General features: G+C 70.0%; 50 protein-coding genes, 1 tRNA gene and 2 pseudogenes (2 of these 53 cut by a window edge). 17 read left to right on the forward strand and 36 right to left on the reverse strand.

The annotated features are described in order from the left end of the window. The 5 genes from ftsH to dacB all read right to left on the reverse strand — a co-directional run. Positions 1-1,607, reverse strand: the 5' portion of a protein-coding gene (gene ftsH / locus OHA73_RS20510; RefSeq protein WP_327658494.1) for an ATP-dependent zinc metalloprotease FtsH. It extends 409 nt beyond the left edge of the window; the window shows 1,607 of its 2,016 coding nt (coding positions 1-1,607); it begins with the start codon at positions 1,605-1,607; its stop codon lies off the left edge, out of view. A gap of 223 nt (positions 1,608-1,830) precedes the next feature. Beyond that, positions 1,831-2,391: a hypoxanthine phosphoribosyltransferase gene (hpt, locus tag OHA73_RS20515; protein ID WP_266718689.1), complete on the reverse strand. Its 561-nt coding sequence runs from the start codon at positions 2,389-2,391 to the stop codon at positions 1,831-1,833. A gap of 43 nt (positions 2,392-2,434) precedes the next feature. Beyond that, positions 2,435-3,433, reverse strand: a complete 999-nt coding sequence (tilS, locus tag OHA73_RS20520; RefSeq protein ID WP_266711334.1) for a tRNA lysidine(34) synthetase TilS — start codon at positions 3,431-3,433, stop codon at positions 2,435-2,437. A 224-nt stretch (positions 3,434-3,657) separates the two neighbouring features. Next, on the reverse strand, positions 3,658-4,806 hold the full coding sequence (locus tag OHA73_RS20525; protein ID WP_266711335.1) for a zinc-dependent metalloprotease: 1,149 nt from the start codon (positions 4,804-4,806) through the stop codon (positions 3,658-3,660). Positions 4,807-4,895: 89 nt separating this feature from the next. Then, positions 4,896-6,392 (reverse strand): D-alanyl-D-alanine carboxypeptidase/D-alanyl-D-alanine endopeptidase, encoded by a 1,497-nt coding sequence (dacB, locus tag OHA73_RS20530; RefSeq protein WP_443063102.1) that lies wholly within the window; start codon positions 6,390-6,392, stop codon positions 4,896-4,898. A gap of 56 nt (positions 6,393-6,448) precedes the next feature. On the opposite strand from dacB, the gene OHA73_RS20535 reads away from it, so the two are divergent. Both OHA73_RS20535 and OHA73_RS20540 read left to right on the forward strand, forming a co-directional pair. Continuing rightward, entirely contained in the window at positions 6,449-6,940 is a 492-nt protein-coding gene (locus OHA73_RS20535) for an inorganic diphosphatase (RefSeq protein ID WP_266711337.1), read from the forward strand. A gap of 122 nt (positions 6,941-7,062) precedes the next feature. Beyond that, positions 7,063-8,730, forward strand: coding sequence for a threonine/serine ThrE exporter family protein (locus tag OHA73_RS20540; protein ID WP_266711338.1), 1,668 nt, complete (start codon positions 7,063-7,065; stop codon positions 8,728-8,730). Between the two features lie 49 nt (positions 8,731-8,779). On the opposite strand, the pseudogene OHA73_RS20545 reads toward OHA73_RS20540, so the two are convergent. Then, positions 8,780-9,466, reverse strand: a pseudogene (locus tag OHA73_RS20545) (DedA family protein); the annotation flags it as partial. A gap of 141 nt (positions 9,467-9,607) precedes the next feature. Further along, positions 9,608-10,366, reverse strand: coding sequence for a MerR family transcriptional regulator (locus OHA73_RS20550; RefSeq protein WP_327655786.1), 759 nt, complete (start codon positions 10,364-10,366; stop codon positions 9,608-9,610). Positions 10,367-10,488: 122 nt separating this feature from the next. On the opposite strand from OHA73_RS20550, the gene OHA73_RS20555 reads away from it, so the two are divergent. Both OHA73_RS20555 and OHA73_RS20560 read left to right on the forward strand, forming a co-directional pair. Next, positions 10,489-11,781: an ion channel protein gene (locus OHA73_RS20555; protein WP_266711341.1), complete on the forward strand. Its 1,293-nt coding sequence runs from the start codon at positions 10,489-10,491 to the stop codon at positions 11,779-11,781. A gap of 71 nt (positions 11,782-11,852) precedes the next feature. After that, complete coding sequence (locus tag OHA73_RS20560) at positions 11,853-13,280, forward strand: glutamate decarboxylase (protein ID WP_266711342.1); 1,428 nt, start codon at positions 11,853-11,855, stop codon at positions 13,278-13,280. 2 nt (positions 13,281-13,282) lie between these two features. Here OHA73_RS20560 and OHA73_RS20565 read toward each other — a convergent pair whose 3' ends face one another. The 3 genes from OHA73_RS20565 to OHA73_RS20575 all read right to left on the reverse strand — a co-directional run bounded on the left by OHA73_RS20565 (position 13,283) and on the right by OHA73_RS20575 (position 15,711). Then, positions 13,283-14,059 carry an ABC transporter permease gene (locus OHA73_RS20565; protein WP_327655787.1) on the reverse strand — a complete coding sequence of 259 codons (777 nt, stop codon included), beginning with the start codon at positions 14,057-14,059 and terminating at the stop codon, positions 13,283-13,285. After that, a complete protein-coding gene (locus OHA73_RS20570; protein ID WP_267070053.1) occupies positions 14,056-14,982 on the reverse strand; it encodes an ATP-binding cassette domain-containing protein in 927 nt (308 codons plus the stop codon). Before OHA73_RS20570 ends, OHA73_RS20565 begins: the two co-directional genes overlap by 4 nt. A gap of 87 nt (positions 14,983-15,069) precedes the next feature. Beyond that, positions 15,070-15,711 carry a PadR family transcriptional regulator gene (locus OHA73_RS20575; RefSeq protein ID WP_327655788.1) on the reverse strand — a complete coding sequence of 214 codons (642 nt, stop codon included), beginning with the start codon at positions 15,709-15,711 and terminating at the stop codon, positions 15,070-15,072. 117 nt (positions 15,712-15,828) lie between these two features. Between OHA73_RS20575 and OHA73_RS20580 the strand changes: the two genes are divergently transcribed. The 4 genes from OHA73_RS20580 to OHA73_RS20595 all read left to right on the forward strand — a co-directional run bounded on the left by OHA73_RS20580 (position 15,829) and on the right by OHA73_RS20595 (position 17,452). Next, positions 15,829-16,209, forward strand: coding sequence for a VOC family protein (locus OHA73_RS20580; RefSeq protein WP_267070051.1), 381 nt, complete (start codon positions 15,829-15,831; stop codon positions 16,207-16,209). A gap of 5 nt (positions 16,210-16,214) precedes the next feature. Beyond that, positions 16,215-16,577 carry a metalloregulator ArsR/SmtB family transcription factor gene (locus OHA73_RS20585; protein WP_266711347.1) on the forward strand — a complete coding sequence of 121 codons (363 nt, stop codon included), beginning with the start codon at positions 16,215-16,217 and terminating at the stop codon, positions 16,575-16,577. Next, complete coding sequence (locus tag OHA73_RS20590; protein WP_266711348.1) at positions 16,574-17,044, forward strand: SRPBCC family protein; 471 nt, start codon at positions 16,574-16,576, stop codon at positions 17,042-17,044. Before OHA73_RS20585 ends, OHA73_RS20590 begins: the two co-directional genes overlap by 4 nt. Positions 17,045-17,209: 165 nt before the next feature. Then, a complete protein-coding gene (locus OHA73_RS20595; protein ID WP_266711349.1) occupies positions 17,210-17,452 on the forward strand; it encodes a DUF397 domain-containing protein in 243 nt (80 codons plus the stop codon). A 20-nt stretch (positions 17,453-17,472) separates the two neighbouring features. Here OHA73_RS20595 and OHA73_RS20600 read toward each other — a convergent pair whose 3' ends face one another. Further along, positions 17,473-17,961 (reverse strand): ATP-binding protein, encoded by a 489-nt coding sequence (locus OHA73_RS20600; protein WP_266711350.1) that lies wholly within the window; start codon positions 17,959-17,961, stop codon positions 17,473-17,475. A 257-nt stretch (positions 17,962-18,218) separates the two neighbouring features. Here OHA73_RS20600 and OHA73_RS20605 point away from each other — a divergent pair, with 257 nt between their 5' ends. The 3 genes from OHA73_RS20605 to OHA73_RS20615 all read left to right on the forward strand — a co-directional run bounded on the left by OHA73_RS20605 (position 18,219) and on the right by OHA73_RS20615 (position 21,204). Continuing rightward, a complete protein-coding gene (locus tag OHA73_RS20605) occupies positions 18,219-19,115 on the forward strand; it encodes a helix-turn-helix domain-containing protein (RefSeq protein WP_443063103.1) in 897 nt (298 codons plus the stop codon). 96 nt (positions 19,116-19,211) lie between these two features. Beyond that, complete coding sequence (locus OHA73_RS20610) at positions 19,212-20,669, forward strand: aldehyde dehydrogenase family protein (RefSeq protein WP_266711351.1); 1,458 nt, start codon at positions 19,212-19,214, stop codon at positions 20,667-20,669. Positions 20,670-20,694: 25 nt separating this feature from the next. Beyond that, positions 20,695-21,204 carry a hypothetical protein gene (locus tag OHA73_RS20615; protein WP_266711352.1) on the forward strand — a complete coding sequence of 170 codons (510 nt, stop codon included), beginning with the start codon at positions 20,695-20,697 and terminating at the stop codon, positions 21,202-21,204. A 34-nt stretch (positions 21,205-21,238) separates the two neighbouring features. Here OHA73_RS20615 and OHA73_RS20620 read toward each other — a convergent pair whose 3' ends face one another. Together OHA73_RS20620 and OHA73_RS20625 are read right to left on the reverse strand one after the other, a co-directional pair. Beyond that, on the reverse strand, positions 21,239-23,467 hold the full coding sequence (locus OHA73_RS20620) for an FUSC family protein (RefSeq protein ID WP_267070048.1): 2,229 nt from the start codon (positions 23,465-23,467) through the stop codon (positions 21,239-21,241). A gap of 63 nt (positions 23,468-23,530) precedes the next feature. Then, a complete protein-coding gene (locus tag OHA73_RS20625; RefSeq protein WP_266711354.1) occupies positions 23,531-23,884 on the reverse strand; it encodes an ArsR/SmtB family transcription factor in 354 nt (117 codons plus the stop codon). Positions 23,885-24,031: 147 nt separating this feature from the next. On the opposite strand from OHA73_RS20625, the gene OHA73_RS20630 reads away from it, so the two are divergent. Continuing rightward, a complete protein-coding gene (locus tag OHA73_RS20630) occupies positions 24,032-25,147 on the forward strand; it encodes a Gfo/Idh/MocA family protein (protein ID WP_327655789.1) in 1,116 nt (371 codons plus the stop codon). A 9-nt stretch (positions 25,148-25,156) separates the two neighbouring features. Here the strand turns inward: OHA73_RS20630 and OHA73_RS20635 are convergent, their stop codons facing one another. Continuing rightward, entirely contained in the window at positions 25,157-26,281 is a 1,125-nt protein-coding gene (locus tag OHA73_RS20635; protein ID WP_327655790.1) for a DUF2786 domain-containing protein, read from the reverse strand. A 59-nt stretch (positions 26,282-26,340) separates the two neighbouring features. Further along, positions 26,341-27,270, reverse strand: coding sequence for a class A beta-lactamase (bla, locus tag OHA73_RS20640; RefSeq protein WP_443063104.1), 930 nt, complete (start codon positions 27,268-27,270; stop codon positions 26,341-26,343). A 152-nt stretch (positions 27,271-27,422) separates the two neighbouring features. Here bla and OHA73_RS20645 point away from each other — a divergent pair, with 152 nt between their 5' ends. Together OHA73_RS20645 and OHA73_RS20650 are read left to right on the forward strand one after the other, a co-directional pair. After that, positions 27,423-28,265, forward strand: a complete 843-nt coding sequence (locus OHA73_RS20645) for a nitrilase-related carbon-nitrogen hydrolase (protein ID WP_267070044.1) — start codon at positions 27,423-27,425, stop codon at positions 28,263-28,265. A 165-nt stretch (positions 28,266-28,430) separates the two neighbouring features. After that, positions 28,431-30,119 carry a bifunctional 3'-5' exonuclease/DNA polymerase gene (locus OHA73_RS20650; RefSeq protein WP_327655791.1) on the forward strand — a complete coding sequence of 563 codons (1,689 nt, stop codon included), beginning with the start codon at positions 28,431-28,433 and terminating at the stop codon, positions 30,117-30,119. 56 nt (positions 30,120-30,175) lie between these two features. On the opposite strand, the gene OHA73_RS20655 is transcribed toward OHA73_RS20650, so the two are convergent. The 8 genes from OHA73_RS20655 to OHA73_RS20690 all read right to left on the reverse strand — a co-directional run bounded on the left by OHA73_RS20655 (position 30,176) and on the right by OHA73_RS20690 (position 37,867). Continuing rightward, positions 30,176-31,564, reverse strand: coding sequence for an MFS transporter (locus tag OHA73_RS20655; RefSeq protein WP_266711360.1), 1,389 nt, complete (start codon positions 31,562-31,564; stop codon positions 30,176-30,178). Continuing rightward, entirely contained in the window at positions 31,561-32,550 is a 990-nt protein-coding gene (locus OHA73_RS20660; protein ID WP_327655792.1) for a hypothetical protein, read from the reverse strand. Before OHA73_RS20660 ends, OHA73_RS20655 begins: the two co-directional genes overlap by 4 nt. After that, entirely contained in the window at positions 32,537-32,866 is a 330-nt protein-coding gene (locus OHA73_RS20665; protein WP_266711362.1) for a darcynin family protein, read from the reverse strand. Before OHA73_RS20665 ends, OHA73_RS20660 begins: the two co-directional genes overlap by 14 nt. Positions 32,867-32,868: 2 nt before the next feature. Next, positions 32,869-33,783: a TauD/TfdA family dioxygenase gene (locus OHA73_RS20670; protein ID WP_266711363.1), complete on the reverse strand. Its 915-nt coding sequence runs from the start codon at positions 33,781-33,783 to the stop codon at positions 32,869-32,871. A gap of 38 nt (positions 33,784-33,821) precedes the next feature. Beyond that, complete coding sequence (locus OHA73_RS20675) at positions 33,822-35,393, reverse strand: AMP-binding protein (RefSeq protein ID WP_266711364.1); 1,572 nt, start codon at positions 35,391-35,393, stop codon at positions 33,822-33,824. After that, a complete protein-coding gene (locus tag OHA73_RS20680; protein WP_266711365.1) occupies positions 35,390-36,040 on the reverse strand; it encodes a thermostable hemolysin in 651 nt (216 codons plus the stop codon). The genes OHA73_RS20675 and OHA73_RS20680 overlap by 4 nt, the downstream gene beginning before the upstream one ends. 160 nt (positions 36,041-36,200) lie before the next feature. Next, the gene (locus OHA73_RS20685) at positions 36,201-36,932 is read right to left on the reverse strand and encodes a TetR/AcrR family transcriptional regulator (protein ID WP_266711366.1); all 732 of its coding nucleotides are present in this window, start codon (positions 36,930-36,932) and stop codon (positions 36,201-36,203) included. Between the two features lie 368 nt (positions 36,933-37,300). Beyond that, positions 37,301-37,867 carry a Uma2 family endonuclease gene (locus OHA73_RS20690; protein ID WP_266711367.1) on the reverse strand — a complete coding sequence of 189 codons (567 nt, stop codon included), beginning with the start codon at positions 37,865-37,867 and terminating at the stop codon, positions 37,301-37,303. 81 nt (positions 37,868-37,948) lie between these two features. Here OHA73_RS20690 and OHA73_RS20695 point away from each other — a divergent pair. After that, positions 37,949-38,194: pseudogene (locus OHA73_RS20695) on the forward strand (transcriptional regulator); the annotation flags it as partial. A 2-nt stretch (positions 38,195-38,196) separates the two neighbouring features. Here OHA73_RS20695 and OHA73_RS20700 read toward each other — a convergent pair. The 9 genes from OHA73_RS20700 to topA all read right to left on the reverse strand — a co-directional run bounded on the left by OHA73_RS20700 (position 38,197) and on the right by topA (position 49,943). Continuing rightward, positions 38,197-38,700 (reverse strand): hypothetical protein, encoded by a 504-nt coding sequence (locus tag OHA73_RS20700; protein ID WP_266711368.1) that lies wholly within the window; start codon positions 38,698-38,700, stop codon positions 38,197-38,199. Beyond that, positions 38,697-38,786, reverse strand: a complete 90-nt coding sequence (locus OHA73_RS20705) for a hypothetical protein (RefSeq protein ID WP_266711369.1) — start codon at positions 38,784-38,786, stop codon at positions 38,697-38,699. The genes OHA73_RS20700 and OHA73_RS20705 overlap by 4 nt, the downstream gene beginning before the upstream one ends. Beyond that, positions 38,764-39,942: a putative T7SS-secreted protein gene (locus OHA73_RS20710; protein ID WP_266711370.1), complete on the reverse strand. Its 1,179-nt coding sequence runs from the start codon at positions 39,940-39,942 to the stop codon at positions 38,764-38,766. The genes OHA73_RS20705 and OHA73_RS20710 overlap by 23 nt, the downstream gene beginning before the upstream one ends. Then, positions 39,942-40,193 carry a hypothetical protein gene (locus tag OHA73_RS20715; RefSeq protein ID WP_327655793.1) on the reverse strand — a complete coding sequence of 84 codons (252 nt, stop codon included), beginning with the start codon at positions 40,191-40,193 and terminating at the stop codon, positions 39,942-39,944. Before OHA73_RS20715 ends, OHA73_RS20710 begins: the two co-directional genes overlap by 1 nt. A gap of 459 nt (positions 40,194-40,652) precedes the next feature. After that, positions 40,653-40,726 (reverse strand) — tRNA-Thr (locus tag OHA73_RS20720). A 94-nt stretch (positions 40,727-40,820) separates the two neighbouring features. Beyond that, complete coding sequence (locus OHA73_RS20725; protein WP_327655794.1) at positions 40,821-42,398, reverse strand: alpha/beta hydrolase; 1,578 nt, start codon at positions 42,396-42,398, stop codon at positions 40,821-40,823. 154 nt (positions 42,399-42,552) lie between these two features. After that, on the reverse strand, positions 42,553-43,758 hold the full coding sequence (locus tag OHA73_RS20730) for a DNA polymerase III subunit delta' (protein ID WP_327655795.1): 1,206 nt from the start codon (positions 43,756-43,758) through the stop codon (positions 42,553-42,555). 150 nt (positions 43,759-43,908) lie between these two features. After that, positions 43,909-47,007, reverse strand: coding sequence for a dTMP kinase (gene tmk, locus OHA73_RS20735; protein WP_327655796.1), 3,099 nt, complete (start codon positions 47,005-47,007; stop codon positions 43,909-43,911). A 104-nt stretch (positions 47,008-47,111) separates the two neighbouring features. Further along, on the reverse strand, positions 47,112-49,943 hold the full coding sequence (topA, locus tag OHA73_RS20740) for a type I DNA topoisomerase (protein ID WP_327655797.1): 2,832 nt from the start codon (positions 49,941-49,943) through the stop codon (positions 47,112-47,114). Positions 49,944-50,330: 387 nt separating this feature from the next. On the opposite strand from topA, the gene OHA73_RS20745 reads away from it, so the two are divergent. Beyond that, positions 50,331-50,945 (forward strand): TM2 domain-containing protein, encoded by a 615-nt coding sequence (locus OHA73_RS20745; RefSeq protein WP_267070037.1) that lies wholly within the window; start codon positions 50,331-50,333, stop codon positions 50,943-50,945. A gap of 3 nt (positions 50,946-50,948) precedes the next feature. Beyond that, the gene (locus OHA73_RS20750) at positions 50,949-51,365 is read left to right on the forward strand and encodes a DUF2752 domain-containing protein (RefSeq protein ID WP_266711398.1); all 417 of its coding nucleotides are present in this window, start codon (positions 50,949-50,951) and stop codon (positions 51,363-51,365) included. 56 nt (positions 51,366-51,421) lie between these two features. On the opposite strand, the gene OHA73_RS20755 is transcribed toward OHA73_RS20750, so the two are convergent. From OHA73_RS20755 to OHA73_RS20770, 4 genes are all read right to left on the reverse strand, one after another. Then, positions 51,422-51,619 carry a hypothetical protein gene (locus tag OHA73_RS20755; protein WP_266711400.1) on the reverse strand — a complete coding sequence of 66 codons (198 nt, stop codon included), beginning with the start codon at positions 51,617-51,619 and terminating at the stop codon, positions 51,422-51,424. A 119-nt stretch (positions 51,620-51,738) separates the two neighbouring features. Next, positions 51,739-53,301 carry a DUF7059 domain-containing protein gene (locus OHA73_RS20760; protein WP_443063105.1) on the reverse strand — a complete coding sequence of 521 codons (1,563 nt, stop codon included), beginning with the start codon at positions 53,299-53,301 and terminating at the stop codon, positions 51,739-51,741. Positions 53,302-53,462: 161 nt separating this feature from the next. Continuing rightward, positions 53,463-54,044, reverse strand: a complete 582-nt coding sequence (locus OHA73_RS20765) for a small secreted protein (RefSeq protein WP_266711404.1) — start codon at positions 54,042-54,044, stop codon at positions 53,463-53,465. A 263-nt stretch (positions 54,045-54,307) separates the two neighbouring features. Further along, a protein-coding gene (locus OHA73_RS20770) for a sodium-translocating pyrophosphatase (RefSeq protein ID WP_327655798.1) crosses the window boundary here: on the reverse strand, positions 54,308-56,524 show its 3' portion. The gene runs 195 nt beyond the window's last position; 2,217 of the gene's 2,412 nt are visible here — the last part of the coding sequence; its start codon lies off the right edge, out of view; it ends in the stop codon at positions 54,308-54,310.

Raw genomic sequence — 56,524 nt, forward strand, 5'->3', positions numbered from 1 at the left:
CCGAACTTGATCGCGCCGAGCCGCTCCGTCATGCCGTACTGCGTGACCATCGCGCGGGCCGTACCTGTGGCCTTCTCGATGTCGTTCGCAGCGCCCGTCGTCGGGTCGTGGAAGACGAGCTCCTCGGCCGCGCGCCCGCCCAGCATGTAGGCGAGCTGGTCAAGCATCTCGTTGCGCGTGGTCGAGTACTTGTCCTCCTCCGGGAGCACCATCGTGTACCCGAGCGCGCGGCCGCGGGACAGGATCGTGATCTTGTGGACCGGGTCGGAGTTCGGCGAGGCCGCCGCGACCAGGGCGTGACCGCCCTCGTGGTACGCGGTGATCTTCTTTTCCTTGTCCGACATGATCCGGGTCCGCTTCTGCGGGCCCGCGACCACACGGTCGATCGCCTCGTCGAGCATGAGGTTGTCGATCAGCTTCCGGTTCGAGCGGGCCGTAAGGAGCGCGGCCTCGTTCAACACGTTGGAGAGATCGGCACCGGTGAAGCCCGGCGTACGGCGGGCGACGGCCGACAGGTCGACGTCCGGAGCGACCGGCTTGCCCTTCTGGTGAACCTTGAGGATCTCCAGACGGCCCTGCATGTCCGGACGGTCGACCGCGATCTGGCGGTCGAAACGGCCGGGACGCAGCAGCGCCGGGTCGAGGATGTCGGGCCGGTTCGTGGCGGCGATCAGGATGACGCCGCCCTTCACGTCGAAGCCGTCCATCTCGACGAGCAGCTGGTTGAGCGTCTGCTCGCGCTCGTCGTGTCCACCGCCGAGTCCGGCACCACGGTGCCGGCCGACCGCGTCGATCTCGTCGACGAAGACGATCGCCGGAGCGTTCGCCTTGGCCTGCTCGAAGAGGTCACGGACACGGGAGGCACCGACACCGACGAACATCTCGACGAAGTCGGAACCGGAGATCGAGTAGAACGGGACGCCCGCCTCACCCGCGACAGCGCGCGCGAGCAGGGTCTTGCCCGTTCCGGGCGGGCCGTACAGGAGTACGCCCTTGGGAATCTTGGCGCCGACAGCCTGGAACTTGGCCGGTTCCTGGAGGAACTCCTTGATCTCGTGGAGCTCCTCGACGGCCTCGTCGCTGCCGGCGACGTCGGAGAACGTCGTCTTGGGGGTGTCCTTGGTGATGAGCTTGGCCTTGGACTTCCCGAACTGCATGACTCGGGAGCCGCCGCCCTGCATCTGGTTCATCAGGAACAAGAACACGACGACGATGAGAACGAAGGGCAGCAGCGAGAGCAGGATGCCCACGAAGGGGTTCTGCTTCGACGGCGAGACGGTGTACCCGTCCGGAATCTGCTTGTCCTCGAACTTGGCCTGGAGATTCTTGGCCACGTCGACGCCCTGGTCGCCGATGTAGCTGGCCTGGATCTTGGTCGAGCCGTCGACCTTCTGGCCGTCCTTCAGCTCGACCTTGATCGTGCTCTCATCGCCGGTGGTCAGCTTGGCCGACTCCACCTTGTTGTCGTTGATGGCCTGAATTACCTGGCCGGTGTCCACCGTCTTGTAGCCGCCGGACGAACCGACGACCTGCATCAACACGACCACGGCAAGGACGGCCAGCACGATCCACATGACCGGCCCACGGAAGTATCGCTTCACGTCCATCCATACGGAGCGGTGCCGCCCCGTCCCTCCTGCCATAGTGAGTTTGATAAGGCTGTTTGGAGCTCTTGGTGCTGTTGTAGCTGTTTGAAGAACTGTTCTTCGGACGGTACCCCAGCATTGTCACCCGAAGCCGCAGGGGACAACCGGGAATCTGCCCTTCGCATGCTCCAACGGCGGGAAACCCGCGAGGGTTCCCGTCCCCGCGATCAGGGCTGACGATTCCTCAGCCGCCGTAGACGTGCGGCGCGAGGGTGCCGACGAACGGCAGGTTCCGGTACTTCTCCGCGTAGTCCAGGCCGTAACCGACCACGAACTCGTTCGGGATGTCGAAGCCGACCCACTTCACGTCGATGTCGACCTTGGCCGCCTCCGGCTTGCGCAGCAGCGTGCACACCTCGAGGGAGGCGGGCTCGCGCGAGCCGAGGTTGGTGAGCAGCCAGGACAGCGTCAGACCGGAGTCGATGATGTCCTCGACGATCAGGACGTGCTTGTCCTTGATGTCGGTGTCGAGGTCCTTGAGGATCCGCACGACGCCGGAGGACTGGGTGCCCGAGCCGTACGAGGACACCGCCATCCAGTCCATGGTGAGCGGGGTGGACAGGGCGCGAGCCAGGTCCGCCATGACCATCACGGCGCCCTTGAGCACCCCGACGATCAGCAGGTCCTTGCCCGCGTACTCCGCGTCGACCTTCGCGGCCAGCTCGGCCAGCTTCGCGTCGATCTCTTCCTTGGTGATGAGCACCGACTGAAGGTCGGTGCCCATGTCTTTCGCGTCCACCCGCATCACTTTCGGTCGTCCCACCGGCCGCCGCGACGTGACCGTCGAGTCAGCCTTGCCGGATGACCAGTCTGCCACCCTGCCGCTGAGCGAGAACTTTGCCCGGCAGATTGATCTCTCCCTGGCCCCGCCACCCCGTGATCAGGCGGTCGACCTCCTCGATGTGCCGGGCGAACAGCGCACCGGCGGGGGCGCCCGCCTCGATGGCCGTCCTGCGCAGGATTCTGCGGCGCACGGCGGGCGGCAGAGCGTAGAGCTTGGCGCATTCGAGGAGTCCGGCCGCGTCCCGTACGGACTCGGCGGCGTCACGGGCCCAGGTGTCGAGCGCGTCGGCGTCGTCGCGCGACAGCTGGGCCGTACGGGCGAGAGCCTCGACGACGCCCTTGCCGAGCGCCTTCTCCAGGGCGGGCAGGCCCTCGTGCCGGAGCCTGGACCTGGTGTACGCCGGGTCGGTGTTGTGCGGGTCGTCCCAGACGGGCAGGTGCTGGACGAGGCAGGCCTTGCGGGCGGTCTGCCGGTCGAGCGTGAGGAAGGGGCGTCGGTAGCGGCCGCCGGTCCCCGACATGGCGGCCATCCCGGACAGGGAGCGGATGCCGGAGCCGCGGGCGAGACCGAGCAGGACCGTCTCGGCCTGGTCGTCGCGGGTGTGGCCGAGCAGGACGGCGGCGGCGCCGTGGGTCTCCGCGGCGGCGTCGAGGGCGGCGTAGCGGGCGTCGCGGGCGGCCGCTTCGGGGCCTCCGTCACGGCCCACGTCGACGGCGACGGACTCGACGGGCTTCAGGCCGAGGGCGGCCAGGCGCAGAACGACGTCCTCGGCGCGGGCGTCGGAGCCGGGCTGCAGGCCGTGGTCGACGGTGATGCCACCGGCGCGGATGCCGAGTTTGGGGGCCTCGAAGGCGAGGGCGGAGGCGAGGGCCATGGAGTCGGCTCCGCCGGAGCAGGCGACGAGCACCACGGGCTCGGCATCCGGATGGGAGTCGTTGAGGATGTCGTGGAGGACGCGGCGGACCGCCAGGCGTATCGCCGCGACCGCAGGATGGGGACCCATGTCCGGTTCCCTTCATTCCGTTGTCTGGGGGGTGGGCGCTGCTGGGAAACTCGAACCGGACCAGCGCCGGCTGACCCGGCTCATTCGCTCAACGGTGACCGGGTGAGATCGGTCACGCAGAGTGTGTCGATGGTGACAGAGCCGAGCGGTTCCCCGAGCATTGCACGCCAGCCCACGGCCTACGGTCCCTCGGATGGGTGATCCTGAGCAATTATGGGCGTGCCCTACGGGGCTTCGTGAGCGCCGTCCGACTTGTTGTGCACCCGCGCGACCCAGTCCGCCGGTTTGGCGATCTCCGCCTTCGTCGGAAGCGTGTTGGGAGACGTCCACACGCGGTTGAAGCCGTCCATGCCGACCTCGTCGACGACGGCCCGTACGAACTTCTCGCCGTCGCGGTACTGGCGCAGCTTGGCGTCGAGGCCGAGCAGCTTGCGCAGGGCCAGGTCGAGCCGCGAAGCGCCCTTCTGCCTGCGCTGTTGGAACTTCTCGCGGATCTCCTCGACGGACGGCACGACGGCCGGTCCGACGCCGTCCATCACGTAGTCCGCGTGCCCTTCGAGCAGCGACATGACGGCGGTGAGGCGGGCGAGGATCTCGCGCTGCGCCGGGGTCTGCACCAGCTCGACGAGCGAGCGGCCGCCGTCGTCCTCCTCGCCCTCGGGGCGCCCGCCTGCGAGCGACTGGGCGGCCTCCCGTACACGCTCGAGGAACGTCGTCGGGTCGACCTCGGTCTCCTCGAGGAATGACTGGATCTCGCCCTCGAGGTGGTCGCGCAGCCAGGGCACGGCCGTGAACTGGGTGCGGTGCGTCTCCTCGTGGAGGCAGACCCAGAGCCTGAAGTCGTGTGGTTCCACGTCGAGTTCGCGCTCCACGTGCACGATGTTCGGCGCGACGAGCAGGAGCCTGCCGCCGCCGTTCGGCGCGGCGGGCAGGTCACGGGTGGCGGGGGCGAAGGTCTCGTACTGGCCGAGGACGCGGGAGGACAGGAACGAGAGCAGCATGCCGAGTTCGACACCCGTGACCTTGCCGCCGACCGCGCCCAGCATCGCGGGGCCAGGGCCCGAACCGCGCCGCTCGTTCATCTTGTCGAGCAGGGGCCGCAGCACCTCGCGGAAGCCCGCGACGTTGGCCTTCACCCAGCCGGGCCTGTCGACCACGAGCACCGGGGTGTCGTGGTCGGAGTCGGTGGCCATGCGCGTGTACGCGCGTACGTGCTCCTCGGAGGCCTTGGCGTGCCGGCGCAGCTCGGCCACGACGGCCCGCGCCTCGTCACGACTGATCTCCGGTCCTGGTCGTACAAGTCGGGTCGCGGTCGCCACCGCGAGATTCCAGTCGACCATTCCCGAAGATGCCGCACCGCCGAGGCTCGTCATGCGTCAACGGTACGTGACCCCCCGCGTACCGGAAGGGGGGTCGGCCCCGGAGTGCCGCCCCACTTCGGCCACTGGAAACCCTTAAGGGTTCACCTGCAGCCGCAGTTGGCGACCGAGGAGGCGAGGCGGTCGAGGCCCGACTGGGCGGCCTTGGGGTCCGTGGCGCCCTCCGTCATGAAGGCGAAGACGAGGAGGCGTCCGTCGGCGTCGACGACCGTCCCCGCGAGCGTGTTGACGCCGGTGAGGGTGCCGGTCTTGGCGCGGACCAGGCCGGTTCCCGAGGCGTCGGCGGCGTCCTCGTAGCGGCTCGCGAGGGTTCCCGTGAAGCCGGCGACCGGCAGGCCCGTGAGGACGGAGCGCAGCTCGGGGCGGGACGGGTCGGCGGCCTTGGCGAGCAGGCCGGTCAGCAGGTCGGCGGAGACCTTGTCGGCGCGGTCGAGTCCGCTGCCGTCGGCGAAATGGGTGTCCTTGAGCGGCAGCCGGAGCTTTCCGAGCTGCTTCTCGACGGCCTTGCCCGCGCCGTCGAAGTCGTGGCTCGTGCCCGCGGCGATCGCGGCCTGCCGGGCGAGCGCCTCGGCGATGTCGTTGTCGCTGTGCGTCAGCATCCGCTCGACGAGCGCGGAGAGCGGCGGCGAGGACACCTTCGCGAGCTTCTCCGCCTTGGCGGACGCCTTGCCGGAGGCCGGGTCACCCTTGGTCTTGATGCCGCGGTCGCCGAGCAGGTCCGCGAACTTCTTCGCCGCGGCCGCCGCCGGGTCGGCCTCGCGCGTGGCCGGTCCGCTGTCGGAGTCGTCGGTGCGGGCCTCGTCGGCCATCAGGGGCGTGACCCGGGCGAGGTTCTCGTTCGGACCGATGGGGTGGATGTCGGGACCGGAGTACAGCGAGGTGTCGTACGTGAGGGTCACCTCGGTGGTGTCCCGCTTCTTCAACGACTTGGCGGTCTCGTCGGCGAGAGTGCCCAGGTCGGCGGCACCGTAAGGATTCTTCTCGCGGGCGGTCAGGGTCGGATCGCCGCCGCCCACAAGAATCAGCTTCTTGGAGCCTTTCTCCAGGGCCGTACGGGTGGCGATGCGGTGGTCGGGGCCCGCGGCCGAGAGGGCCGCCACCGCCGTCGCCAGCTTCGTCGTGGACGCCGGGGTGAGGGTGTCGCCCGGTGACCTTCCGTAGAGCCTCTTTCCGGTGACGGCGTCGACGACCGCGGCCGTGCGGTGGCCGCCCAGCGCGGAGCCCTTCAGGAGCGGGTCGAGAACGTCGGCCAGGGCGCTCTTCGTGGGGCCCGGCACGGCCGCGCCGGGGGCCGCCAGCACCACGGGAGCGCGCGGCGCCGCCTCGGCCGCACCGCCGTGATCTGCGCCACCTCCGGCCTCCGAGGAGGCGGCCCGGTCGGCCTCGGCCTTACGCTGACCCGAAGCGTCCCAGGGACCGGCCGCGACCGCCACGACGGCCGCGAGGGCGAGACCCACCGCCGTCGCGCCCACCGTGACGTGCTTGGTCTTGGATCCGGCAACAGTCTTCGCCGCACTCTTCACGAGCTGCGAAGCCTTCGGCTCCGGCACCGCGGACCAGCCCCTTTCGCGATCACACATCTGCGTAGGGGACACTTAACCACCAGACGTTTGTGTTGATCATTGAGGAGCCACCGGTGGAGTTCGACGTCCTGATCGAGATCCCGAAGGGATCGCGGAACAAGTACGAGGTCGACCACGAGTCCGGTCGTATCCGCCTCGACCGTCGTCTGTTCACGTCGACCGCCTACCCGACGGACTACGGCTACGTCGAGGACACCCTCGGCGAGGACGGCGACCCGCTGGACGCCCTGGTCATCCTGGACGAGCCGACGTTCCCGGGCTGCCTCATCAAGTGCCGCGCGATCGGTATGTTCCGGATGACGGACGAGGCCGGCGGCGACGACAAGCTGCTGTGCGTCCCGGCGACGGACCCGCGGATGGAGCACCTGCGCGACATCCAGCACGTCTCGGAGTTCGACCGCCTGGAGATCCAGCACTTCTTCGAGGTCTACAAGGACCTGGAGCCCGGCAAGTCCGTCGAGGGCGCCGACTGGGTCGGCCGTACCGAGGCCGAGGCCGAGATCGAGCGTTCCTACAAGCGTGCGCAGGACAACGGCGGCCACTGAGCCCCCAGCGTTCACATCCGGGCCGCCCCCCTGGGGCGGCCCGTTCGCGTGTCTGTGCGCATACTGAGGCTTACGTGCAGTACAGCGATACACAGCGATGTGAAGGGCGAGGAACGACAGAGGTGACGGAGCGGGAGTCCGAGGCCCCCGAGGACCGCAAGCCGCAGTCCGACGAGGCACGCAGCGCGTTCACGCAGCCGATCGGGATCATCACGCCGCCCCCGGTGGTCGAAGAGGAGTCTTCGACCACTTCGGAGTTCGCGGTGCCCAATGGGCTGAACGTGCAGGCGCCGGAGCCGGTGGACACGGAGGGATCGGCGTTCACGCCGCCGCGGACGTACAGCGCCCGCGAAGCGCCGCCCGCGTTCACTCCGCCGCACGGCATTCCCATGGTCAGGCTGACCAAGGAGGCGCCCTGGCAGGACCGGATGCGCACCATGCTGCGGATGCCGGTCGCCGAGCGGCCCGCCCCCGAGCTGGTGCAGAAGCACGACGAGGACTCCGGGCCCGCCGTGCCGCGCGTGCTCGACCTGACGCTGCGTATCGGGGAGCTGCTGCTCGCCGGTGGTGAGGGCGCCGAGGACGTGGAGGCGGCGATGTTCGCCGTGTGCCGGTCCTACGGGCTCGACCGCTGCGAGCCGACAGTAACGTTCACTCTCCTCTCGATCAGCTTCCAGCCGTCCCTGGTGGACGACCCCGTGACGGCCTCGCGCACCGTGCGCCGACGCGGCACCGACTACACGCGCCTCGCGGCCGTGTACCGGCTCGTCGACGACATCAGCGACGAGGAGACCGAGGTCTCCCTGGAGGAGGCCTACCGGCGCCTGGCCGAGATCCGCCGTAACCGGCACCCCTACCCGGGCTGGGCGCTGACCGGGGCGAGCGGGCTGCTCGCCGGGTCCGCCTCGATCCTGGTCGGCGGTGACCTGCTGGTGTTCATCGCCGCCGCGATCGGCGCGATGCTCGGCGACCGGCTCGCGTGGCTCTGCGCGGGGCGCGGGTTCCCGGAGTTCTACCAGTTCACGGTGGCCGCGATGCCGCCCGCCGCGATCGGCATCCTGCTGACCCTGGCGCACGGCTACGTGGACGTGCAGTCGTCCGCGGTGATCACCGGTGGACTGTTCGCACTGCTGCCCGGGCGTGCGCTCGTGGCCGGTGTGCAGGACGGTCTGACCGGCTTCTACATCACGGCGGCCGCCCGCCTCCTGGAAGTCATGTACTTCTTCGTGGGCATCGTCATCGGTGTCCTGTTGATGCTCTACGTAGGCGTGCAGCTGGACGCCTCGCTCAACCCGGAGGCGGCGTTGCAGGCCGGCGACCGGCCCGTCTGGCAGATCGTCGCCTCGATGTCGCTGTCGCTGGCGTTCGCCGTCCTGTTGCAGCAGGAGCGGGCGACCGTGATCGCCGTGACGCTCAACGGCGGGGTCGCGGGCGCGATCTTCGGGGCGCTGCACTACCAGGGCGGGATCTCGCCGGTGGCCGCGACGGCCGCGGCGGCGGGGCTCGTGGGCCTGTTCGGGCAGCTCTTCTCGCGGTACCAGTTCGCGTCGGCGCTGCCGTACGTCACGGCCGCGATCGGCCCGTTGCTGCCCGGTTCGGCGACGTACTTCGGTCTGCTGGCGATCGCGCACAGCGATGTGAACAACGGTCTGCTGTCGCTGTCCAAGGCGGCGGCGCTCGCCCTCGCCATCGCCATCGGCGTGAACCTCGGTGGCGAGATCTCCCGCCTGTTCCTGCAGGGGCCGGGCGCCGCGGGACGGCGCGCGGCCAAGCGCACGAGGGGCTTCTAGGGCCTGTGCCCTGTCTGTGGGTCTAGCGCTTCGCGTGCCGGCGGCGCGGCGGCGTGGGCGGGGCCTCTCCGGCGGGTCCGGCCTCCCCGGCCTGCGCTGACCGGGCGGCCTCCTTCTTCGACTTGCCGCGGGCCCGCAGGAACTCGATCGCGATCGGCACCACCGAGACCAGGACGATCAGGATCAGGATCGCCTCGATGTTCTTGTGCACGAACTCGATGTTGCCGAGCCAGGAGCCGAGCAGCGTCACGCCCGCGCCCCACAGCACGCCGCCGATCACGTTGAACGTGAGGAACGAGCGGTACTTCATGCCCGAGACGCCCGCGATGATCGGCGTGAACGTACGGACGATGGGCACGAAGCGGGCCAGGACCAGGGACTTCGGCCCGTGCTTCTCGAAGAACTCGTGCGCCTTGGTGACGTTCTCCTGCTTGAAGAGCCGGGAGTCCTCGCGCTTGAAGAGGGACGGGCCGACCTTCTTGCCGAACATGTAGCCCGCCTGGTCGCCCAGGATCGCGGCGAGGCAGATCAGCCCGATCGCCCCCCACAGCGGGAAGTCCAGCTGCTTCGAGGTGATCAGCAGACCCGTGGTGAACAGCAGCGAGTCGCCCGGCAGGAAGAAGCCGATCAGCAGACCCGACTCGGCGAACACGATGAGCAGCAGGCCCCAGATGCCGAACGTGTTCAGCAAATAGTCCGGGTCCAGCCAGCTTGGTCCTAGAGCAAGCGTCATCACGGGTCCGGACTCCTGAGGGGCTTCGGTGGCAAAGGCAGGGCAAGGCAATGGCGATGCAAAGTTATCAACGCCGATTGTCCCTGCCAGGTTCCAGTGGCCCCCTCAGGATGCACTGTGCGGAAACTGTGGCATACCTGTGGTTCAGCCGTTCCGCAGCGAGTTCGCGTGGATCGCGACGCTCAGGTGGTCGGCGACGCCCTCACCGACGGCGTCGTAGTACGCCTTGAAGCGCTCGTCGGCCACGTACATGGCGCCGAGACAGGCGTGCATCTCGTGCGGGCAGTCGTAGAACCAGCGCGAGATCTGGTCGCGGTGCTCCTCGGCCAGATCCATGGCGCGCTCGCCGTCCGCCGGTTCGCCGGCCGCGACGAGGGCCGCGTAGCGCGCGAGCCAGTCGTCGTTCTCGGCCTTCATGCGCAGCCAGTCCTCCTTGGAGTACGTCGCGGCCCGCCGCTGCGACTCGGCGTACGCCGCCGTGCCGCCCCAGCGCTGCTCGGTCTCCTCGGAGTACTCCTCGGGGTCCTTGTCCCCGAAGACCTCGAAGCGCTCTTCCGGTGTGAGCTGGATGCCCATCTTCTGTGCCTCCATGGCATGTTCGACGGCCGCTGCCATCTTCTGGAGCTTCTCGATGCGGGCGGTCAGCAGGTCGTGCTGGCGCCGCAGGTGTGCGCGCGGGTCGGATTCCGGGTCGTCCAGCAGGGCCTGGATCTCGTCGAGCGGGAAGCCGAGCTCCCGGTAGAAGAGGATCTGCTGGAGCCGGTCGAGGTCGGCATCGCCGTACCGGCGGTGTCCCGCCGCGCTGCGCTCGCTCGGGGCGAGCAGGCCGATCTCGTCGTAGTGGTGCAGGGTGCGCACCGTGATTCCGGCGAAGCGGGCGACCTGACCCACGGAGTGGCTCATCCGCCGTACCTCCTTTCTCGTACGTGATTCAGCTTGGGGCCTCACGTGACGTGAGGTGCAAGTCCATTGCTTCGGCGAGCTTTCGGGGTGTTATGCCGTTTATGTCCGCCTAAGGTGGCGCCGTGAGCACGCATACCGAGATCGAACCGCCGCCCCCGCCCGCCGTGTCCGCTCGCGCCCTGCTGCCGTTCGTCCTGCCCGCGCTGGTGGTGGGCGTCGGCTGCAGCGTGCTGTTCCTCGCGCTCGACTGGATCGCGGAAAAACTGGCCGATCTGGTGTGGGAGAAACTGCCCGACGCGCTCGGCATCGGCGGCTACTCCTCCCTGTGGATCATCGTGATGCTCACCGTCACGGGCGTCCTCGTGGGGCTCGTGGTCTGGAAGGTGCCGGGTCACGCGGGCCCCGACCCGGCGACGATGGGCCTCGGCGGCGAGGCACCGCTGCCGCCGTACGTGCTGCCGGGGCTCGCGCTCGCCGCGGCGCTGATGCTGGCCGGCGGGCCGAGCCTGGGCCCGGAGAACCCGATCATCGCGGTGAACGTGGGGCTCGCGTTCTGGCTCGGCAAGAAGCTGGTGCCGAACTCGCAGGCCACGATGTGGGTGAGCCTCGCGACGGCGGGGACCATCGGCGCCCTGTTCGGTACGCCGATCGCGGCCGCGCTGCTCGTCTCGGAGACGCTGGCCGGGAAGGCGATGCCGATGAAGGGCTCGCTGTGGGACAACATGTTCGGGCCGCTGCTCGCGGCGGCCGCGGGCTCCATGACCACCTCCCTGATCGCCTCGCCCTCCTTCGACCTGGGCCTGCCGCCCCTGAGCGATCCCGACTGGGGCGACCTCCTGTCCTCGATCGTCGTCGCGTGCGCGGCCGCGGTGTTCGCGATGACCGCCGTCTACGCCTTCCCCTACGTGCACCGCGCCTTCGGCCGCCTCGGCCACCCGATGCTGATGCTTCCGCTGGGCGGGCTCGTGCTCGGCCTGCTCGGGGCGCTCGGCGGCGAACTGACGCTGTTCAAGGGGCTCGCGGAGGTCAAGGAGATCGCCGCGTCGCCGGACGGCCGGTCGGCCGGGGAGTTCGCCCTGATGACCGTGGTGAAGCTGGCGGCGCTGCTCATCGCCGCCACGTGCGGGTTCCGGGGCGGACGGATCTTCCCCGCCGTCTTCGTGGGCGCGGCCTTCGGCCTGTTCGCGCACGCCCTCGTGCCGGGCGTGGACCCGTCGGTCGGTATCGCGGCCGGTGTGCTCGGGGTGCTGCTCGCGGTCACCCGGTCGGGCTGGGTCAGCCTGTTCACGGCGGCCGTCCTGGTCGCGTCCCCCGCGATCATCGCCCTCATGTGCATCGCATCTTTGCCCGCTTGGCTACTGGTGACGGGACGCCCCCAGATGCAACTGTCGGAGGACGGGTCGGCGATCCGCTGAAAGCGTTTCAGCGATCCGCCGAAAGCGTTGAAAACCGTACAACTTCCGCTGCTCGCAAAGGAGTTGCCCTCATGTCACCTCTGCATCAGAGCCCGGCCGACCGCTACGGCAAACCCGACGAGCGCCCCATCGCCGTCAACCCCTTCTACGGTGAGGCGAATCCGACGGCAGGGATGACGGACGCCCCGCCCAAGCACCGGATGCCGAACGGCCCGCTCGCGCCCATGACCGCGTATCAACTCGTCCGTGACGAGCTGATGCTGGACGGGAACGCGCGTCTCAACCTCGCCACCTTCGTCACCACGTGGATGGAGCCCCAGGCGGGCATCCTCATGGACGAGTGCCGGGACAAGAACATGATCGACAAGGACGAGTACCCGCGGACGGCGGAGCTGGAGCGACGCTGCGTCGCCATGCTCGCCGACCTGTGGAACGCGCCCGACCCGTCCGCCACCGTGGGGTGTTCGACCACCGGGTCGAGCGAGGCGTGCATGCTGGCCGGGATGGCGCTCAAGCGGCGCTGGGCGCGGAGGAACGCCGACCGCTACCCCTCGCGCGAGGCCCGCCCCAATCTCGTCATGGGCGTGAACGTGCAGGTGTGCTGGGAGAAGTTCTGCACGTTCTGGGAGGTGGAGGCGCGGCAGGTGCCGATGGAGGGCGACCGGTTCCATCTCGATCCGGCCGCGGCGGCGGAGCTGTGCGACGAGAACACGATCGGCGTCGTCGGCATCCTCGGCTCCACCTTCGACGGCTCGTACGAGCCGATCGCCGAGCTGTGCGCGGCGCTCGACGAGTTGCAGGCGAAGACGGGCCTCGACATCCCCGTGCATGTGGACGGGGCGTCGGGCGCGATGGTCGCGCCGTTCCTGGACCCGGATCTGGTGTGGGACTTCCGGCTGCCGCGGGTGGCGTCGATCAACACGTCGGGGCACAAGTACGGGCTCGTCTACCCGGGAGTCGGGTGGGCGCTGTGGCGCGACGCGGAGGCGCTTCCGGAGGAACTCGTCTTCCGGGTCAACTACTTGGGCGGCGACATGCCGACCTTCGCGCTCAACTTCTCGCGGCCGGGAGCCCAAGTGGTCGCCCAGTACTACACGTTCCTGCGTCTCGGCAGGGAGGGATTCCGGGCCGTTCAGCAGGCGACGCGGCAGGTGGCGCGCGGACTCGCCGACCGGATCGAGGCGCTCGGCGACTTCCAACTCATCACCAGGGGCGACGAGTTGCCGGTGTTCGCGTTCACGACGACGTCGGACGTGAAGGCGTACGACGTGTTCGACGTGTCGCGGCGCCTTCGGGAGCGGGGGTGGCTGGTGCCGGCGTACACCTTCCCGGCGCACCGGGAGGATCTCGCGGTGCTGCGGGTGGTGTGCCGCAACGGGTTCTCGTCGGACCTGGCGGAACTCCTGGTGGAGGACCTCGGCCAGCTCCTCCCGGAGCTGCGCAAGCAGCCGCACCCCTCCGTGCCTGACAAGGGTGCGGCCACCGGGTTCCACCACTGAGCTCAGTGGCTCAACCTCGCGAACCTCCGTACCGCCAGCGGAAGGAAGACCGCCACGAGCCCCACCGGCCACGCCACCGCGAGCAGCACCTCGTCCGCGCCTCCCGGGTTGCCGAAGAGGTGGCGGACCGAGGAGGCCGTGGCCGACATCGGGTTCCACTCGACCACCGCGCCCAGCCAGTCCGGCATGGTGGACGGCACCGTAAAGGCGTTGGAGAGGAACCCGACCGGCCACACCAGGATCTGCACGGCCTGCACCAGCTCCGGCCTCCCCGCCACCATGGCCAGATAGATCCCCATCCACAGCATCGCGAAGCGCAGCAGGAGCAGCAGCCCGAAGGCCCCGAGCACCGCGCCGAACGAGCCGTGCACCCGCCAGCCGATGGCGAGGCCTACGCCTGCCATGACCACGATCGACGCCAGGGATTGCAGCATGTCCGCGACCGAACGGCCCACGAGGACCGCCCCGTTGGTCATCGGCATGGACCGGAACCGGTCGATCACCCCCTTGTTGAGGTCCTGGGTGACCGCCACCATCGTCGACTCCAGGCCGAACGCCATGGTCAGCGCGAGCATGCCGGGCACGAGGAAGGCCACATAGCCGTCGGAGCCGCCCTCGACGCCCTTGCCGCCCCCGATCAGGTAGCCGAACATCACGAGCAGCATCACGGGGAAGACCAGGCCGACCACGACCTGGACCGGTTGCCGTGCCCAGTGGGCGAGTTCGCGCCGGGTCATCGTCCAGGAGTCCGTGACCGCCAGGACCGCCGGTGTACTCATGCGGGGACCTCCGTCAGATGCAGGAACACCTCGTCGAGCGTGGGGCGGCGCAGCGCCACGTCCTCCGCCTCGACCCCGGTCTCCTGAAGGGCTCGTACGACGTCGGTGAGCGCGGCCATCCGGTCGGTCACCGGAGCGCTCACCAGGCGACGGTCGGCGTCGACCGTGGCGCCCGCGGGCAGCATCGGGGCGACGAGCGGCAGCTGCGCCGCGTCCCGGACGACGACGTCGATCCGGTCGCCGCCCAGCTTCGCCTTCAGCTCGTCCGGGCTGCCGTCCGCCACGACCCGGCCCCGGTCGACCACCGAGACCCGGTCGGCCAGCTGGTCCGCCTCCTCCAGGTACTGCGTGGTCAGCAGCACCGTCGTGCCGCCGCCGACCAGCGAGCGCACCGCGTGCCACACCTCGGCGCGGCCGCGCGGGTCGAGGCCCGTCGTCGGCTCGTCGAGGAAGAGGACCTCCGGGTCCGTGATGAGCGACGCGGCGAGGTCGAGGCGGCGCCGCATGCCGCCGCTGTACGCCTTGACCGCCTTGCGGCCGGTGTCCCCGAGGCCGAAGCGGGCCAGGAGTTCGTCGGCCCGCACGCCCGCGCGCCGGGCGCCCAGGTGGTGCAGCCGGCCGAACATCTCCAGGTTCTGCCGGCCGCTCAACTCCTCGTCGAGCGCCGCGTGCTGGCCGAGCAGGCCGATGCGGTGGCGGACCGCGTCCGGGCTGCGCCGCACATCGTGGCCCGCCACCTCGACGCGGCCCTCGTCGGCCCTCAGCAGCGTCGTCATGACGCGTACGGCGGTGGTCTTGCCCGCCCCGTTCGGCCCGAGGAGGCCGTGCACGGTGCCCCGACCCACGGCCAGGTCGAGGCCGTCGAGTGCCGCCTTCTCCCCGTACCGCTTCCGCACTCCCTCGGCGACGATCGCGTCCGTCATCCGGCTCCCTCCGTTGCCACACCCGTCGTATTCAAATTTGACTAGATGGGCGAAGGTAACCGAGGAGTCCTCATTCGTCAAACTTGATTAGCGGCCGCGCTCCCCGGGGTGCTCCCCCGCAGCGAACGGGTTCTCCTGCCCCTCCGCGAGCACGCCGACGAAGGGTTCACCCTCGCCCGCGAAGGTGTAGGAGCCGCCCTCGATGCGGGCGATCAGGCCCTTGGTCCACTGCGCGCCGGTGTCGGCGGAGAAGACCCAGTGGTTCATGATCTCGCCGATGTGGCCCAGCTGTTCGGGGCCCTCCTCGGGCGTGTAGCACTCCGTGACGGAGCGCCGCCACTCCTCCATGTGCCGCACCCGCTCCTTGAGCAGCCCCACGACCTCCTCGCGCGGCAGGTCCACCATGCAGCCGAGCGCAGCGGTGAGGATGTCGGGCCGCTGGTCGTACGAGGTCAGGGACGCGCGGACCAGGGCGAGGTACTCCTCCTGACCCTGATCCGTGAGCTCGTACTCGGTGCGCGGCGGGCCGCCGACCGTGGAGGGCGCGACCTCGTGGGCGCGCAGCAGCCCTTGCTTCGCCATCTGCTTGAGCGCGTGGTAGATCGAGCCGGGCTTGGCGTTCGACCACTCGTGGGCGCCCCAGTACTCCAGGTCGTTGCGCACTTGATAGCCGTGCGCGCGGCCGTGCTGACGTACGGCCCCGAGAACCAGCAGGCGGATCGCTGACATGCGGTCCAGCGTAGACGTCGGGGCACGGCGACCCATCCCCGGTCAAGCGCCCCCGCGCACGCGTAGGACTTTCCCTACGTTTGACGCGTAGGGAAACCCCTACGTATCGTCGGCCGCATGAACATCACCCACGCCTCCTTCCTCACCCTCCCCGTCACCGACCAGGACCGCGCGCTGCGCTTCTACGTCGACGTGCTCGGCTTCGAGGTCGTCGTCGACCGCGAGATGCCGCCGGGGCGCTGGCTGCAGGTGGCGCCCGCCGGGGCCCAGACCGTTTTCACGCTGGCCGGACCCGGCATGGGCGATTTCACGCCCGGATCGGCGCGGGGGATCATGTTCGTCACGACCGATGTCGACGCCGACTGCGACCGCCTCAGGGCCGCGGGCGTCGAGGTCGGCGGACCCGAGCAGCTGCCGTGGGGCCGGATGGCAGGCTTCACCGACCCGGACGGCAACAGCCTGATGCTGATCACCGAGAACGAGACAGGAAGCTTCTGACCGCCATGCCACCCGCGAGCGCGCGCACCACCACCGGCCAGGACCCTGACCGGATCTTCGCCGCGCTCGCCAGCGGCACCCGGCGCGAGATCCTGCGCCTGCTGCGGGAGCAAGGGCCGCAGCCGGCCGGGGCCGTGGCGAACCGCTTCGACATGGCCCGGCCCAGCCTCTCCGAGCATCTGAAGGTGCTGCGCGACGCGGGACTCGTCTCCGAGGAGCGCTCGGGCCGGCAGCGGATCTACCGCCTGGAGGCCGCACCGCTCGCCGACGTGCAGGACTGGCTGCATCCCTACGAGCGGTTCTGGCGGAAGAAGCTGAGTGACCTCAGCGACGTACTGGACGCCATGCCCGACGATGACGCCTCATGAGCATCAGTGAGCCCGACCCGACGCCCGATCCCACCACCATCACGGTCGACCAGTTCTTTCCCCATCCGCCCGCGAAGGTGTGGCGGGCACTGACCGAGCCCGAACTGATCCGGCGCTGGATGATGCCGGGCGGTGAGAAGTTCCGGCTCGCGGTCGGGCACCGATACGCGATGACGGCGGTGCCGCGGCCCAACACCAATTTCTCCGGCACCGTCGAGGCCGAGGTTCTCGCCTACGAGGACGAGCGGATGCTGCGCATGCGCTGGACGGATCGAGATTCGGCCAATTCCGCGGACTGGACGATCACTTGGACGCTGTACTCCGAAGGCCGTGGGACGCGCCTTTTCTTGGTTCATGAAGGATTCGATCCGGACGACCCGGCCCAGGCGATGGCTCGAAAGATCATGGACGGTGGTTGGCGTTCGCATGTAATGCGGGCACTGGGGCAGGCGCTTTCCGAGCTGTAACTGCGAGAACACCGCGCGTGCACGTGCATCTGCCCATGCAAGGGCATTTGAACGCAGCTATGATCCTGGACAGTTGGGGCAGTTGATCACCGCTGTCCCGGCTTTCACAATCACCGCAGAATCATTCACTGTTACAGCACTGACAGCACCACCGGGGAGCGAACCGTGCACCACGTGTACAACGGCATGGCGGCCACGGAGTTGCACGGAGTGGTCTGGCAGAAGAGCAGGCACAGCAACTCGCAGGGTTCCTGCGTGGAGTTCGCGAAGTTGCCCGGCGGAAGGATCGCCGTGCGCAACTCGAACTTTCCGGAGGGGCCCGCGCTCGTCTATACGCCCGCGGAGATAGAGGCGATGCTCCTCGGCGTGAAGGACGGGGAATTCGACCATCTGACGGCCGGGGCCTGACGCGACGTCAATGACCCTTCTCACAACCTGAAGAGCGCCCAGACGACTTTTCCGCTCAGCGCTCCGGCCAAGGGGTGCCAGCCCCAACTGTCGGCGAAGGAGTCGACGAGGAACAGTCCGCGCCCCGACTCCGCCGAGAAGTCGGCGTCGATGTCCACCTCTTGGGCGACCGGACTGTCGTTACTGGGATCACGGACCGCGCACACTACGCGCGAAGACCAATGCATCAAGTGGAGCCGTACGGGCGGATCCTGGGAGTGCGGGGTGTCCGCCGGGAGGCCGTGCCGCAGGGAATTGGTGACCAGTTCGGAGACGACGAGGCAAATATCGTCGAAGCGCTCCAACGCTTCCCAGTCGGCGAGCGTCCTGCGACTGAACTCCCTTGCGCAGCGCACCGCTTCATAGCGGGCGGGCAGAGCGCAGGACGCGGTGCTGGAGACCGCCGAGGGGTCGACCGGGGGCAACCCCTGCCTTAAAGGCTCGAGCATGGTCGATCCGTCCGTCCCCATGCGAGGCACTCCCCATTTTCGCAGTACGCAGCGAGCGGTGGTGGCGCCATCGTTCCGAATGCGTACAGCGGATGCAAGGGCAGATGCACGTGCACGCGCCCGACTTGAGCGACCCCGTACCGCTTCTCATGCATTTCTTCCTACGACTTCTTGCGCATGTAGTTCGTGATCTTTCCGTTTCTGTAACCGAACGAGTACAGACGGGAGCGTTTTAATGGCACACTTCGGCCGTGGACCAATGGGGAGGATGAAGAGACGTGACCGCTGGGGAGGCATGGGGGTCGCCCCAGGCGCTGAACTCTGGTGGAGGCTCGGTGGTGCGACGCATCCTGCTGGGCTCACAGCTGAGGCGCCTGCGGGAATCGCACGGGATCACCCGCGAGGCCGCCGGCTACTCGATTCGTGCCTCCGAATCGAAGATCAGCCGCATGGAGTTGGGACGGGTGAGCTTCAAGACGCGCGATGTCGCCGACCTGCTGACGCTGTACGGAGTGGATGACGAGGCGGAGCGCTCTGCGCTGCTCTCGCTCGCGAAGGAGGCCAACGTCGCGGGCTGGTGGCACAGTTACAGCGACGTGCTGCCCGGCTGGTTCCCGACGTACCTCGGGCTCGAAGGCGCGGCGACCCAGATCCGCGGCTACGAGGCCCAGTTCGTGCACGGCCTGCTGCAGACCGAGGGCTATGCCCACGCGGTCGTCGAGCAGGGCATGAAGGGGGCCGCGCGCGAGGACATCGAGCGGCGGGTCGCCCTGCGCATCGAACGGCAGAAGCTGCTGGTCGACGAGCGGTCTCCGGAGGTGCACATCGTGCTCGACGAGGCCACGGTGCGGCGCGTACAGGGCGGCCGCGAGGTGATGCGCGGACAGCTGGAGCACCTCATCGAGCTGACCTCGCTCCCCCATCTGACCCTGCAAATCATGCCGTTCAGCCACGGCTGGCACCCCGGCGAGTCCGGCACGTTCACGATTCTCACGTTCCCGGAGTCCGACCTCTCGGACGTCGTCTTCCTCGAACAGCTCACCAGCGCCCTGTATTTGGACAAGCGCGAGGACGTGGCGCAGTACGAGAGGGCGATGACGGAACTCTCGGACCAGTGCCCCTCGCCCGAGGACAGTGCGCGACTACTGCGTGACGCGCTGTCCGAATTGGCATGAGTGGCCTGTGAGTTGAGGAATTCCCCTCCGTAACTGCGGTTACCGGACCGTACGATGACGTCACATCAGGTGCCCGGCGCTGCAGCAAGGGATTACATGTCCTACTTCACGGAACTGGACCGGCAGTACATCGACGGCTCGTGGCGTCCCGGACGCGGGGCGTGGGACATCATCGACTTCAATCCCTATAACGGGGACAAGCTCGCCTCCATCACCGTCGCCTCCGTCGAAGAGGTCGACGAGGCGTACCGCGCGGCCGAGCGGGTCCAGAAGGACTGGGCGGACACCAACGCGTACGCGCGCCGCGCCGTCTTCGAGCGCACGCTGCGCCTCCTGGAGGACCGCGAGGAGGAGATCACCGAGGCGATCATCGACGAGCTCGGTGGTACGCGGGTCAAGGCCGGCTTCGAGCTGCATCTCGCCAAGGAGTTCCTGCGCGAGTCGGTCCAGCTGGCGCTGCGCCCGCAGTGCAGCGTGATCCCCTCGCCCGTGGACGGCAAGGAGAACCGGCTCTACCGGGTGCCGGTCGGGGTCGTCGGGGTCATCTCGCCGTTCAACTTCCCCTTCCTGCTGTCCCTGAAGTCCGTCGCGCCCGCGCTCGCGCTCGGCAACGGCGTGGTCCTCAAGCCGCATCAGAACACCCCGATCACCGGCGGTTCGCTGATCGCGAAGCTCTTCGAGGACGCGGGCCTGCCGGCCGGCCTGCTCAACGTCGTGATCACCGACATCGCCGAGATCGGCGACGCGTTCCTGACCCACCCCGTGCCCAAGGTCATCTCCTTCACCGGCTCCGACCAGGTCGGCAGGCATGTCGCGACGGTCTGCGCCGCGCAGTTCAAGCAGTCGATCCTCGAACTCGGCGGCAACAGCGCGCTGACCGTGCTCGACGACGCCGACATCGACTACGCGGTGGACGCCGCGGTCTTCAGCCGGTACGTCCACCAGGGCCAGGTCTGCATGGCGGCGAACCGGATCCTCGTGGACCGCAAGGTGGAGAAGGAGTTCACAGAGAAGTTCGTGGCGAAGGTCTCCTCCCTCAAGGCGGGCGACCCGCGCGACCCCGACACCGTCATCGGCCCCGTCATCAACTCCACGCAGGCGGAAGCGATTTCGAGCGTCGTCGCCACCGCGGTCGCGGAGGGCGCCAGCGCTCTCGTACGCGGCGGTGTGGACGGGAACATGGTCGAACCGGTCGTACTCACCGGGCTGCCCGCCGACTCCCCCGTCCTGCGGCAGGAGATCTTCGGTCCTGTCGCCCTGCTCATCCCGTTCGACGGGGACGAGGAGGCGGTGCGGATCGTGAACGACACCCCGTACGGGCTGAGCGGCGCCGTGCACACGGCCGACGTGGAGCGCGGGGTGGACTTCGCCCAGCGGATCGACACCGGCATGTTCCATGTGAACGACGGGACCGTGCACGACGAGCCGCTCGTCGCCTTCGGCGGGCAGAAGCAGTCGGGGATCGGGCGGCTCAACGGCGAGGCGACGCTTGAGGCGTTCACCACGCAGAAGTGGATATCGGTACAGCGGGGGCGCTCACAGTTCCCGTTCTGAGGACGTACTGAGGTTGGGAGACGTTGTGCGCAGCAGGACCGTGCGGTTCGGGGTGGGCGCTGCCGCCGTGGTGGCGGCGCTCGCGCTGGGCGGGTGCAGCGGTGGGGGTGACGACGACGGCAAGGCCCAGGACAAGGGCTCGGCCTCGTCCTCGGCCTCGAAGGGGAGTCCGTCGGCGCCCGACGAAGGGTCTTCGTCCGGGTCCGGGTCCGGGAACAGTTCCGTGAAGGACGCCGAGGGCATCTGGAAGGCGACCACGGGCGGCAAGCCCGTCGTCCTCGTCGTCGGCGCGAAGCAGGCCGCGCTGACCACCGCCGACGGGCACCTGTGCACCGGGACCCTGGCGGGTTCCGGCAAGCCGACGCTCACGCTCAGGTGCGCGGACGGGAACACCGACCGTACGAAGGGCACGGTCGAGTCCAACGACGGCAGCACGATGCGGGTCTCGTGGGACGCGGGCCAGAACGACACGTTCAAGAAGTCGAAGGACGGCGAGTTGCCGACCTCCCTGCCCAGCGGCCTCCCGACGAACTGAGGCACCTCTGAGGCACTTCTGAGGTGCCTCAGAGTCACCTCTGCTCGGTCGACTCCCGGGTCATCGGCGGTACGTCGGTGTCGAGCGCGTCGGAGAGTTCCTCCAGCGTCTCGAGGAACAGCGCCGCCCCGCGGCGCACCACCCGGTCGGGGACGCCCTCGCCGTCCCAGGCGTCAAGGGCCTCGCGGACCGGCGTCCAGCGCGGGATCCGGCGCTCGCGGATGGCCTGGGCGCCGTCGCGGGTCGCGGTGCGCAGCGCGTCGGCGAGCGCGTCCGCGGCGGGCACGGGGGTCGCGCCGCGCTCCGGCAGGTGCGCCTCCATCAGCATCACGACGCGGCCGATGTGGTGCAGGGCGTGCGCGGCCTCGTCGGCGGCGGCGTTGGACAGCCCGCGGTGGCGTACAGGTTCGGTCTTGGCGCGGGCCGCGGCCTGCTCCCAGGCGATGTGCGCGTCACGGGCCTTCAGCAGGGCCTCGCGCACGTCCGGGCAGCTCTTGCCCGCCGGGCTCGCGTAGTGGGCGACGACCGCGGCGGCGTACTCGCCGAGCGCCTCCAGCCAGTCGGCGAGCCGGGTGCGCAGGCGGGGGGTCTCCCAGGCCGGGTACAGGGCGTACGACAGCATCGCGAGGACGCCGCCGACGAGCGTGAGGACGACACGCTCCGGGACCGTCTGGCTCCACTCCTGCCCGCCCATGCCGAGCAGGAACACCACGTACATGGCGACGCAGCCCTGGGCGGCGAGCTGCCCCGTGCGCATCAGCAGGTACATGAGCCCCGCGCACACCACGGCGAGCACCGCGGAGAGATACGTGCCGGGGTGCGCCAGTTGCAGGATCGCGGTCGCCGCGGTGACGCCGACGAGCGTGCCGCCGAACCGGGCCACCGCCCGTGAGTACGTCTGCGAGAAGTCGGGGCGCATGACCATCACGGCCGACATCGGCGCCCAGTAGCCGTGCCCGAACGGGAGGACGTCACCGATGAGATACCCGGCGACGGCGACCGCGGCCACGCGATTCGCATGCCGCAAAATCGGCGACCCGGGCCGCGCCTCCCGCCGGATCGCCCGCGCGGCGACGGGGAGCAGCTGAAAGATGCTGGGCCGCCGCAAGGGCCGTGCGGGCGCGTCGAGCCCCTGCGGCGGCTGGGCATTCTCGCCACCCTGCGGCGGATGACCACCTTCAAGCCCCTGCGGCGATTGAGCAGCGGGGTCCGGGGCAGAGCCCCGATCTTTGGGCCCCGTCGGCGATGGCGGCTCGGGATCCTCCGCACCGGTCGGCCGCACCCCACCCGCCGTCTCCAGCACGTCCTTCAGAAGGGACCCAAGACGACTCGCGGCCCGCTGCGGCGGCCCCGACAGAATCGCCCCGGTGTCCGGGGACCGAAACGTCGCAATCGCCCCCGGCGGAATCTTCACCGGCGACCCGTGCCGAATCGCCCTCGCCGCAGCATCCAGAATCGCCCCCGCCGCGGCAAGCAACTCCCGCACCCGGTCCCGCTCCACCCCCTCCTCCGGCACCCCGACCGCCGGATCCGCCAACGAGGCCAGCACCGGCCGGATCCGCTCGGCGAGCCCCCGCGCACCGTGCAGCTGCGCGGGCCGGGTCCGGGCCTGCCGGGGCGTGAGCGCGGCCGCGTTCCGCGCCAGCATCAGCGGCTCCGGGTCGAACGCGGCGACCGCATCGTGCCGCAACCGCCGCGCGTAATCGGCCTCCGCCGCAAGCGCGTCGGCGAGCGCGTCGCGGTGCGCCCCCCATCTGCGTACGGGGAAGAGGATCACCAGCGTAGCCTGGACCAGGCCGCCGAAGGCCATCATCGCCGCGTGGCCCGCGGCCTCGGCGATCGTCGTCGGCAGGGTGATGGTCACGAGCATCATCGCGACGTTCGACGAGGCCATGATGCCGATGGTCGGCCCCGCCGCCCAGGCGAGACCGGCGAGATACGTCCACAACGCGAGCAGTGGCAGGAAGAAGAAGAGGTGGGAGCCGGTGAGGTAGCCCAGGAACGTCGAGATGCCGAGGCTCGCGCCGGAGGCGAGCGCCAGTTCGGGCCGCGGCCGCCAGCTGCGCTGGAACGTGGCGATCGCCGCCTGGTACGCGCCGAAGGCGGAACCGGCCGCCACCGCGGGACCGAACAGCGTAAGACTCACCGCGAGCACGATCGCGAGCCCCGCGGCGCCCCGCAGCGCGATCAACGGTTCGAGGCGTTTGCGCTCCACGGTCAGGCCCGAGCGCGTGGTCACCTTCAACGCCCGGAACCAGCTCATTTCGCCAGAATACGGGCATCAGCCGTTCCGGACGGCGAGGCCTACGCCCCTCCTGCTCCCCTTCTACTCCCCTTCGCGGAGCACCAGGTCCAGGAGGCCGGGAAAACGGGCGTCGAACTCGGCGCGGCGCAGCCGGTTGAGGCGCCTGGGCCCGGCGTCCCGCTGCTCGAGCAGGCCCGCCTCACGGAGCACGGAGAAGTGCCGGCTCAGCGTCGCCTTCGTGACCGGCACATCGAAGGTGCCGCAGGTGTGCTCCCAGTCGGCGGCCCCGGCCAGCCCGCGCACGAGCATGCGGCGCACCGGGTCGGCGAGCGCGACGAGCGCCGCCTCCAGGGAGACGTCCGCCGGTTCGACATGCACCGGCGCCGCCCGATGGCCGCCCGCCGTACCTTCCGCCGCTGCCCGCACCGCCGCCATGCCGTCCTCCCTGTTTCCGGATGAATGATCACGACTCCCCGGACACCCTTGCCGAGTGTTCGATGTCGTGCGTACACTCCGAGCGTTCGTAGATCATCAAACACTCTAGTGCCTCGTCGCCCCGTTGCCTTGCGGAGGAGCCCCGCCATGTCCCTTTCCTTGACCCAGCAGTCTCCCGTCCGCGTGGGCATCGTCGGCCTCTCCGCCAAGCGCGGCTGGGCCGCCACCGCCCACCTGCCCGCCCTGCGCCGACTCAAGGGCTTTGAAGTGCGCGCACTCTCCGCGAGCAGCGCCGACTCCGCGAGGGCGGCCGCCGAGAAGTACGGCATCGCCCACTCCTTCGGCACCGCCGCCGAGCTGGCCGCGTCCGACGAGGTCGACCTCGTCGTGGTCACCGTCAAGGTGCCGGACCACCGGGAGATCATCGAGTCCGCCCTCGCCGCGGGGAAGGCGGTGCTCTCCGAGTGGCCGCTGGGCGTCGATCTCGCCGAGGCCGAGGGGCTCGCCGCGCTCGCCGCGGAGCGCGGCCTGCGCACCTTCACCGGCCTCCAGGCGCGCTCCGCCCCGCTCGTACGCCACCTGCGCGACCTGATCGCGGACGGCTATGTGGGCGAGGTGCTGTCCACCAGCATCGTGGCGTCCGGGCGCGGCTGGGGAGCGGAGGTGCCGGAGGGCAGCGCGTATCTCCTGGACCGGTCCACCGGGGCGAACATGCTGACCATCCCGTTCGGCCACACGCTGGACGGGCTGATCTCGGTCCTCGGGGACTTCGACGACACCGCGCGGGTCGGCGCCGTCACCGCCACCCGCCGCCGGGAGCTCAAGGACCCGCGCACGGGCGACATCCACCGGCCCGACGTCCCCGACCAGGTGGTGCTCGGCGGGGTGCTCGCCTCCGGCGCGGTGGCCTCCGTGCACTACCGGGGCGGCACGTCGCGCGGCACCGACTTCCTCTGGGAGATCAACGGCACCGAGGGCGACCTGGTCGTGACCGGCGACCACGGGCATCTGCAGATGGGCGAGTACACGATCAGCGGGGCGCGCGGCTCCGACACCGAACTGTCCGAACTCCCCGTCCCCGAGCGGTACTTCGAGCCCGAGCTCGCGGAGCTGCGCGGCACCCCCGCGTACAACGTCGGCGCCGCCTACGCCCAGCTCCGCCGCGATCTGGCCGACGGCACGTCCGTCGTCCCCGACTTCGCGCACGCCGTCCGGCACCACCGGCTGCTGGACCGCGTCGAGCGCGCGGCGGAGAACGGCTGACGACGTCGGCTACGTGTCGAGGCGGGCCCGCTGTGCCGCCTCGACGCCCTCGGCCCAGCCGGCCCCGTCGGTGACGCCCCTCAGCCGCGTCGTCACGGTCTCGGGGAACATCTCCTCGGCCCGCCCCGTGACCGCGACGTCCCGCGCGGCGAGCACCGGCAGCACCTCGCCCGCCTCACCCACCTCACCCGTCACCCGCTCGGCGACGGCGGCGAGCCGGTCCCCGATCCGGTGCGCGTACGCGGCGAGGAACGACTGCCGGAAGGTCTTCGTACGCTTGCGACCGCCCGCCCGCTGCTCGGCCTCGGCGCGCGTCATCGCGGCGGTGGCCTGCACGAGCAACGACGTGTGAAGCACCTCGACGACCTCCAGGTCCGGCTCAAAGCCGACCACGGTCGAGAACCCGAACGCGGAGTTCCAGACCGCGCGACAGCGATTGGCGCCCGCCACCGCGTCGAGGAGGACCGCCTTCGCCGTCTCGTAGGGGGCGTCGACGCCGATCCGACAGGCGGTGGGCGCGTCCTTCGCGTGCGTACGGGAGGCGAGCAGCGCCTCGTCGACCGAGTGCCGGGCCATCAGCTCCTGCGCCTTCGCCGACAGCGCCTCCGCCTCCGGCGGGTACCCGGTCCGCTCCGCCTTGGCGAGCAGCGCGCGGATCTTCGCCAGGGCGCGCGGCTCGCCCGCCACGGGGACGGTGATCGACTCACCCGGCACCGACCCGACCGGCTCGATGGCGGGCAGCCGCGCAAGCAGCCGGTACAGCTCCAGGGCGACGGTGGCGCCCGAGAACCGGTCCGTGCGCGCGGGTTCCTCCGCCGGAAGCTCGGCGAGCTGGCCGGCCCAGCGCGGCGGCAGGCTCTCGTACCGCTCGGTCTCGGTGCGGATCAGGCGGGCCGCGAGCCGTTCGTGGGCCGCATCCAGCCCTTCCCCCCGTACGACCATCCGCAGCACGTCGGCCGGCTGCCAGCCGCGCTCCCACGCCCGCCGCACGAACTCCCGTCCCCGCAGGGCGAGTTCGGCGTCGGAAGAAGGGTCGGCGGCGAGCAGTGACGCGCCGGTGTCGAGATCGCCGCCGTCGTGGAGGGCGGCGGCGAAGGCCCGCTCGACCGTGCTGTCACTGCTCGTACCGCTCATACGCCCATGATCTCAGCCCTGCGCGATGCCTCTGCGAGGCGGTTCAGGAGGTGAGCGTCTCAGGAGCCGAGCGACTCCACGATCAGCTCGGCGGCGCGCGCCACGAGCGGGCTGTCGCCCTCGGCGTCCTTGTCCGGCTTGGTCGACAGGACGGACAGCACCACCGGCGCCCCGTCCGGCGTCCAGGCGATGCCGACGTCGTTGGCGGTGCCGTACGAGCCGGTGCCGGTCTTGTCGCCGAGCACCCAGTCCGCGGGCAGGGCCTTGCGGAAGCGTTCGGCGCTGGTGGTGTTGGCGAGCAGCCACCGCGTCAGCCGGTCGCGGTCGGCGGGGGCGAGGACGCCGCCGAGGACGAGGTGCGCGTACGTCGTACCGATCGCGCGGGGCGTGGTGGTGTCGGTGACGCGGCCCGGCTCGGCCGAGTTCAGCTCGGGCTCCCAGCGGTCGAGGCGGGTCGTGCGGTCGCCGGTCGAGCGGCAGAAGCGGGTGACGGCGGTGGGGCCGCCGAGGTGCTCCATGAGGAGGTTGGCGGCGGTGTTGTCGCTGTACGAGATCGCGGCGCCGCACAGCTCGGAGACGGTCATGCCGTGCTTGAGGTTCTTCGGCTCCCCGGTGACCGGGGCGCCGCCCGCGCGGTCGATGTCGGCCTGCGTGTAGTGGATGCGGCGGGCCAGGAACTCGCCGTTCTTGTCGAGGTCGCGCAGCACGGCGGCGACCGCGAGCGTCTTGAACGTGGAACACATCGGGAAACGCTCGTCGGCACGGTGCCGGACGGTGCGCCCGGTGCGGATGTCGTGCGCGAACACGCCGAGGCGGGCGCCGTGCCGGCGCTCGAGGGCGGTGAAGCGGCCGTCGGCCGACTCGGCGTGGGAGGTGCCGGTGGCCGCTCGGGCGGTGGCGGTAGCCGCTTGGGCGGTGGCGGAACCGGCGAGCGCGGTGACGCCGAGGGCGCTCGCGGTGGTGAGGATGGCGCGGCGGGTGGTGGGCACGGTGGAGGGTGGTCCCTTCTGCGCAACGATGATCTTTTTTGACCGGTACGGGTACGAGGACGGTCCTGCCCACTCAAACGGTTGCGGACCCACCGAGATGCCAGGGGCCACCGAGATGCCAGGGGCCACCGTGACATGCGAGGCTCGGGGGCATGAGAGTGGCACTGGCGCAGACCGACTGCGAACTCGGCGATGTGGACGCCAACCTGGACACGGCCCGCGAGCAGATCGCGCAGGCCGGGGACCAGGGAGCGGACCTGGTCGTCTTTCCCGAACTGAGCCTGCACGGCTATCACCTGGGCGGCCTGAAGTCCGACACGTCGATCGCCACGAACGACCCGCGTCTGCTCGGCCTCACGACGCCGGACGGCCCCGACGTCATGGTGGGCCTGCACGAACACACCAGCCTGCGCGCGTACAACACCTCCGCGTACTACTCGGGCGGCGCCCTGCTGCACGCCCACCGCAAGCTGTACCTCCCGAACTACCTGGCCTGGGAGGAGCGCAAGCACGTCAGCCCCGGCCAGCACTCCCGCGCGTACGACCTGCCCGGCGACCACGGCAGGGCCGCGACGCTGGTCTGCAACGACGCGTGGCAGCCGGTGCTTCCGTGGCTGGCGGTGCAGGACGGCGCGGAGGTCCTGTTCGTCCCCGCGAACAGCGCGGCGACGCTCGACCCCGAGGCCATGGACACCACCCTCTACTGGGACACCCTCCTCTCCTACACGGCGAAGATGCTCCAGTGCTGGGTCGTCTTCGTGAACCGCGTCGGCAACGAGAACGGGGCGTCCTTCTGGGGCGGCTCCCGGGTCATCAGCCCGCGCGGCACGGCCGTGGCGCAGGCGCCGCAGTGGGAGCCGGGCCTCGTGACGGTCGACATCGACGTCCACGAGGCACGCCGCCAGCGCAGGGCGGTCCCCTTGGTGGCGGAGGCCCGCCTGGGCCTGATCGACCGCGAGGTCCGCCGCCTGATCGACGAGGGCGGCGACAGCTAGGCATTTCAGCCCCTGCGGCGTTTGAGCAGCGGGGTCCGGGTCAGAGCCCCGATCTTTTCAGCCCCGCTCTTCGGACGAGAGCCCGCGGGGTCCGGGGCAGAGCCCCGCGACCGCAACGCCGTCGCAGGGCACACGTTGTCAGTGCCGAATGTGACACTCGGCTACGTGACCGAACGATGGGCTCTCGCCCCCACCGAGCACGGCGGAGCGGACCTCGCCCCGCTGGGCCCGGACGGGCTGCCCGCAGGACCCGTCGTCCGGGAGCCGGACCTCGCCGAGGCAGTCCGCACCCGACCGGAGGTCACCCGCTGGGTCTGGCGCGACACCCACGCCGTATACCCCCACCTGCTCGCCGCCGGCGTCCGCGTCGAACGCTGCTACGACATCGAGGCCGCCGAGAACCTCCTGATCGCCCACGAGGGCCGGCACGGCGACCCCCGTTCCGCCGCGGCGGCCCTGGCCCGCCTCAAAGGGGCGCCGGTCCCGCCCGACCCCCCGCCCCGCGTCGCCGCCCCCGGCTCCCAGTCCTCCCTCTTCGAGCCCCGCCCACCCGTCGACGTCCCGCTGACCGACCTCGTCGACGTATACGCGGAGCAGCAGCGCCGCCACGAGGCGACCGCCCAGCCGGGCCGAATGCGGCTGCTGACCGCGTCCGAGTCGGCGGGCATGCTGGTGGCGGCGGAGATGCACGCGTCAGGCCTGCCATGGCGCGCGGACGTCCACAGGTCCGTACTCCAGGAACTCCTCGGCGAACGCTACGGAGGCGGCGGCGAACCACGCCGCCTGGCAGAACTGGCGGACGAGGTGTCGGCGGCGTTCGGCAGACCGGTACGCCCCGACCTCCCCGCCGACGTGATCAAGGCCTTCGCCCACGCCGGCATCAAACTCACCTCGACCCGCCGCTGGGAGATCGAGGGCATCGACCACCCGGCCGTACCGCCCCTGATCGAGTACAAGAAGCTGTACCGGATCTATACGGCACACGGCTGGTCCTGGCTCCAGGACTGGGTCAGGGAGGGCCGCTTCAGACCCGAGTACCTGCCCGGCGGCACCGTCTCCGGCCGCTGGACGACGAACGGCGGCGGCGCACTCCAAATCCCCAAGGTCATCCGCCGCGCGGTGATCGCCGACCCCGGCTGGCGACTCGTCGTGGCCGACGCCGACCAGATGGAGCCCCGCGTCCTGGCCGCGATCTCCCGCGACCCGGCGTTCATGGACGTCTCGGGCCAGGCCGCCGACCTCTACCAGGCGGTCTCCGACCGGGCGTTCGCCGGTGACCGGGGCCAGGCCAAACTGGCCGTGCTCGGCGCCATATACGGGCAGACCTCGGGCGACGGCCTGAAGAACCTGGCCCTGCTGCGACGCCGCTTCCCGCAGGCAGTCGCATACGTCGACGAGGCGGCGCGCGCGGGCGAGGAAGGCCGTCTCGTGCGCACGTGGCTGGGCCGCACCTGCCCACCCGCCGTGGGCTCCGCCGACCCGGACGAGGCCGGCATCCCCCAGGACGATCCCGAACAGCCTTCAGAGGCAGGTGGATTGACGTACGGCTACGCCTCGTCGAACTCCCGCGCCCGCGGCCGCTTCACCCGCAACTTCGTCGTACAGGGCAGCGCCGCCGACTGGACCCTGCTCGTCCTCGCCGCGCTGCGCCGCGAACTCACGGACATGGCAGCCGAGTTGGTCTTCTTCCAACACGACGAGGTGATCGTGCACTGCCCCGCGGAAGAGACGGACCGGGTCAGCGAGGCAATCCGCGAAGCAGCCGCCCTGGCCGGCCGAATCGCCTTCGGCGAAACCCCGGTGCGCTTCCCGTTCACGGTGGCGGTCGTGGAGTGCTACGCGGACGCGAAGTGACCCGGAGGACACCGTCGTTCCGGGGCCGCGCTCGGGCACGGCCCCGGATCCGGACGTCACCCCGTGGTCGTACGGCGGCGGGGTGCGACCACCGCCGGGGCGAGGACCGCCACGACGACCACCGCGGCGAGGACCCAGAACGCCCGGTTCTGCTGGTCCTGGTGAGAGGTGGTGGCCAGGGCGGCGGTGAGGGCAGCGATGCCGTTCACGCCGGCTGCCGAGCCGAGGTTGCGCAGCATCGTCGCGGCCGAGGTGGCCACGCCCAACTGCTCGGGCGGCGACTGGTCCTGGATCAGCGCGAGCGTCGTCGCCGTGACGGCGCCGGTGCCGATGCCCGCCGTCGTACCGGCCAGCCAGGCGAGTTCGCCGGTCGCGCTGAGCGAGGCGCTCACCAGGAGGGCGAGCGCGCCCACCAGCATCGAGGGCCGGTAGCCGTGCCGGGCCACGAGCCCGCCGGTGACGGCGCTTCCCGCGACCCAGCCGAGCGCGGCGAGGCCGACGACCACGGCGATTCCCGTGGTCGAGGTCCCGGAGGCGGCGAGGCGTACGGGCAGCACGGTGACCGTCGCGTACATCACGACGCAGGCGCCGACAGTGGCCAGGGCCGCGCCGGCCGAGGGCGTACGGGCCAGGATCTGGCGCGGTACGAGGCCGCCGCCGAAGCGGCGTACCAGGACGAGCGCCAGCAGCCCGACGACCGCGGCGAGGACGCCGCCGATCGTGCCGAGGCCGAGCTCGCCGCCCTGGAGTCCAACGAGGACCAGCGCGGAGCCGCCCGTGACCAGCAGGTACTCCCCGGCCGGGAAGCCGGAGCGCTGCCGGGGCGCCGAGGCCGCTGCCCGCTTCGGGAGGGCGAGGACGACGGCCAGGACGACGAATGCGCACAGCGGCACGTTCAGGAAGAACACCCAGCGCCAGCCCCACGCCTCGGTGACGGCCGCGCCGACCACCGGGCCGAGGACCGCCGCCACGCCCCAGACCATGCTCAGCATCGACTGCGCCTTGGCGCGCCGTTCGGCGCCGAAGACCCGGCCCACGATGACGTAGCTGGAGACGACGATCGCGCCCGCGGCCAGGCCGTGCAGCACCCGGGCCGCGACCAGCACGCCGAACGAGCCCGCGACCCCGGCGAGCACCGAGGCGCCGAGGAAGACCAGCGTCGAGCCGACGGCGAGCACCCGGTCGTCGAGCCGGTCGGCGACCCAGCCGGCCAGCGGCGTGCCCGCCACCTGGGCCAGCATGAACCCCGAGACGAGCCAGGCGTATCCACCGCCCGAGCCGCCGCCGACGTCGGACAGGACGCTGGGCAGCACCGTGCCCATGACGGTGGCGTCCATCGCGGCCAGGAGCAGGGCGAGCACGGCCGCCGCGACGGCGACCCTGCCCCCGGCCACGGCCGGACGGGCGGGCGCCGCGACGCCCGCGCCCACGGCCGAGGACGTCATGACGGGACCCCCGCGGTGCTCAGGGCCTTCACCGGCGCCACGACGGCGGCCGCGTGCACACGGTCGACGCCGGAGAACTCTGTGATGAGCGCGGTGAGTTCGTCGTCGAGGATCTCGTCGACGCTGTACAGCGTGCCGTCCGCGGCGAAGACCTTGCCGCCGAACGCCTTCGTCATCTCCAGTTGCACGGCAGCCGCCGGATTGCCGGTGACGAAGTCGACGCCGAGCAGCTCCCGGGTGCGCTCCTCGAACGTGGCCGCCAGCGTGCGGTTCAACTCCTCTATCCTGCCGAGTAGTTCACGTACTCGCTGCTGCTGTCCGGCGGTGAGTGCCGGGTAGATCAGCTTCATCGCCACGTGGTCGATCTTCACGTGCCGGGCCTCGTCGAGGCCGTGCGTGTGCAACAGGCGGGTGAAGAAGCGGGCCCGGTCCGGGTCGAGCCCGTCGGTGCGGTGCTCGAACACGGTGATCACGGACTCGCCGACGTACGCCGAGCAGCACAGCGCGACCAGCTTCACGTACGGGTGGTCATCGGTGCGGAAGACGTCGAGGCGCTCGTCGAACAGGGCCGCCTCGACGCGGGGTTCGGCCCCCGAGAGGGCCCGTACGTACCGGTAGAAGGTGTTGGCGTGCTGGATCTCCTCTGCGGCGAAGCAGGAGAGTGCGTGGTGCAGCTCGTGCCCGAGGTTGATGGGGTCGCGCAGGTCGTGCAGCTCGCCCATCACCATGGCCATGACAGTGCTGACGTGGCGCTCGATCTCGGCGAGCTGCGCCAGCTCCTTGGTGAGGTAGGCGACGGCCTCGGCCTCGTGACCCGGCTCCCCGTATGCGACGACGGAGGCGAACTCCCGCTCGGCCGGCGTGCCGGCCTCCGCCCAGTCGAACGCATTGGGGTGGAAGGTGTTGATGTGCGCGAGCCGGGTCACCGAGGCGAGCTCGGTGCGGACGGCCTCGGCGATGCCGTCGAACTGGTCAGCCCTGGTCATTCTCGTACTCCTTGTAGCCGTCCTGCAGCCCGATGGAGATGTCGCGCAGCCGCACCCAGCCCTCGGCGATGAACTCGCTGTCCCGCAGCTTCTCGATGAAGAAGTAGTAGGTCTTGATGTCGTCGGTCTCGACGAACAGGAAGTCGGAGTAGTCCGTGGCGAACGCCTCGGCGTCGAAGTGCCGGACGGACATCCGGTCCGCGAAGGGCCCGACGATCTCCTTCTGGAAGACCTGTTCCTTCTCGCCCCGCTGTTCGCGGCTCAACCGGAGCCAGGAGGCGTCGAATTCGTAGCGGATGACGATGCCGTACTTCATGGTCAGCTCCTGGCGTAGCTCTGGGCGTTGAGGATGGTGCGCTCGGGGTCGGTGATGGCCCGGCGGCCGTGCATGACACGGGTGTTGTCGATGAGGACGATGTCGCCGTCCTCCCACTGGATCTCCTCGGTGACCTTCTCGGTGACCTCGGTGTACTCGGCGATCACGTCGTCGGGTATCAGGGAGCCGTCGGCGAAGCGGATCTCGGGCGCCTCGTAGTTGAACGAGGGACCGAGGATGCTGTTGGCCCACGCGGTGCGCGAGGAGCCCCGGGTGGGGTGGGCGGCGTACACCGTGTACTCGTAGGTCAGGGTCCCGTCGGTGGCCTCGGTGAAGACCACGTCGGCGCCCTTGTTGGAGACGGCGTGGAGATGCTCGACGGTCATGTCGGCCGGGTCCGCGTCGGGGCCGGTGAGGTGCGCGGCGAGCCGCTGCCACATGGCCCGCGGGACGTTGCTGCGCACGTACTTCACCGGGTTGCCGGCGAACACCTTCCTGGCCCGCTCGGACAGCGCGTCCCAAACCCGGAAGCCGTCGCAGACGGTGGTCTCGGAGCCGGACGTGGCGGCCTTGACGCAGTGGAACCACAGCAGGTCGGGGGCGAAGGGCGTGGCGCCGTTCTCCAGGTGCAGGCCGATCGGGTCGCGCCCGGAGTCGACCTTCTGGGCGGCGTTGCCGTGGGAGGTGCGGGCCGGGTCCATGGTGGTGCGGGAGCTGTAGCGGCGCACCAGCTCGTTGAACTCCTCGACTCCGGGGGCGAATCCGCGGATCAGGAGGTGCCCGGTGTCGGCGAGCAGGCCGTCGAGGCCCGCCTGGTACAGCTCGGTGAAGTCGGACTCCGTGCCGGTGGGCGTGATCATCATGCCGTCGCCGTCACCTATGGCGGTCAGACGCAGGGTGTGCTGGGCAACTGTCATGGCTTAATCCCCGTTTTCGTGTGTGCGTCAGATGTGCGTCAGAGGGAGAGGTCGCCCGGGCGGTCATCCCGGCGGCCGTTCGTGGGCGTGAGAGCCATCAGGTCGTCGAAGAGCTTCTGGCGCCGCGGCCGGCCGGTGACGGTGAAGTACTGGCGGCGGAAGTCGCTGCTGTCCGCCACGACGAAGAACCGCTCGGGCCGGTCGGTCTCGGCCAGATGCTGTTCGGCGTACGCGTGCGCCTGCCGCCGTATCTCGTCGGCCCTGTCGACATCGGCGGCATCGGCGGTGATCAGCAGGGCCGACACGTGTTCCAGGCCCTCGCCGAACACCACGGCGTCCACCACCGACGGGCAGCTGCGCAGGCTTCCCTCGACCCATTCCGGCGAGACATTGCGGCCGTGGCTGGTGATGATCACGTTCTTCAGGCGGCCGAGGATCCGGATGTAGCCGTCCTCGTCGATCTCGCCGCGGTCCCCCGTGTGCAGCCAGCCGTCCTCGTCGACGGGCCGGCTGGTCGGGTCCTCCACGGTGTAGCCGGCGAACAGTGACGTCGACCTGACCAGCAGCTCCCCGCCCTCGGAGAGCCGGACCTCGCAGTGCGGCAGCGGCCTGCCGACGGTGCCGGGCCGCCAGTGCTCGGGCGTGTTCCACGAGACGACCGAGCTGTTCTCGGACAGGCCGTACCCCTCGTGCACACGCAACCCTGCCGCGTCCAGGCGCAGTTGGGCCGCTACGTCGACGGGCGCGCCGCCCGCCATCAGGAACGGCCGCACCTCGTCGCCGAGGACCGGTCCCCCGGCGGCGCCGCACACCGCCTTGTCGAGGGCGCTCACCGCGGCGGGCGGCAGCACGGCGGTGGTCGGCCGCCCGGCGCGCAGCCAGGTCACCACGTCGTCCGCGCGGGAGCCCGCGGTGCCGAGCAGCGCGGTCTTCTCGGGCAGCAGGATCATCCGGCCGCCGTTGATGATCGGCAGGTAGACCGCAGTGACCTGCTCGATGAGCAGGCTGAACGGCACCAGGGAGAGGTAGCGGGAGTACACCCCGTCCGGCGAGACCGAGTCGAGGGACACGAGCAGCGCCTCGAGCGCCTTCGACCGGATCTTCACGCCCTTGGGCGCACCCGTGGTTCCCGAGGTGTGGATGACCTTGATGATCCGCTCGTCCGGCGGCAGTCGGAGACCGTCGGCCTCCGCGACCCGGTTCCCTGCGCCGCTGTCCGCCGTGATCGGGAGGACGGTGACGGCGCCGTCCAGGCCCCACTCGGCGAGCTTGCGGACCCCGGCCTCGTCGGCCAGGCAGAGCCGGACCTCTTTCAGCAGCGAGGCGGCCTGCTCACCGGAGAACGCCAGCGGCACCGGCACCTCGACGAAACCGCCGAGCAGCAGCGCGAGGTCGGCGGCCACCCACTCGGGGCCGTTGCCCGCCACCACGCCGATCGTGGCCCCGGCGTCCGCGCCGAGGTCGGCGAGCAGCCGGCGGATCTGCCCACTCCAGCCCGCCAATTCCCCGTACGTGAAGGTCCCGGCGACCGAGCCGTCGGCGGCCAGCCGCTCGACGAGAACGTCGTCGCGGCGCTCCGGCGCGTACAGACCGTCGTAGATCTCCCTCATCGCGCGCCCGCCCCCTGCGGAGCGAGGGAGGCTTCCTGGCCCCAGGTCACCGCGAGGTGGTAGCCGGACTCGGCCTCGCGGTTGATGCCGGCGTCAAAGGCCCGCAGGTCGATGAAGCCGGCCACGGGAGCGGTCTCGTAGTACGTCCCCCACGTGCCCCGCTGCTCCGGCGGCAGGGCGTCCTCGCGGGCCTGGGCGAGTCCGGTGAACCGCAGCCCGATCCGCGCCAGGGTCCGGGCCAGCGGCTTGGTGACGGTGCACAGCAGGTACGAGGCGCCGTTGCACCAGCACAGCGCGGGCACCATGCCGATGAGCTTCAGGCCCGCGCCGGGTTCGCTGGAGGCCAGCGGCCCGACCTCGACCAGACCGGCCGGCTCGCACTCGGTACGCGTGGACCGCGATATGACGTCGGCCGCCCCGTCCCCGAGGTAGTGCTCGACGAGAAGGCTGCGTTCCCCTCCGTACGTCAGCCCCGCACAGGCCAGCGGGACGACGTCCGCTCCCGTGCCCTCGTCCGAGCACAGCGCGATGAAGCTGTCCGGCGACGGTGCGATCCGCGCCCCGTAGTCCCGCGCGTACCGGTCCTGTGCGAGCTCGACGCAGGCCAGCCACAAGGCACTCCCGCGGCGAGCGATGTTGATGCGCATTGCCCCTCCATTCCGCATCACGGCCCGACCGACCGGCCGAGCACTCCTTCACGTTATGACCATCAGTCGTTTTTTGACAACTAGTTCATGATCGGGAGTGGCGAACGGAAAGCGAGCAGCGAACTACGGATCCAGGCGCAGAACTTCACCCATCAAATACCTACTCAGAGTGACCTTCCGGCGCATACTGGGCGGCGATCGGGTCGACGATCCCGGCCACCTCGCGGTGCAGCCGCGCCACGTCGTCGACCGGGAGCCGGGTCCAGCCCAGGCCGCCGATCATGGAGGTCATCACCTTCAGACGGGCATCGAGGCCCTCCTCGCCGGACCACAGGAAGCGGCGTGAGAGCAAATGCATGGCCGCGTAGCCGAGGATGTAGGCGCGCAGGGCGTCCACCGCCACGGCCGGTTCGACCTCGGCGTTCCCGAAGGAACCCTCGGCGACGCTGCGCTCCACGGCGTAGCCCACGACCTGCGACATTTGCGCCTCGACCAGGTCACGCCGCTTGAGTCGCTCCTCGGACGCGACCTTGCAGACGGCGTCGGTGCGGGCGGTGATGCTGCACTCGAAGAGCACCGGCGCCACCTCCGCGTGCCGCATGTAGGCGAGTGTCATGCCGTACACGGCACGGGCCCCACCCCATGGCAGATCGGCGATCGCCTGGAAGTAGCGCAGCTGACGCCGTGCGCTCTCCGCGGAGAGCTCGATGAGCAGGTCTTCCCTGCAGGTGAAGTGGTTGTAGACGGTGCCTTTGGAGTACCCGGCCTCATCGGCCAGCTTCCCCAGCGTCAGATTGTGGAACCCGTCCCTGCACACCATGTCGAGCGCGACGTACACCAGCTTCTGGTCACGCTCCGCAACTTCCTGGGCCTTACGTTGAGTCGTTCGCATGGCTGCATTATGAATGACCAACAGTCAAAGTTCGACACTCGGTCAAAGCTGGGTCAAGCTTTATTGGGGAGATCCTGAAACGGCGCGGGCCCGCCTCCACCACACTCCGAACAACAGAAAACCCCAGGTCAGAAGAGTCTGACCTGGGGTTTCCCAGTCTGAGCCGCCTTCGGGATTCGAACCCGAGACCTACGCATTACGAGGGCCTGCAAGATCGTGGCGGGTGGTGCCGGTGCGTGCCACCGGATGATGTCTCAGCTGGTCAGGAGCGTACGACTATGACCGCCATGACTGCTGATCCGGCCTCGTGCCGCCCAGTCCGCTCACGCAGCGCTCACGCAAATCGCCGGGGCTCGCCGGCGTGAAGCTCAGATCCGCCCGAGGTCGACCTCGACCGGAAAGGGCGCCGAGACCTTGACGACACCGGTGAACACGCCCCCGTCCCGGTAGGCCCTGGTAGCCGGGTCAAGCACGTACGTGTACACCAGCGGAACCCCGGTCGCGGCCTGCTCGACCCGCCAGTAGAAGGCGATACCGGCCTTCGCGTACTGGTCAGTCTTCACGATCCGATCGGTGGTCTCCGACCCTGGCGAGACGACCTCGACGACCAGCAGCACATGCTCCGGCCGGGTGGGCGAGATGTCGATCGTGTCCGCGCGATACACCACAACATCCGGACGCCGATTGGTCAGCGGAACATCCTGCAGACGGACATCGAAGTCGGTGTCGGCGTTCCACTCCGGCCCCGCATCAGCCTCCAAGGCATTCGCCAGCATCCGGGCAAGCCGGTTATGACGCTTGGATGCGCTGGGACTCACGACGACCATCCCGTCCACGATCTCGATCCCCGCACACTGCTCCTCGGACCAGGAGTCGTACTGCTCCGCCGTGATCTGCTCATGCATCCACGCAGGAGCCACCGTCTCGGCAGTCATGACCCACCTCCTGGACACCATGCGAGCGGGACCGATCCCGCTGGGATCAGAGTACTGTCCCGGATCCGCCAGCATCTGGTAATGAAGCTCCCCCCGCGGTTGGGACACGCTCCTCGCCCGCGGCTACAAGAGGACGACGTTCCGGAGTGGTCGGACCGGATCAAGGCCAACGTGGCCGGCGAAGTCCGGCGAAGAAGGAAGGAGATGGGGTGGAGCGCACAGGACCTGGCGGATCAGTGCTCGCGGCTCGGGCATCCCATCCCGCGCAACGTGATCGCCAACATGGAGTCCGGGCGCCGGGCCAACCTACCCCTGGTGGACGTCCTGCGTCACCCGAAGGCTGAACCTTCCGGGGAAGTCCAGAACGTCACGGTCGGCCCGTAGGCCCCGTCCTCCTCGTCGCTCACTTCCACAGTGATCTCGCGACCCGGGTAACGCGAGGAGAGGATTCCCTGCCAGCACTCTCCCAGCGCCAATGCGAGTTGGGGCAGCTCTTCCCCAAGCTGATCTTCATCCGTCAATTCGATGTTGTTGAATGTGCCCCACAACTCGACGTGGTTGACGACGGCCTCAATTCGCTTCCGATCGCCATCAAGACTTGTGAACCAGTCGTCGACAGTGCTCTGACGGAAGCGCTCTTTGAGGAAAATACAACCGCGGTACTCGACCGTTTCGGGGCAAAAAAGCCAGGCCGCGGCCAGAACAAATCGAAGACCATCCTCAAAGTCGAGGTAATTGTCCGGATCGAGTTCCTCATTCTTCCATTCGGTGCGCCATTTCTTGAAGAAAGCCGGCAGTTCACGCTCGGACCATGACGGTTTGATGCTACTCACGGGATCTCCCAGGGGAACGCGGTACGCACGTCCTTCGACTCACCCACATAGACTTGCCCGGTCTTAGGGTTGGTATTGTGCGACATTTTTACGACGTGTGGTGTGTCTACTCCGTTGTGCGAGGCCCCCTCGCTGCAAGGCGCGACCTTCGGAATCATAAGTGGAGTAGCTGGTCACCTTTCCTGACTGGGGGTCGGTCTTGTACATGGTCCCGTTCGCCGGACCGTTCACCTTCGGAAGTTTGTGGCCTCCGCGGCCGGCGCCGGTACCAGTGCCCTCGTATTTCTGACCATTCTTGATCAGCTCGGACGCCGGCTGCTGTGCGGAGCCGCTGGCACCGGATCCCTCGCTGTTCATCCGCAGGGGTTCGACCTTGGAATCGCTCCCGGCATGCTGGGCCAGGTCCATGGCTCCAGCTCCCGCCACACCCACGCCTGTGGCTATTCCAGCAGCGGAGACGGCGTTGAGTGGGACACCGGCGACCGCGCCGACGCCGGTGGCGTCCAAGGCGACGCCAAGCCCTTCACCACCCGCGCTGAGCCCGGTCAGGAGCACGCCACCGAGCATCGCGGCACTGTCGCCCGGATGCTGGATCATCGCGTTGCCGAAGGAGGCGAGATCGTTGACGACGACCTTGCCCACGTCCACGGCCCCTTCACCCACATCGCTGAAGAAGTCACCGACCTGGGACCAGAACCCCGGCTTCTCAGGGGCTGACTCGGTCGCCTTCTTCACCAGCGCTGTCGCGGTGTGCCCTGCGCCGTCCACGTTGCCGCGAGCGGTCTCGAGAGTCCCGCGGGCGGCTGCACGGTCGGCTTCCCCGGGATCATGAAAGGGGATCTCGGTCTCGTCCCCTTTGCTGCGTGCCTGATTGACTTGCTGAGTGTGGGCCTTGCCTGCGGCTGCCGTCGTGGCTTCGCCACGCGCGAACTGGGATATGGCTTCCTCTGCGCGCTGCTGGGCTGCGCGCAGGGTGTAGCTGTAGTCGTACAGGGCGTTCGCGGCAGCGTGGAAGTTGTCGCCGGCCTTGACCCACCTCGATGGCTCACCATGGAAACGATCGCGGAAGGCGTCACCCGCCGGACCTCTCCACCCGTCTTCGGTCTCGATCTTCGCCAGTCCCTCGCCGGCCTCGATGAGAACATCGCCGTAGGCGAGAAGAGACTGAGCGGTCGTATTCAGAGCATCGGGTGTGCCGGGAACAAGATCACGGGGGTTCGACGTCTCCCCGAGCTCGGCCATCAGGACGCCCCCGGATCGGACCCGGTCGAGGACTGAAGAATGCCCTGAACAGAGAGTTGGATGTGTTCCTCAGCCTTTTCGTAGCTGTTGACGCAGTGCGTCAGCCGGTCAGAGACCTCTGCGCCATCGGTGGCCAGGTGCGAGACGCCGATGTTCCACCGATCGCAGAAATCGGCGACCGCTGATGCCAGTTCGTCGTGGCCGAAGGCGTCCTTGGGAGCATCGATGTCACTCACCTTCTTGGTGGCCATCGCGTCCAGAGTGGTGGTAATCCCGGTTGCGGCCTTGCGAAGTGCATCAAGGTCCACAGAGAACCCTTCTGACATGTTCCATCCCCTCCCCCGTGCTCAGCACCTGGCAGTCACCTGACACGAACCCATCAAGGATCGCGAACAACTGGGCAGGCTAGCAGCGGAGCCTTCGAGGAATCGCACAAGGATCCGGATGGGCCTGATGCCGCTTGGGAGACGAGTGCGGTCGCGCGGCCTGGGTGGCCGATGTGGCCATGCCGCCACGGGGAACGACCGAGCTGGCGCCTACGTCATTGCCTCATGCCGACCAGCAGCGCTCCGTCGGCCTGGCACTTCGCACCCCTTCCGCTCACGCATCGCTCACGCAAGCACTCCCACGGCATCCCCGTCGTGCGGCTCGGCATGCCCCGGACATGAAAAAACCCCAGGTCACGGCGAGTGAGTCCTGGGGTTGATCCGAGCCGCCTTCGGGATTCGAACCCGAGACCTACGCATTACGAGTGCGTTGCTCTGGCCATCTGAGCTAAGGCGGCGCCGCCGCGCGCACCGGAGTGCGTCAGCAACGTCGCCAATCCTACACGCTCCGCAGGGGTGCTCCGCACAGCCTTTATGACCAGGGGACACGCACTACGAGCAGCGCTTTCCGTCGGTCGGCGGGGTGCCGGTCAGCAGGTAGTCGTCGATCGCTCCGTCCACGCAGTCGCTGCCGCGGCCGTACGCCGTGTGGCCGTCGCCGTCGTACGTGAGGAGGTGGCCGGAGGAGAGCTGAGCGGCGAGGGACTTCGCCCAGCGGTAGGGGGTCGCCGGGTCGCGGGTGGTGCCGGCCACGACGATGGGGGCGGCGCCTTCGGCAGTGATGCGGTGGGCTTCACCCGTCGCCTTCACCGGCCAGTAGCCGCAGTTCAGGGAGGCCCACGCGAGGCCCTTGCCGAAGACCGGGGAGGCCTTCTCGAAGTCGGGGAGCGCCTTCTCGACCTCCGCGGGCGAGGTGAAGGACGGGGGCTGGTCCAGGCAGTTCACCGCGGCGTTGGCGAACATCATGTTCGAGTACGTGCCGTCGGGGTCGCGCTCGTAGTAGCTGTCGGAGAGGGCGAGCAGGCCCGCGCCGTCCTTGTGCTTCATGGCCGCGGTGAGAGCCTCGCGCAGCTGCGGCCAGGCCCCCTCGTCGTACATCGCGGCGATCACTCCGGTCGTGGCCAGGGCCTCGCCCAGCTTGCGGCCGCTCTGGTCCCCGGTGCCGATCGGCGAGCGGTCGAGGGTGGAGAAGAAGCCCTTGAGGCGCTTGCCCGACTGGTCGGGGGTGCCGGTGCCGAGGGGGCAGCCGGACCGCTTCGCGCAGTCCTTCGCGAAGGACTTGAACGCCGTCTCGAAGCCGGCGGTCTGCTGTGCGTTCATCTCACGCGCGGGCAGGGAGGGGTCCATCGCGCCGTCGAGGACGAGCCGGCCGACCCGCTCCGGGTACAGGCCCGCGTACGTCGCCCCCAGGAACGTCCCGTACGAGGCGCCTACGTAGTTGAGCTTCCCGTCGTCGAGCGCCGCGCGTACGAGGTCCATGTCGCGGGCCGCCTCGACCGTGGAGACGTGCGGCAGAACCCGGCCGGACGTGCGGTTCGACGCCTCGCAGCCGGCGCCGAAGCTCTTGTAGGCGGCGGTCAGGCGGGCCCGCTCCGCCTTGTCGTCCGGGGTGACGTCGGTCTGCGTGTACGCGTCCATCCGCTTGCCGTCGAGGCACTTGACGGGCTCGCTGCGGGCGACGCCGCGCGGGTCGACGGCGACCATGTCGTAGCGGGCGCGGACCTTCTCCGGGTAGCCGATGCCCGCGTACGACTGGAGGTAGCCGATCGCCGAGCCGCCGGGGCCGCCCGGGTTGACCAGGAGCGAACCGAGGCGCTTGCCGGGGCCCGTGGCCTTCTTCCGGGAGACCGCGAGGTCGATGTCTCCGGCGGACGGCTTGTCGTAGTCGAGCGGCGCCTTGAGGGTGGCGCACTCGAATCCGGGCACGCCGCACTCGTGCCACTTCGGGGCCTGGTCGTAATACGGGGCCAGATCGGCCGGCGTGGCACGGGGCAGCGCGGCGAGCGAGGAACCCGGAGCACCCGAACTGCCCGAGGCGCAGGCGGAGATGGCGGCGAGGGCCACCCCGGCAGCGGCGGCGAGGACGGCGGGTCGGCGGCGTGAGGTGAGGGGGAGGCGCCAGGAGTACATCGGCCGAGCGTAACGCTCCGCGCGCGACTGTTCACCTTGCGTACACGAAATCAAACCTCAGCGGCGAGTGGGCACCATCAAGCCCCGCTCTTGGACGAGAGCCCGCGGGGTCCGGGGCGGAGCCTCGTGGCCTGAGGACGGTCGGCCGCAACGGTCAACCCGCACGCAGGGCAACCGTCATCGCCTCCACCGCCAGAAGCGGCGCCACATTCCCGTCCAACGCCACCCGGCACGCCCCGATCGCCTCGATCCGCCGCAGCGTCGACTCCGGCGACGTACTGCGGGCGATCCGCTCCAACGTGTCCTGGATCTCGACGCTGGCCAGGTCCACGCGCGAGCCGAGCTGCATCGCGAGCACGTCCCGGTAGACCACCGTCAGCTCGGTGAGCGCCAGGTCGAGGCTGTCGCGCTGCGAGCGCGTGCGGCGCCGCTTCTGCATGTCCTCGAGGTCCTTCATGACGCCGGCCGTGCCGCGCGGCATCCGGCCGCCGCTCTGCGCGCCCATCGCCGCTTTCAGCTCTTCGGTCTCCTTGGTGTCGACCTCTTCGGCGAGCTGCTTGGAGTCCTCGGCTGCCGCGTCCACCAGCTCCTGCGCCGCCTTGAGGCAGCCGCCGATCTCCTCGACGCGCAGCGGCACCTTCAGGACGGCGGCCCTGCGCTCCCGCGCGCGCGGGTCCGTGGCCAGGCGGCGGGCCCGGTCGATGTGGCCCTGCGTGGCGCGGGAGACGGCGGCCGCGACGTCCGGCTCGATACCGTCCCGCCGGACGAGCATGTCGGCGACGGCGGAGACGGCGGGCGTGCCCAGGGTGAGCAGGCGGCAGCGGGAGCGGATCGTCGGCAGTACGTCCTCCACCGAAGGCGCGCACAGCAGCCACACCGTGCGCGGAGCCGGCTCCTCCACCGCCTTCAGGACCGCGTTCGCCGACTTCTCGTTGAGCCGCTCGGCGTCCTCCACGAGGATCACCTGCCAGCGGCCGACCGCCGGGGACGTGTACGACTTGCGGACCGTGTCACGCATGTCGTCGACGCGGATCTGGGTGCCGACCGCGGCCACCGTCGACACGTCCGCGTGCGTGCCGAGCAGCGCGGTGTGGCAGCCGTCGCAGAACCCGCAGCCGGGGGCTCCGCCGAGGGCGCGGTCCGGGCTGACGCACTGGAGGGCCGCGGCGAACGCGCGGGCCGCGGTCTCCCGGCCGGCTCCCGGCGGGCCGGTGAACAGCCAGGCGTGCGTCATCTTCGACGCGGCAGGCGGCGGGGTTTGCGCGGTGGCCGCCGTCACCAGGGCGTCCGCGTCCCGCGCGGCCGCGCCCAGTTCCGCGATCACCCGCTCCTGACCGACCAGGTCGTCCCATACGGCCATGCGGCCACCGTCCCTTGCTACTGCCGAGCCCCAGCGAAACCCATTGTGCCGGTCCCCACTGACATCGCCCGAACCGTGGCCGAACTCCCGGGGTTCCGCCCCGGACCCCCGCTTCTCAAACGCCGGAGGGGCTTGAGAAACAGACCCCGCCTACCGGCGACGCCCCCGGTCGTCCTCGTCCTCACGACCACCGAGCAGCTCGTCCGCCAGCGACGGCAGGTCGTCCAGCGGCGTCTCCTCCGCCCAGTCGGGCCGAGGCCGCCGCGGCTTGCCGTTCTCGTCGACCTGCGGAAGCTCCGCCGTCCGCTCGTTGGGACCGTCCGGGCCGGAACGGGCGGGCCGCTCGTCGCGGAAGTAACCGCTCGGCACCCGGTCCGCAGGCTCGGACACCTGCGGAAGGACCGCCGTCTCGTCCGCCGCACCGGGCGCGGGCGGCTGCGGAAGCTGCGTCGTCTCCTCGGCGTCCTCCGCGTCCCGCACCTGCGGCAGCACCGTGGTCTCATCGGCGTCCGAGGGCTCGGGGGCCTTCGTGAAGTCGACGATCGGCGTCGGCACGGTCGTCTCGTTGTCCGGCACCGGCTCGTCCCGCACCTGGTCCGGCGCCTCGCTCGGCAGCTCGACCTTGCGGAGGTTCGCGGTCGGCGCGCTCGCACTGCGCTGCGCCTGCTCCGCGGCCTGCGCCGCGAGTCGCCGCGCCTCCTCCGCGCGCAGCAGCGCCTCTTCGGCCTTGCGCTGCTTCTCCAGGCGCCGCTCCTCGGCCTCGGCCCGGAGCCGCGCCTCGTCCTCGGCCTGCTTACGAAGCCGCTCCTGCTCGGCGGCGCGTGCCTCTGCCTCTGCCTTCAGGCGGGCCCGCTCCTCCTCGGCCTTGCGGCGCTCCTCCTCGGCGCGCTGCCGGGCCTCCTCGGCCTGCCGCTCGGCCTCCAGGCGCTGCGCCTCCTCCAGCTCGCGGCGCTTGCGCTCTTCTTCCTCGGCGCGCAGCTTGGCGAGCTGCTCCTGGCGCTCGCGCTCCAGGCGCTCCTCCTCCGCCTTGCGGGCGGCCTCTTCCTCGGCCTTGCGGCGCGCCTCTTCCTCGGCGGCCTTGCGGGCCTCCTCCTGCGCCTTGATCTCGGCCTCGGAGAGCGGGAGGAGTACGTCGAGCCGGTGCCGGATGACGGTCGTGACGGACTCCGGCTCCTGGCCGGCGTCGACCACCAGGTAGCGACCGGGGTCGCCCGCCGCCAGCGTCAGGAAACCGGAGCGCACGCGCGTGTGGAACTCCATCGGCTCCGACTCGAGCCGGTCGGGCGCCTCGGTGAACCGCTCGCGAGCGGCCTCCGGGTCGACGTCGAGCAGCACGGTCAGGTTCGGTACGAGACCGCTGGTGGCCCAGCGGTTGATGCGGGCAACCTCGGTCGGCGACAGGTCACGCCCTGCGCCCTGGTAGGCGACGGACGAGTCGATGTACCGGTCGGAGATGACGACGGCGCCGCGCTCCAGGGCGGGCCGGACGACCGTGTCGACGTGCTCCGCGCGGTCGGCGGCGTACAGCAGGGCCTCCGCGCGGTGCGAAAGACCGGCCGACGAGACGTCGAGCAGGATGGACCGGAGCCGCTTGCCGACCGGCGTGGCGCCCGGCTCGCGCGTGAGGACGACCTCGTGGCCCTTGCCGCGGATCCACTCCGCGAGCGCCTCGGCCTGCGTCGACTTCCCGGCGCCGTCCCCGCCCTCCAGGGCGATGAAGAAGCCGGTCGTGGCCGGGGCCTGCACCGGGTCGTTCCCGCCGAGCAGCGCGTCCCGCAGGTCGTGCCGCAGCGGCACTCCGCTGCGGTCGTCGGCCTTGGCGAGCACGAGCGCGGCGACGGGCAGCAGCAGCGCGCCGACGAGCATCAGCGTGAACGCGGCGCCCCCGTGCGCGAAGACGAACTTTCCGCTCTCCAGGTGGTGCGGCCCGATCAGCGCGGCCAGCACGGGCGCGAGCAGCGCGCCGAGCGCGACGGACACGCGGACGACGGCCTGGAGGTGCTCGGTGGTGCGCGCCCGCCGGGACTCCTCGGTCTCCTGGTCGAGCAGCGCGTGTCCGGTGTTCGCCGCGATGCCCGCGGTGACCCCGGCGATCGTCACGAGGAGGATCACGCTCGTCACATCGGGCACCAGGCCCGCCGCGAGCAGCGCGATACCCGTGAGCGCGATGGCGAGGGCGAAGAGGCGGCGCCGCGAGAGCGTCGGCAGCACCTTGGGCGCCGTACGGATACCGATGACGGTGCCGCCGGTCAGGCCGAGCACGAACAGGCCGAACGTGACCGGGCCACCGCCCAGGTCCTTGGCGTGCAGCACGGAGACGGCGACGGCCGCCGCGATCGCCCCGGCGACGCAGGAGCAGGCGAGCACGAGCAGCCGAATCGCGCCCGTGCGGCCCTTGTCCACGCCCGTGCCGGTGCTGGGCCTGCGCAGGCCCTCCAGCGGCGACCGCGCGCGCGGGGTCTGCGTGGCGGGCAGCTCCAGGAAGAACACGACCGACAGGGAGGCGGCGAACAGACCCGCCCCTACGTAGGACGACAGCGCCACCTGGTGCACGGCGAACCAGTCCACGCCCGCGCCGATCAGGTTCTGCACCAGCGTCACGACGACGAGGCCGGCCGCGCCCAGCGGCACGGCAACGAATCCGGTGCGCAGCGAGAGCCGCCGCAGCGCGTCCGTGTGGTCGGGCAACGGCCGTACGGACGCGCCCTCCAGCGGCGGCGGGGGCAGCAGCGCGGGTGCCGCGCTCGTCTTGGCGACGGTCCAGAACCGCTCGGCGACCCCGGCGACGAACGCCGTCACGAGGAGCATCGCCAGCGCATTGTCCGGCACCCAGTCGATCCACAGGGGGGCGACGATGAGCAGCGCGGCCCGCAGTCCGTCGGCGCCGACCATGGTCCAGCGCCGGTCGAGCGGCCCGCCGGGCGTCGTCAGCGCGGTCAGCGGTCCCAGCAGGACGGCACCGAACAGCAGCGTCGACAGGATCCGGGCCCCGAACACGGCGGCGACGGCGAGGGCGACGCCCCGGTATCCACCGCCGAAGGACTCCTCGGGGATGGCCGTCTGCACCGCCAGCACCACGAGGACGAGTAGCCCGATCACGTCGCCGACTCCGCCGACGAGTTGCGCCGACCACAGTCGCTTCAACTGAGGTACGCGCAACAAGGCGCGCACCGCACGCTCTCGGGAGTCCGCGACCAGGGCGTCGTCCGGGGCCGTGTTGGGGTCCGTTGGCTGCTCGGCACGGGTCATTCGTCCAGCCTATAGGGCCCCGCCGACACACCGAAGGTGTGTTCCCGCTGTGAACGCCTCCCCGCCTGTTTCACGGGGAGGCACTCGTTCCGCTGAGCGGTCGACTACTCCGCCGAAGCCGTCTTCTTGGCAGCGGTCTTTCTCGCGGTCGTCGTCTTCTTGGCCGCGGTCTTCTTCGCCGTGGTCGTCTTGGCGGCCGTCTTCTTCGCCGCCGTCTTCTTCGCGGCGGTCTTCTTGGCGGGCGCCTTCTTGGCAGCCGTCTTCTTCTTGGCGGGGCCCTTCGCCCGCTTCTCGGCGAGCAGTTCGAACCCGCGCTCCGCCGTGATCTCTTCCACAGAGTCCGCCGAGCGCAGCGTCGCGTTGGTCTCGCCATCGGTGACGTACGGGCCGAAGCGGCCGTCCTTCACCACGACGGGCTTCTCGCTGACCGGGTCGGTGCCGAGCTCCTTCAGCGGCGGCTTGGCGGCCGCGCGCCCGCGCTGCTTCGGCTTGGAGTAGATCTCCAGTGCCTCTTCCAGCGTGATGTTGAAGAGCTGCTCCTCGGTCTCCAGGGAGCGCGAGTCCGTGCCCTTCTTCAGGTACGGGCCGTACCGGCCGTTCTGCGCGGTGATGTCGACGCCCTCGGCGTCCTGGCCGACGACGCGCGGCAGCGACATCAGCTTCAGGGCGTCGGCCAGCGTCACCGTGTCGAGCGCCATGGACTTGAAGAGCGAGGCGGTCCGCGGCTTCACCGCGTTCTTGCCCGTCTTCGGGGTGCCCTCGGGGAGCACCTCGGTGACGTACGGGCCGTAGCGGCCGTCCTTGGCGATGATCTGGCGCCCGGTCTCCGGGTCGGCGCCCAGCTCGAAGTCGCCGCTGGGCTTGGCGAGCAGCTCCTCGGCGTACTCCACCGACAGCTCGTCGGGCGCGAGGTCCTCGGGGACGTCGGCGCGCTGGTGGTTCTCGGCGTCGCGCTCGCCGCGCTCGATGTACGGGCCGTAGCGGCCGACGCGCAGCATGATGTCGTTGCCCACGGGGAACGACGAGACCTCGCGGGCGTCGATCGCGCCCAGGTCGGTCACGAGCTCCTTGAGGCCGCCGAGGTGGTCCCCGTCGCCGTTCCCGGCGTCCGCGGCGCCGCCCTGGCCGTCCGAGCCCTCACCGAAGTAGAAGCGCCGCAGCCACGGCACGGCCTGCGCCTCGCCACGCGCGATGCGGTCGAGGTCGTCCTCCATGGAGGCGGTGAAGCTGTAGTCGACCAGCCGGCCGAAGTGCTTCTCCAGCAGGTTGACGACGGCGAACGACAAGAAGGAGGGCACGAGCGCCGTCCCCTTCTTGAAGACGTAACCGCGATCCAGGATGGTCCCGATGATGGACGCATACGTAGACGGGCGGCCGATCTCGCGCTCTTCGAGCTCCTTGACGAGTGAGGCCTCGGTGTAGCGCGCGGGCGGCTTGGTGGCGTGGCCGTCGACCGAGATCTCCTCGGCGGACAGGCCGTCGCCCTCGGCGACCTGCGGAAGGCGGCGCTCACGGTCGTCGAGCTCCGCGTTCGGGTCGTCGGCGCCCTCTACGTAGGCCTTCAGGAAGCCGTGGAAGGTGATCGTCTTGCCGGAGGCGCTGAACTCGGCGTCGCGGCCGTCGGCGGACGTGCCACCGATCTTCACCGTGACGCTGTTGCCGACCGCGTCCTTCATCTGGGAGGCGACGGTGCGCTTCCAGATCAGCTCGTACAGCTTGAACTGGTCGCCGGTCAGGCCGGTCTCGGCGGGCGTGCGGAAGCGGTCGCCGGAGGGGCGGATCGCCTCGTGCGCCTCCTGCGCGTTCTTGACCTTGCCGGCGTACGTACGCGGCTTGTCCGGCAGGTAGTCGCTGCCGTACAGCTGCGTGACCTGCGAACGGGCGGCCGTGACGGCCGTGTCCGACAAGGTCGTGGAGTCCGTACGCATGTAGGTGATGAAGCCGTTCTCGTACAGCTTCTGGGCGACCTGCATGGTCGCCTTCGCGCCGAAGCCCAGCTTGCGCGAGGCCTCCTGCTGCAGCGTCGTCGTACGGAACGGGGCGTACGGCGAGCGGCGGTACGGCTTGGACTCGACGGAGCGTACGGAGAACTGCGTGTCCTCCAGGGCGGCGGCGAGCGCCCGGGCGTTCGTCTCGTCCAGGTGCAGCGTGTTCGCCGAACCGGCCTTCAGCTGGCCCAGCGAGTCGAAGTCGCGGCCCTGCGCGATGCGCTTTCCGTCGACCGCGCTGAGGCGGGCGACCAGCGACGACGGGTCGGAGGTGTCACCGGCGCGGCCCGTCGCGAACGTGCCCGTCAGGTCCCAGTACTCGGCCGAGCGGAAGGCGATGCGGTCGCGCTCGCGCTCGACGACGAGGCGGGTGGCGACGGACTGGACGCGGCCCGCCGAAAGGCGCGGCATGACCTTCTTCCACAGGACCGGCGATACCTCGTAGCCGTAGAGGCGGTCGAGGATGCGGCGGGTCTCCTGGGCGTCGACCAGCTTCTTGTTCAGCTCACGCGGGTTCGCGACGGCGGCCCGGATCGCGTCCTTGGTGATCTCGTGGAAGACCATCCGGTGGACCGGGATCTTCGGCTTGAGAACTTCCTGGAGGTGCCACGCGATGGCTTCGCCCTCGCGGTCCTCATCGGTTGCGAGGAAGAGCTCGTCGGACTCCTTCATGAGGTCCTTGAGCTTCTTGACCTGCGCCTTCTTGTCGCTGTTCACGACATAGATGGGCTGGAAGTCGTGCTCGACGTCCACGCCGAGCCGGCGCACCTCGCCCGTGTACTTGTCCGGGACTTCGGCCGCGCCGTTGGGGAGGTCGCGGATGTGCCCGACGCTCGCTTCGACGACGTATCCGGGGCCGAGATAGCCCTTGATCGTCTTCGCCTTGGCGGGCGACTCGACGATGACGAGTCGGCGGCCGCCCTGTGCGGTCTCGCTGGTCGGGGACAACTTCGCTCTTCTCTCCGGTCGGCGGTTCGGGGCCTCTTCGATGGCTTTCTCCCGCGGGATCGTGCCGTTTCAGCGGCACTGCTGCGGAGTGTGACGGTACCTCCCGCCGGTGTGTCAAACGGGAAAAGCACGCAGCAGCCACTCGGAACGGTAACCCGACTCCTCGTGATCCTGCCCCCGGACCGCTGAGCGGACGCCTGGGCTCCGGGTCGTTGTGCCCGCGTCCCGTGTGCCGGGTTCCTGTGGCAAACGTCCCCATTGAGTAGCGGTCCCGTGCCCTAGGACTCCTCTGTTTATCCCTTCCTGACAAGATGGCGCATGGCTGGGGGAGCCCGCGGGGAGCCTCCGGCTCGTCCCCAAGGCATCACTATCCAGGAGCTTCCCGACATGTCCGAGAACAATCCGTACGGCCAGCCCCCCAAGGACCAGTCGGGCGGGAACCCGTACAACCAGCCCCCGGCGGACCAGCCGGGCCAGCAGGGCGGCCCGTACGGCTACCCGCAGCAGGGCTCGCAGCCCGGCTACGGCACGCCGCCTCCCGGTCAGCCCGCCCCGCCCCAGGGCCAGCCCGGCTACGGCACGCCCCCTCCCGGCCAGCCGCAGGGCCAGCCCGGTCAGCCCAGCTACGGCTACCCCTACCCCGGCTCCGCCCCGGCCGGTCCCGGCGCGTACCCGCCCCCGCCCGGCCCCGGCATGGGCGCCCCGAACATGGGCCCCGGCATGGGCATGCCCTACGACCCGGCCGCGCCCTACGGCTACGACCCGTACGGCCGTCCGTACTCGGACAAGACGAAGCTCGCCGCGGGTCTCCTCGGCATCTTCCTCGGCTCGTTCGGCGCCGGCCGCTTCTACACCGGGCACACCGGGATGGCCGTCACGATGCTCATCGTGTCCGTGGTGACCTGCGGACTCGGCGGCGTCTGGGGCCTGATCGACGGCATCATGATGCTCGCCGGCAACAACGCCACCGACTCCCAGGGCCGCCTGCTGCGGGACTCCTGACCCGTGCCCCGCGCCGCGTCCCCCACGGCCCGCCTCAGGAGCGCGTTCGGCGCCCCTGCGGCGGCCCCGCTCGGGGTGCTCGCGGCGGGGGCCGGAGCCGCGCTGTACCTGTACGGCACGGACCCGCACGAGCCGGGCCACGTCCTGCCGGGCTGCCCCTTCCGCATCGCCACGGGGCTGCTCTGCCCGGCGTGCGGCGGAACGCGGATGGTCTACGACCTGATGCACGGTCAGTACGCCATGGCCTGGCACGACAACGGCGCGCTGCTGCTCGCCGCCCCCTTCGGCCTTGCCCTGCTGGGGCGTTGGGCCTACGAGGGGCTGCGCGGCCGCCGCTGGTCGCCGCCGATCGGGGGTCGCGGCGCGGCCGCGATCCTGGTCGGGGCGCTGATCTGGGCGGTGCTGCGCAACGTGTTCTGAGTGGCTTCGGGGCAGCGTCCGAGCCGCTTCCGAACGGCGCCCGGCCGGGGCCGGGCCTAGATCTGGCCGAAGCACCACACGGCGAGCGCCAGGGCCCCCGCCCCGGCCGCCGCCGCGATCACCACCGACGTCACGGGGCGCGCTCCGTACGCCACCGGCTCGCGGTGCGCCGTGCGCGCCCCGGTCCACGCCAACAGGCCCGCCCCGAACAATCCGAACACCGTGCCTGCGAACACCGCGGGAACACTCTCCATCGCCTTGCCTCCCCCAACCTACGGACCGATTCCGGTACTCAGGCGGGCGACGCTGACACGGGTAGCCGAACCCGGGATGAACTCCCGGGCGCCACAAGGCGAAGAGCGGCCGACCGGTCTCAGTCGACGGGCGTGAACGGCTCCAGGAACCCCTGCTCGACCAGCGTCCGGATCTGCGCGGGCGTGCGGTCGCGCAGCGACACCGGGTCCTCGCCCATGAGTTGGGCGATGGCGTCCAGGATCGTCCCGGCGCTCAGCGACCCGTCGCAGACGCCCGCGAACCCGGCGCCGACCGTGTCCACCTTGGTCGCGCGGCGCATCCCGCGCCCCTGCCGCAGCACGACGTGCTCCGGGTCCTCGGCGCCCGGCAGACCGACCTGCTCCTGCACGACCTCCCCGGCCAGCTTGAAGTGCGCGCCGAGCAGCGCCGCGTCGTCGTGCGCCCGCAGCCAGTCGACCCGCTCGAAGTGCGCGCGCACGGTGTCGCCGAGCGGCTGCTCGACGGGGTGCGGCCACTCCTCGACGACGATCGAGGGCTCTTCGGCAGCGGTCTTCCTGAGCGTGATCCAGCCGAAGCCGACGGCCCGCACCTTGCGCGCCTCGAACTCGTCGAGCCAGGCGTCGTAGCGCGCCGCGTACTCGGCGGGGTCGCCGCGGTGGTCACCGGCGTCGCGCAGCCACAACTCGGCGTACTGCGCGACGTCCTGCACCTCGCGCTGCACGATCCAGGCGTCACAGCCGCGCGGCACCCAGGAGCGCAGCCGCTCGGCCCACTCCTCGCCCTCCACGTGCTGCCAGTTGGCGAGGAACTGCGCGTACCCCCCGTCGTTCAGGTGCTCCCCCGCCCCTTGAACGACCGAGCGGCACAGATCGTCCCCGCTCATGCCGCCGTCCCGGTACGTGAGGCGAGACCCTGCGGGAAGGAGGGGCGAGATCACGAACGGCGGGTTGGAGACGACCAGGTCGTACGTGGCGTCGCCCACGGGCTCGTACAGCGACCCCTCCCGCAGCTCGGCTTCCTGCACGCCCGACAGCGCGAGGGTCAGCGCCGTCATGTGCAGCGCGCGCGGGTTGAGGTCGGTCGCGGTGACCCGCGTGGCGTGGCGCGCCGCGTGCAGCGCCTGGATCCCGGATCCGGTGCCGAGGTCGAGGGCCGAGCCGACGGGCGTACGCACGGTGATCCCGGCGAGCGTGGTGGACGCCCCGCCGACCCCGAGCACGACGCCTTCCTCGCTGCTGCCGATGCCTCCGGCGCCCCCGACCGCGCACCCGAGGTCGGACACGATGAACCAGTCCTCGCCCTCGGGGCCGCCGTACGGGCGTACGTCGACGCTCGCCGCGACCGCGTCGCCCCCGACGGTCCGCAGCCACCCGCTCTCCAGGCACGCGTCGAGCGGCAGCACCTCGGCCACGCGCTCGCGCGGCGCGGGCTGCTGCAGCAGGAAGAGCCGAACGAGCGTCTCCAGGGGCCGCTCGCCCCGGGTGGCCCGCAGGGCGGGCACGGTCTCGCTGCGCGCGAGCGCCGCGTAGGCGGACGCCCCGAGCAGCTCGAGCAGCCCATCGGCAGTGAACTCGGCAGAAACCAGCGCGTCACGCAGGGACCCGGCGACGTCATTTCGATCAACAGAGGGCAGCGATACAAAGTCGGAAGAACTCACACCCCCATTGTGACGCCGATCCATCCCGCACCGCTGTGGACAGCCGCCCCGCCCCGCTGTGGGCAGGCGTTCCGCACGGCGGAACGGGTGGGCACAGCCCCCGTCGCAGCGCCACGCAAACACGACGCGGCCCCGGCGCAGCGCGGAAATCGCGCAACACCGGGGCCGCGAAACGTCACCCGGACCTAGGACCCCGAAGGCGTAGCGGAAGCGCTCTTGCAGCTCTCCTGCTTCGCCATCGCCTTGCCCACGTCCCCCTCCTCGAGGTTCTTGAGCGCATCGCTGCCGTCCTGGCTCAGCGTGTCCAGCTGGCCGGCGATGTCCTTGAGCCCATCGGCGAACTTCGCCTGGTCGTCGGTGTCGAGCTTGTCGACCTTCTTCTTCAGGTCGGCGTACGACGTCGAGATCTTGTCCAGTTCCTTGACGGCGTTCTGCTGCTTCTTGTCACCGCCGTCGACCGGCGGAGCCCCGGCCTTGTCGACCGCGTCACCGATCGCCTTGTACGCGTCGGACATGTCCTGGAACGCCTGCGAGTCGGTCTTCTGGACCTGCTCGGGTTCGCTGTTGTCCGAGGTCTCCTTCTGGATCGCGGTGTTCGCGGCCTCGATCTTCTTGGCCTGCGGCTGGACCTTGTCGCAGACCTGCTTGGCCCAGGAGTCCAGCTTCTCGTTGCTGTCGTCGCTGCAGCCCGACAACGCCAGTACCAGTACCGCACCGCCGGACAGTGCGGCAGCAAGCTTCTTGTTCACCGGATTGGTCCCTTCCATGGCTCTCGGCCCCGGAACTTACACGCCACGCACACGACAATCGCACGCCGGGCGTCCTATACGACCACTTTATTGACCTTTAGCAGCCATTTGCACCAAGAGAGATAAGGCTCACTGAAACCGGAAGGGCCTGCCCCGCAGACGTAAGGAAACTACGCCAGAACACGCCGATGGGCGGACAGTCCGTCAAAAGACGCTGTCCGCCCACCTGTTGTCGCACTGTCTCCGTACTGACGTGCATTCAGGTCACGTACGCAGGTTCCTCACGTACGTGTCGTCGAGACCACAGCAGGATCTGCCTGCTCCGGCACCCGTCCGGTGCCTCCCGGGTCCCCGTCCTCGTCCCCGCCGACCGCGATGCCGCGCCGCTTGGACATGTACACGGCACCGATGATCACGGCGAGCGAGACGACCGCGGCCGCGACCCGCACGCCCACGCTCGCGTCGTCCCCGTAGCTGAACTTGACCACCGCGGGCGCGATGAGCAGCGCCACGAGGTTCATCACCTTCAGGAGCGGGTTGATGGCGGGGCCCGCGGTGTCCTTGAAGGGGTCGCCGACCGTGTCACCGATGATCGTCGCCTCGTGCGCCTCGCTGCCCTTGCCGCCGTGGTGCCCGTCCTCGACGAGCTTCTTGGCGTTGTCCCACGCGCCGCCGGAATTGGCGAGGAAGACGGCCATCAGCGTGCCCGTCCCGATCGCCCCCGCGAGATACGCGCCGAGCGCGCCGACACCGAGCGTGAAGCCGACCGCGATCGGCGCCAGGACGGCGAGCAGCCCGGGCGTGGCGAGCTCCCGCAGCGCATCCTTCGTACAGATGTCGACCACACGCCCGTACTCCGGCTTCTCCGTGTAGTCCATGATCCCGGGGTGCTCGCGGAACTGCCTGCGCACCTCGTAGACCACGGAACCCGCCGACCGCGAGACCGCGTTGATGGCGAGCCCGGAGAACAGGAACACCACCGCGGCTCCGGCGATGAGCCCCACCAGGTTGTTGGGCTGCGAGATGTCCATCACCAGGTTCATCGGCCCGCCGCCGCCGACCTTCTCCCCGACGTCTCTGGCCGCGGTGAGGATCGCGTCCCGGTACGAACCGAACAGCGCGGCGGCCGCGAGCACGGCGGTCGCGATGGCGATGCCCTTGGTGATGGCCTTCGTCGTGTTGCCGACGGCGTCCAGGTCGGTGAGCACCTGCGCGCCCGCGCCCTCGACGTCGCCGGACATCTCGGCGATGCCCTGCGCGTTGTCGGAGACCGGGCCGAAGGTGTCCATGGCGACGATGACGCCGACCGTGGTGAGCAGCCCCGTACCGGCCAGGGCGACCGCGAACAGGGCGAGCATGATCGACGTACCACCGAGCAGGAACGCCCCGTAGACGCCGAGCCCGATCAGCAGCGCGGTGTAGACGGCCGATTCGAGGCCGATGGAGATGCCGGCGAGCACGACGGTCGCGGCCCCGGTCAGCGACGACTTGCCGATGTCCTTGACCGGTCGCCTGCTCGTCTCGGTGAAGTACCCGGTGAGCTGCTGGATGAGAGCCGCGAGCACGATGCCGATCACCACGGCGACGACCGCGAGGACCCGCGGGTCGCCCGCCTTGCCACTGATCGCCGTGTCCGTGACGCCGTCCAGGTCGGCGTACGACCCCGGCAGATAGGTGTAGACGGCGATGGCCACGAGCACGATCGAGATCACCGCGGAGACGAAGAAGCCGCGGTTGATGGCGCTCATCCCCGAGCGGTCGGCGCGGCGCGGCGCGACGGCGAAGATGCCGATCATCGCCGTGACGACGCCGATCGCGGGCACGATCAGGGGGAACGCGAGGCCCGCGTCACCGAAGGCCGCCTTGCCGAGGATCAGCGCGGCGACCAGCGTGACGGCGTACGACTCGAAGAGGTCGGCGGCCATTCCCGCGCAGTCTCCGACGTTGTCGCCCACGTTGTCGGCGATGGTCGCGGCATTGCGCGGATCGTCCTCCGGAATGCCCTTCTCGACCTTGCCGACCAGGTCGGCGCCGACGTCGGCGGCCTTGGTGAAGATGCCGCCCCCGACACGCATGAACATCGCGATCAGCGCGGCGCCGAGCCCGAAGCCCTCCAGGACCTTGGGCGCGTCGGCCGCGTAGACGAGCACGACACAGGAGGCGCCGAGCAGGCCGAGCCCCACCGTGAACATGCCGACGACGCCGCCCGTACGGAAAGCGATCTTCATTGCTTTGTGCGAGACGGCGGTGAGATCCTTTTCCGGCTCGCCTTCCGCCGGGGTCGCTTCTCTTGCGGCGGCGGCGACGCGCACATTGCTGCGCACCGCGAGCCACATTCCGATATAGCCGGTGACGGCCGAGAACACCGCGCCGATCAAGAAGAAGATCGACCGACCCGCGCGCTGATTCCAGTCGTCCGCCGGAAGCAGCATGAGCAGGAAGAACACCACGACGGCGAATACGGCGAGGGTTCGCAGCTGCCGGCCCAGATAGGCTTT

This window comes from Streptomyces sp. NBC_00483 (assembly GCF_036013745.1).
GTDB lineage: Bacteria > Actinomycetota > Actinomycetes > Streptomycetales > Streptomycetaceae > Streptomyces.

Excerpts from the sequence above, each read along its gene's own strand:
- OHA73_RS20665 (WP_266711362.1), bottom strand. The coding sequence starts at position 32,866 with ATGAAGTACGGCATCGTCATCCGCTACGAATTCGACGCCTCCTGGCTC.
- OHA73_RS20675 (WP_266711364.1), bottom strand. The coding sequence starts at position 35,393 with ATGAGGGAGATCTACGACGGTCTGTACGCGCCGGAGCGCCGCGACGAC.
- OHA73_RS20625 (WP_266711354.1), bottom strand. The coding sequence starts at position 23,884 with ATGGCGGCGGTGCGGGCAGCGGCGGAAGGTACGGCGGGCGGCCATCGG.
- tmk (WP_327655796.1), bottom strand. The coding sequence starts at position 47,007 with ATGACCCGTGCCGAGCAGCCAACGGACCCCAACACGGCCCCGGACGAC.
- hpt (WP_266718689.1), bottom strand. The coding sequence starts at position 2,391 with ATGCGGGTGGACGCGAAAGACATGGGCACCGACCTTCAGTCGGTGCTC.
- OHA73_RS20715 (WP_327655793.1), bottom strand. The coding sequence starts at position 40,193 with ATGGCCACCAAGAAGGTGAGTGACATCGATGCTCCCAAGGACGCCTTC.
- OHA73_RS20620 (WP_267070048.1), bottom strand. The coding sequence starts at position 23,467 with ATGAGCTGGTTCCGGGCGTTGAAGGTGACCACGCGCTCGGGCCTGACC.
- OHA73_RS20600 (WP_266711350.1), bottom strand. The coding sequence starts at position 17,961 with ATGGGGACGGACGGATCGACCATGCTCGAGCCTTTAAGGCAGGGGTTG.
- OHA73_RS20680 (WP_266711365.1), bottom strand. The coding sequence starts at position 36,040 with ATGCGCATCAACATCGCTCGCCGCGGGAGTGCCTTGTGGCTGGCCTGC.
- OHA73_RS20685 (WP_266711366.1), bottom strand. The coding sequence starts at position 36,932 with ATGCGAACGACTCAACGTAAGGCCCAGGAAGTTGCGGAGCGTGACCAG.
- dacB (WP_443063102.1), bottom strand. The coding sequence starts at position 6,392 with ATGTGTGATCGCGAAAGGGGCTGGTCCGCGGTGCCGGAGCCGAAGGCT.
- OHA73_RS20630 (WP_327655789.1), top strand. The coding sequence starts at position 24,032 with ATGTCCCTTTCCTTGACCCAGCAGTCTCCCGTCCGCGTGGGCATCGTC.
- OHA73_RS20570 (WP_267070053.1), bottom strand. The coding sequence starts at position 14,982 with ATGACGGACGCGATCGTCGCCGAGGGAGTGCGGAAGCGGTACGGGGAG.
- OHA73_RS20765 (WP_266711404.1), bottom strand. The coding sequence starts at position 54,044 with ATGGAAGGGACCAATCCGGTGAACAAGAAGCTTGCTGCCGCACTGTCC.
- OHA73_RS20660 (WP_327655792.1), bottom strand. The coding sequence starts at position 32,550 with ATGACCAGGGCTGACCAGTTCGACGGCATCGCCGAGGCCGTCCGCACC.
- OHA73_RS20585 (WP_266711347.1), top strand. The coding sequence starts at position 16,215 with ATGCCACCCGCGAGCGCGCGCACCACCACCGGCCAGGACCCTGACCGG.
- OHA73_RS20710 (WP_266711370.1), bottom strand. The coding sequence starts at position 39,942 with ATGGCCGAGCTCGGGGAGACGTCGAACCCCCGTGATCTTGTTCCCGGC.
- OHA73_RS20560 (WP_266711342.1), top strand. The coding sequence starts at position 11,853 with ATGTCACCTCTGCATCAGAGCCCGGCCGACCGCTACGGCAAACCCGAC.
- OHA73_RS20645 (WP_267070044.1), top strand. The coding sequence starts at position 27,423 with ATGAGAGTGGCACTGGCGCAGACCGACTGCGAACTCGGCGATGTGGAC.
- OHA73_RS20575 (WP_327655788.1), bottom strand. The coding sequence starts at position 15,711 with ATGTCAGCGATCCGCCTGCTGGTTCTCGGGGCCGTACGTCAGCACGGC.
- OHA73_RS20755 (WP_266711400.1), bottom strand. The coding sequence starts at position 51,619 with ATGGAGAGTGTTCCCGCGGTGTTCGCAGGCACGGTGTTCGGATTGTTC.
- OHA73_RS20610 (WP_266711351.1), top strand. The coding sequence starts at position 19,212 with ATGTCCTACTTCACGGAACTGGACCGGCAGTACATCGACGGCTCGTGG.
- OHA73_RS20525 (WP_266711335.1), bottom strand. The coding sequence starts at position 4,806 with ATGACGAGCCTCGGCGGTGCGGCATCTTCGGGAATGGTCGACTGGAAT.
- OHA73_RS20635 (WP_327655790.1), bottom strand. The coding sequence starts at position 26,281 with ATGAGCGGTACGAGCAGTGACAGCACGGTCGAGCGGGCCTTCGCCGCC.
- OHA73_RS20590 (WP_266711348.1), top strand. The coding sequence starts at position 16,574 with ATGAGCATCAGTGAGCCCGACCCGACGCCCGATCCCACCACCATCACG.
- OHA73_RS20580 (WP_267070051.1), top strand. The coding sequence starts at position 15,829 with ATGAACATCACCCACGCCTCCTTCCTCACCCTCCCCGTCACCGACCAG.
- OHA73_RS20565 (WP_327655787.1), bottom strand. The coding sequence starts at position 14,059 with ATGAGTACACCGGCGGTCCTGGCGGTCACGGACTCCTGGACGATGACC.
- OHA73_RS20670 (WP_266711363.1), bottom strand. The coding sequence starts at position 33,783 with ATGACAGTTGCCCAGCACACCCTGCGTCTGACCGCCATAGGTGACGGC.
- OHA73_RS20760 (WP_443063105.1), bottom strand. The coding sequence starts at position 53,301 with ATGGATCGGCGTCACAATGGGGGTGTGAGTTCTTCCGACTTTGTATCG.
- OHA73_RS20730 (WP_327655795.1), bottom strand. The coding sequence starts at position 43,758 with ATGGCCGTATGGGACGACCTGGTCGGTCAGGAGCGGGTGATCGCGGAA.
- OHA73_RS20690 (WP_266711367.1), bottom strand. The coding sequence starts at position 37,867 with ATGACTGCCGAGACGGTGGCTCCTGCGTGGATGCATGAGCAGATCACG.
- OHA73_RS20725 (WP_327655794.1), bottom strand. The coding sequence starts at position 42,398 with ATGTACTCCTGGCGCCTCCCCCTCACCTCACGCCGCCGACCCGCCGTC.
- OHA73_RS20745 (WP_267070037.1), top strand. The coding sequence starts at position 50,331 with ATGTCCGAGAACAATCCGTACGGCCAGCCCCCCAAGGACCAGTCGGGC.
- OHA73_RS20655 (WP_266711360.1), bottom strand. The coding sequence starts at position 31,564 with ATGACGTCCTCGGCCGTGGGCGCGGGCGTCGCGGCGCCCGCCCGTCCG.
- tilS (WP_266711334.1), bottom strand. The coding sequence starts at position 3,433 with ATGGGTCCCCATCCTGCGGTCGCGGCGATACGCCTGGCGGTCCGCCGC.
- OHA73_RS20550 (WP_327655786.1), bottom strand. The coding sequence starts at position 10,366 with ATGAGCCACTCCGTGGGTCAGGTCGCCCGCTTCGCCGGAATCACGGTG.
- OHA73_RS20705 (WP_266711369.1), bottom strand. The coding sequence starts at position 38,786 with ATGTCGCACAATACCAACCCTAAGACCGGGCAAGTCTATGTGGGTGAG.